The organism is Aeromonas crassostreae, from assembly GCF_054052445.1.
Genome location: NZ_JBSTYM010000004.1, coordinates 57,672 through 112,820 on the forward strand (window position 1 = coordinate 57,672; position 55,149 = coordinate 112,820).

Below are 55,149 nucleotides of genomic sequence, written 5' to 3' on the forward strand. Positions count from 1 at the left end.
ATCAATGATTGGACGTCAGACTATAGGCCCAAATGCCACCCTGGCACAGGGCCGTCAGGGGGGAGTGAGCCAGAAACCGTCGGACTCATACCCACTAGAGAGCCTAGTTCATGGGCTGGGGACGGTGGGCAGTGAGCGCTGCTCGAGGCGCTGGCCGCCCGGGGTGCAGATCAGGATGGAGCCCTGCTCGAACCAGTCCCCCAGCACGATGCGGCGGGCCGCTTGCCCATCCAGGGTGACATCGTGGATGGCGGGCCTGTGGGTGTGGCCGTGGATCATCAGGCGGCAGCCGTGCTGGCGCAGCATGTCGTCTACCGCCTGCGGGGTCACGTCCATGATGGCCTGGGCCTTGTAGGCGTTCTGCTGCTGGCTTTGACCGCGCAGCTTGCCGGCTATCTTGCGGCGTCTGGCCAGGGGCAGGCGCAGGAAGAGCCAGCGCAGCCATTTGAGCTGGGTGATGCGGCGAAACTTCTGGTAACCCAGATCCCGGGTGCAGAGCAGATCGCCATGGCTGAGCAGGGTACGGGCGCCGTAGAGATCGATGATGCAGGGATCGGGCAGCAGGGTCATGCCGGCGCGCCTGGCAAAGTCTCGGCCGAGCAGGAAGTCGCGGTTGCCGTGGATGAAATAGAGGGGCACGCCCCGCCTGCCGAGGGCCAGGAAGGCATCGGCCACCTGCTGGTGCAGGGGATTGGGGTCGTCGTCCCCAATCCAGAACTCGAACAGATCGCCGAGCACATAGAGGGCATCGGCCCCGGGAGCCTCCTGCTGCAGGAAGTGGAGCAGGGCGGCCGTCATGTCGGGGCGGGCCTCACTGAGGTGAATGTCGCTGATAAAGAGGGTGCTCATGGGGCCCTGTCGTTGGCAGAAATGGGGTCAAGGGATGAAGCGGAACGGGGCGGCCAAGGGAGCAGAGCGATATCCGTCCCCTCCAGGGCCAGCAGCGCCTCGTAAGGGTCGCCCGGCAGGGCCAGCAACTGGCAGATGGCCGCTTCCCCCTTGAGTCCTTGCAGGAGGCGAAGACGGCGCACCGCCCGGTAAAAGTCATCGCCAAGGCGCGCCAGCAGGCTGGCCATCAGGCTGAGGTGGCGCCAGCCGTGGAGGGTCTCAAGGGGCGCGGGAGTGACGTAGAGCTCCACCGGCCAGCATTGCTGATCCGGGCCCCTCAGGGTGCGTTCCATCAGCCAGATGTCGTCCCCCCTGGCCGCCCAGCCTTGCGCGCCGAGGAGTGCGGCGAGGCGGGCGGGCTCCGGGTGCTGGCAGAGGATATCGAGGTCGCTGCCGGGCCGATCCAGCCCGATGGCGACCGTGCTCACCAGCGCCACATCCAGGCACAGCCCCTGCAACTGCCGCCACAGGGGCGTTTCCGTCAGCAGGGCATGGGCCGAGCGTTGCCGCCCGTTGCCCAGGGCCAGATAGTCCAGGCGGCGCCAATCGTGCTCAGATGGAAAAACTGCGGCCGGGGCCGCAGTCAGTTCATCGGGCAGGGGACTCGCCTCAGTCGGCAAGGGTCACCTTGCTGATCACCACATCCTCTACCGGCACGTCCTGGTGCATGCGACCGGCGTTGCCAGTCTTGACGCCCTTGATCTTGTTGACCACGTCCATGCCGGCGGTCACTTCACCGAACACGCAGTAGCCAAAGCCCTGGGTGGTGGCGGACTTGAAGTCGAGGAAGTCGTTGTTGCTGACGTTGATGAAGAACTGGGCGCTGGCGGAGTGCGGCTCCATGGTGCGGGCCATGGCGATGGTGCCCACCTTGTTGGAGAGGCCGTTGGCCGCTTCGTTCTGGATGGGGGCGCGGGTCTCTTTCTCTTCGAAGCCCGGGGCATAGCCGCCGCCCTGGATCATGAAGCCGTCGATGACGCGGTGGAAGATGGTGCCATCGTAGTGGCCGTCACGGCAGTATTGCAGGAAGTTGGCCACGGTTTGCGGCGCTTTTTCGGCATTCAGGGTAAGGGTGATGTCGCCGTGATTGGTGTGCAGAGTGACCATGATATGTCCTTTCATTCTCTTGGGTGAAACCTGGGGCATGTGCCGGAGCGAGCCCGAGCGCGCGATGGCGGCTGTGATACGGGCAATGGCGGCAATTCTAGCGTATCGGCGCCGCCGGGCAAAGCCGCGGGGCGAGATAGGCCGACTTTGCCGGTGCGCCGGGCCCGTTGGCGAAAAAATGCGCCCTCTCGTGGTGGCGTCAGGGGGCCTTGCCAATCGGCGCGATAAACGCGGCGCAGCGCCGTCGCAGCAGGCAAACAGCAAACCTGACGCCCACCTGATGACAGGGGCCGGGCGAGGGGCTTAACCGGCTCGTTTTCTGGCGGGGATGCGGTTAGAATGTCAGGCCATTTCACTCACAGGCAGTGGTTCATCGATGCTGAAGATATACAACACACTCACTCGTCAAAAAGAAGAATTCAAACCCATCCACCCGGGCAAGGTGGGCATGTATGTGTGTGGCGTCACCATCTATGATCTCTGTCACATCGGCCACGGCCGCACCTTCGTCGCCTTCGACGTGGTGGCCCGTTACCTGCGCTATAGCGGCTATGAGCTCAACTATGTGCGCAACGTCACCGACGTGGACGACAAGATCATCAAGCGCGCCGCCGAAACCGGCGTCACCTGCGACGATCTCACCGAGCGCCTCATCGGCGACATGCACGCCGATTTCGACGCCCTCGGCATGGTGCGCCCCGATATCGAACCCCGCGCCACCCAGCACATCCATGAAATCATCGAGATGGTGGAGGCGCTGATCGCCCGGGACCACGCCTACGTGGCAGACAACGGCGACGTCATGTTCATCGTCGACTCCTACGCCGATTACGGCAGGCTGTCGGGCCAGGATCTGGAGCAGCTGCAGGCCGGTGCCCGGGTCGGGGTGGTGGATGCCAAGCGCAATCCGCTCGACTTCGTGCTGTGGAAGATGTCCAAGCCGGGTGAGCCGACCTGGGACAGCCCCTGGGGCCCGGGTCGCCCCGGCTGGCACATCGAGTGCTCCGCCATGAACGCTAAGCACCTTGGCAACCACTTCGACATCCACGGCGGCGGCTCGGATCTGCAGTTCCCCCACCACGAGAACGAGATTGCCCAGTCCTGCTGCGCCCACGGTGGCGACTACGTCAACACCTGGATGCACAGCGGCATGGTGATGGTGGACAAGGAGAAGATGTCCAAATCCCTCGGCAACTTCTTCACCATCCGCGATGTGCTGGCCCATTACGACGCCGAAACCGTCCGTTACTTCCTGATGTCCGGCCACTACCGCAGCCAGCTCAACTACTCGGAAGATAACCTCAAACAAGCCCGCGCCGCCCTGGAGCGCATGTACACCGCATTGCGCGACTTGCCGGCGGCCCCCGCCGCCGGGGGCGAGGAGCAGGTGGCTCGCTTCAAGGATGCCATGGACGATGACTTCAACACCCCGGAAGCCTACTCCGCCCTGTTCGATCTGGTGCGCGAGATCAACCGCCAGAAGGCCGAAGACATGAGCGTGGCCGCAGGCCTGGGTGCCCGCCTGCGGGAACTGGGCGCCGTGCTCGGCATACTGCAACAGGATCCGGACGCCTTCCTCAAGGGCAATGAAGCGGACGACGAAGTGGCCGAGATAGAGCAGCTGATCGCCCAGCGCAACCAGGCCCGCGCCGACAAAAACTGGGCCGCGGCCGATGCCGCGCGAAATCGTCTCACCGAGATGGGCATCGTGCTGGAAGACAGCGCCGGCAAGACCAGCTGGCGCCGTGCTTAAGGCCGGTGGCCCTGTTGGTGCCAGCAGGTTGACCCAATAAAAAACCGCAGCCCTAGGGCTGCGGTTTTTGTTGGTGGCTTTTCCCTCGGCTCCCTCAAGCCTCGGTGCTCTGCTTAAGCCTCGGTGGCCTGCGCCCTGATCCCCTCGCCCCTTGCGGGAGAGGGCCAGGGTGAGGGGGGCTCATGTCATTCCTCGGCTGAATGCCAGCCAACGCTTGGATGGCATGGCTTCGCCATGCAGGATGCGAGGGCGCTGCCCTCGACAGGGTTTCGCCCGCCCTTCGGGCTGGGGCGAGTGACTTTGGAAAGACCCAAAGTCACCAAAGGTCTTCTCCCCCGGCAAACCACCCGCTTCGCGGGTTCCCTCGTCTCGTCCAACGGGTCGGACGGAGCGCCGCAGACGGCACATCCCTGTGCCGACTGCGGCTGCGCCATCATCCCTGATGGCGCTCCTGACCCGTTGAACTCGACTCGGCGGTTTGCAGGGGGAACCAATACCGTGCCTGTCCGGGTGTCAGGTGATAACTAGATCTATACAAATGCCAAGTATTGGGAATAACTCCAAGCAACGATGGGTGTCCATGTTAATACCGTTTCCTTTTGACTCATGACCCGCCGCCTAGCGGCTATGACAGCGCTTGTATTTCTTTCCACTTCCGCAATGACATGGCTCATTACGTCCAATTTTTTTAGTATGCGTAGACTCTGGAATATGTCCTCTGGGATGGGAGAGATGCGTGGTTTTCTTCTGACTCATATGTTTTGCATCTTCGAAGATATGTTCATTAGCTTCGGTTCTCTCAGAGGGGGCATTACCTTTGAAGTGGCTAGCTATTTCATAATCTCCCGCGGTACTAACTCGAACTACAACACCATCGATGGTCGATACCTTTGCAAATAGCGCAACAGCAGATGCTTTGTCCGTTATCCTTTTCCAATCTACATCACATTCCGTACCTTGCATCCATACGAATAGAGGTTTACCATCGCCAGAAAATGCAAAGTAACTGGTTGGGTACTTGTCTATTTTATTACGCAACTCTAAAAGAGTTTGAGCTAGTTCATGTCTTGCTTGATCACCAAAGTCACGAATTAAACTCTCTGCTAAGAGCCATCCTTGTGATCGCGTTGTATCTAATGCACTAAGCATCTTCAATAACTCATCAGGAAAATTTTGTTGAGGTATCTGGTCTGTTTCCCAACTTTCACTTTCGAAGAATTTATCAACGACTCTGCTCATCCCATTAAATATAACTAAGTTAGCAGTATTTTTTCTAGTCTGGTCAGCAATAGTTTGATCAATTCTGTTTTTGGTTATGTAAGCACCAAGATGGTCAAATTCATCGAAAAGATGGGCTCCTCGAATAGCCGCAACAGATTGACGTACTTCCATATAGTGCGAAAATTGTCCAGGTGTAGGCAAGATACGTTTTAGAACAAGCAAGTCATCAATCGACATGGAGATGAAACCATGCTTTCCCTGAAGAGGTTCTATGATAGGTAGTTCTTTGCAAAAAGATGAAAACGGAGAGAATGACTCTACAGTTAGGCCAATAGGGATCATCACTCGGTACTTTGAATGTCGAATACGGCCACATTCTTCATATCTCCCATTTACCCTATTGTAGAGTGGAACTTCTTCTGCTGAGTATAAATAATCAAAAAACCTTTTACACTGTTTGTAAGCTTTTATTATTAAATCCTGAACAGATTGAGCATGTCGTTTAAAATCAACTGCAGGTGATGAAATAGTTGCTGCAGCGCCAGCTTTTGCTTCAACAAGATAGAGCACATCCTCTATTAAAATCAATGTGTCATTTTCCGACCAGTGCTTGGTCACGGGGTCCTTATAATACACTTCTTGATAAACTACCGCGTTGGGTAATTGCCCAGAGAGGATGTCATGGAAAGCAGCCTCGCTCATTACCTTTTGACGCTCTTTGAAGAGCTTATTATAGTCAGGCTTCCGCTGTAAAAGATTAAAAAGAAGTGCACGATAGCCAGCATCTCGAATGAAACACGGATCAATAGCATAGTAGTCATCATCTAACTTTATTAATGGTTTTTTGCGCGATGGTAATGTTCTAAATGGGGTTCCCATAAATTCATTATCAGCAAAAAAATCAGTATCCTCACCACGTTGGAATGCTAAGTCAGCGAGTAGCGTTGGGGGCAATTTTGTATGGCGACTTACATTTGCTACACCACCAAAGAACATATCGTCCAAAGCCAATCTGGCTGCATTTATTTGTGCAGGCTCCTTTTTTGCCCATTCATCCATAGCTTCTTCAAGAGACTTTCCCTGCTCTGTAGAAAATTTCTGTACAGTCCCATACTGGTCCATCATACCCTTTATGGCATTATCAAATCCCAATCGGTAAGAATCTGCTATTTCTTGAAAACCGTCAGCAATATCTTTTGAACCAATCCCGTATGTTTCATTGAAGATATCATCATGAGAGGCGAGGACATAGCGATAAAATTCACCTTCTAAAACCTGATGGCGATTCCCTCTGAGTAAAACCCATGCTGTTTTTGCATGGAACTCTATATCTGCCGTTGCAGAACCAAATTACTTATTAGGAGAGTCTATAGATGATGCCATAGCAAATAGCATTGCTTGTTGTCGTAGATTGTTACTAAGTGAAAAGAGTTCAACACAATCTGCTTCATGAAACTCAACTTCAGAAGGAGCATTATCTGATGCTAAGACGGCATGAACATATTCTAATAAAAACTGAATTTCATTGATTGAATCATGAGTGTCGATTTTATCTGGGGAAGATAAACCCCCAGCCATTACGCCCATGATACGTTGCGAATAAATATACCCAAGAAGATCCTTAGGAGGTATTTTAACTACTAGTGATCTTATCTTTGTAGCCGTTCTTTCCATCTCCTTCCGAAGCTCTAATACTGCTGCCTCACGCTGCCCTTCATTTTTTAACATTACCATATTTATTATCCATTATATGATGCCAATGAATTAACATGGACACCCATTTAATTAATGTGAGCATCCATCGCTATTTTTGGTTGTTGGGAGTCCGGTTCTACAGTTGAGATATATTTATTGGAGTGGGAGGCGTGTGATGTCTCTGCCTCATAGCAGCTAGGTAAGCCTAGCGGATACTCATTACTACCATTGTGTTTTACGCCGTAACAGGGCCTTAGATTCGATTCGCGAAGCGTAATCGGACGTTCGAGAAATTAAGGTGTTATCACAGCGAAATAGTTCACTATTAGGCCTTCAATATAAAACGACTTCCTGAAAGAACGGGGGCGTTAAATGTCCTCGTGGCTGCGGATTGGGTGTTGCCCCCTGTTGTTCGCTGAGGTGAGCCCGTTTGTCCAGGCCGCGAGGCAGGACGCCGAGCGAGCACCGCTGGGCCAGGGATGGCCCATCGGCGCATGCCGTGGGACAAACGGGTGAACCGAGGGCATCCGACGTAGGAGGGCGAACAAGCGGGGGTGGCCTTTCTTTTGGTGACTTTTATTTGGCCACGCAAAGAAAAGTCACTCGCCAAGCCGCGTTGTGGCGGCGATACCCCGTCGAGGGCCGGGCCCTCGTGTCCTGCATGGCGAAGCCGTGCCAATCAGGCGTGGAGCGATATTCCACCAAGCAGTGAGGTTACCGAACCCCTCACCCTAACCCTTTCCCGCAAGGGGAGAGGGAACGGTTACCGTGGACGATTGCGCTTCGCTAATCGACCCTACAGGCTGATTGGCACCCTGCCGTTTTCCCGCCAGGGGAGGGGCGACCCCTGCTGCCGTTTGGTGCCCCATCCCTCGGGGTGCTAGGATGCCAGCCTTTCCCCATCACATCAGGCGTCGTTATGGCAAACGCGTTGATCAGCAGTCACCGCAAGCGGCTGCACAGGATAGTGCACAGAGCAGGGCAGGCAGGGCGCTGGCTCGCGGCCAGGGTGGGTGCCCTGTGCGAGTTTCAGCAGCGCATCTGGGTGGTCAGCATAGTGAACGGCACCTACACCGATACCTTTATCGTCAACGAAGGCAGCTTCGAGCAGCCCATGCAGTGGATGCAGCGCAAGGGCTACAGCGCCGAGATGCTGGCCCGGGTCGATGCCATGGCCCGCTCCCAGGTGGTGCAGCTGGCGTTGGGCGACGCCTGTCATCGTCTGATGCGGGTCAAATAGCCGGGTCGGCCCGTTGTCCCAAGCCGCTCCTGGCGTTGCAAGCCAGAGTGCGACAAGCGGTCTGCCGAGCCTGACGGCGGCGCCGCTTATGATTTGCCCTTGATCCTTTCTGCCTTGAGGGCGCCGGCATAGATACAGAACGCCGAGTTGTAGTCGTTGTCGGCGATGGCGTCATTGACATCGCAGAAGTAGGCCGGATGCTTGGTGGCAATGGCATCCCCAGCCTTGCACTGATCCTGCAGACCCTCCTCCAGTGTGTCATGGTTGGCCCCAAGGCAGGCCTGACCCGTGATCTTGTCGCCGTCGCAGCCGCTCAGCAGGGTAGAGAGGGCAATGACGAAAATGGGTTTGACAAGGTTGTGCATCTTGATCCTGACCAAGTGAAATAGGTGTTGGGTATGGGGGGCATCCGCCAGGGACGCTACCGCCCCTGGCTGTCGCTACCACAGTGCGCCGCTGACTCTCTGCCAGGAGGGCCAACAGGCACCCTCGGCCATCTTACGGACCCAGGGTGGTCCGCGTCACCCCTTGGTTGGTCGGGGGCGTGAAATAAAGTGGGTTTCGTGCGCCAGCGCAACCCAATGGCGGTGGCCGGGCCGGGAAAGGGGAGAGGCAGGGCAGAGGCAGGGCAGAGGCAGGGCATAGGAAGGGCGGCGGGCCTGTGCGCCCAGCCCTGGCGTCCGCGGGCTGGCGCTCTACCTCAAGGGGGATGGCGCCGTTGCCAGCAAGGGCCGGCTGGCGGCCCTTGCCGGGGGATCAGGGGGCGGGCAGGTACTTGCGCTGGATCTGCTGGTATTCGCTGCTGGCCAGCACCCGGGTCAGGCCGTCCTGGAACGCCTTGACGGTGCCGTCATCGACCCCCTGGCTGAAGGCGAAGCAGAACTGCTCCGAGCTCAGGATCCAGGCCACCTTGAACTGGTCGGGGTCCAGCTGCTGTGCGGCGATCAGGCTCATGAAGGTGGTCCTGTTGGTGGAAACCAGATCGACCCGCCCCGAGTTCAGCATCTTGAGGGCCTGGGCAAGGCGATTGGCGGCCATGATCTTCTGCTCGTCGAAGCCGTGATTGAGCAGCAGCTGCTCCCCCACGTCGGCCCGCACCGCCCCTATGGTGTATTGCTGGGCCTCCTCCAGGCGTTGCAGGCTGAGCTTGCGGCTGGCCAGCCCCAGCAGCACGATTTCGGCATAGCCGATGGGGCAGGCCCATTTGAACAGGGGATCCCGGGCCTCGGTGCGGGCGGTGGCAAACAGCACCACATTGGGCTTTTGGGTCAGCAGATAGTAACCCCGGGCCCAGGGCAGGATGCTGATGGGCTGGGGCGGCGTCTGGGTTTGCTGCCACACCTGTTGCAGCAGCTCGACCGCGAGCCCGGTGGGCTGGCCCGCCTCATCGCTGTAGTTGAAGGGGCGATACTCCTCGCTCAGATAGTGCAATTGCGCCAGGGCCGGGTTGGCCTGGGCGGCTGGCATGATGATGGTCAACAGCAGGCTCAGGGTGACAATCCATGATCTCATCTGCCTTCTCCTCTCGTTGCGGTCAGCCTTGAGTGTTGTCAAGGCGCGGGATTTCGCCAGCGGCCCTGGTGCTACCAACGGCCCCGGATCGGACCGAGGGGACGCAAGTCGCCGTCCCGCAGTGCCACCAGCAGCACGTTGCCATCCTGCTGCAGGCGAAACTCGCCATAGGCGGCGGCGCTGAAGCGATCTCCCTGGCCCTCCTCGAAGAAGTAGGCATCCGGCCCAATCCGGGTTTGCCCCTCCTCCCGGGTGAGGATGAGTCGCCGCTCGTCCGGCGCGAGCCCGGCGCCCTCGTTGTCCCCTTGCCAGCGGGCCACCCCTTGCCGGTCGAGGCGGATCACCAGGGTGTGCTGCCCCCGGGCCGGGGCGGGATGGGCCTGGGCCCACTCCCGCGCCAGCTCATAGTTGAGCCGCATATAGTCCCCCTGCATCAGGGAGCGGGGATCGACCGGAGCCAGACGCAGCAGCACGGGCTCCCCCGTCTCGATGGCGTGCTCGACACGCCAGACGCCCATATTGACCCCCAGCAGGATGGCGAGGCCGCAGAGCAGGATGGCAAGGGATCTCATGAGACGCTCCGTACGCGCAGCAAGAGGGCGCGGATCAACAGCAGCAGGGCGCCTGAGCCCAGCAGCAGCCAGGACTTGGTCATCAGCGGCAGCGCCAGATCGTAGTAATAGAGGGAGCCAAAGCCGAGCAGCAGCAGGGCGGCCAGGGCCATCATGCCCAGGCTCCCCCCATAGAAGCCGAGCAGGAGCACCAGGGCGCCGGCCCCCATGCCGGGGATCAGGGCCGCCAGCAGCACCAGGGGCAGGGCAAGGATCCCCTGGCGCCAGGGCAGGCGCAGGTGGTGCAGCAGGGCCAGCAGCACGGCGGCGCACAGCAGGGGATTGAGCCAGTGGGGCAGGCGCGGCTGGCCCAGCTCCTCGAGCAGGCTCGCCTCGCCGAGCAGAGGTTGATGCAGGTGGCCGAGCAGCAGCAGGGAGAGCGCCAGGCCAAAGGCCATGGCCTCGTAGCGATCATACTGGTGCGGGCAGTGTTCGGCCCAGAGCCAGCAGCCGGCGAGCAGCCCCATCACCAGGGGCACGGCCAGGGCCTGCCAACCGAGGCAGGCGAGGGCCAGGGTCAGCAGCAGGGCCGCGGCCAGGGCGTGAAACAGCCGGATCAGCCAGTGATCGAACAGGAAGGCGATGGCGAAGGCCAGGGCGCACAGCCCGGCCCAGGCGGCGAAGGAGTGCAGATCCATCCTATCCACCAGCCCGGCGATGAGCCAAGCGTCGGCCGCCAGGGTCAGGGCCAGCACGAACTGATCCCAGAGATCGCCCCCCCGGGCGCGGCGATTGAGCACCAGGGCGACGGCGAGCAGGGCCGCGCCCATGGCCAGGGCCTGATCCGGGCTGCGGGCCAGATCCCCAAAGCTCAGAAACAGGAAGAACAGCAGGAAGAGGGCGGCGAGCCAACCGACCACCCCCAGCATGAAACGGGTGGCCCAGTGGGGCTCCTGGCTTTGGGGCATCTCCCCCTCGACCAGGGAGGCCGAGCGCAGGATTTGCCAGAGTTCAGCGGGTGAGGACATGGGGGCTCCCGGCGTGGTGGTGAGGGGTATCAGGCGTCATGGCGGGCCTCCCTGCGCTGGTGTTGCAGCCAGCGGCTCGCCGCCACCGACAGGACGATGGCGATGATGCAGAGCAGCAGAAAACCGTTCACGTCGGGCTCCATCCACTTGCCGAGCGCCGCCAGCAGCACGGCGATGACGCTCAGGCAGGCCATGGCGAGCCCGGTGATAAAGCGGTGGTGCCAGCAGCCATAGGCGGCGCCGAGCCAGAGCAGCCAGGCGGGCCAGGCCCAGGGGGAGGCGGCATCGAACAGGCTGAGCAGCACCAGCAGGGTGACCCCGAGCCCGGCCGTCAGGGCCGGCAGGTAGGCGGGCATCAGCCGGTAGCGTCCCGGCAGGCGCCACAGCAGCAGCCAGAGCAGGGCGTTGAGCAGGGCGAGGCACCAGGCCAGCCCCTCCTCGTCGAAGGAGAAGAAGAGGTTGAAGAGGCCAAGGCGCCAGTAGAGCACCAGGGCGAGCTGACCCAGCAGCCAGCTCAGGGTCCAGAGCAGGGGGCTCTGACCCAGGAGGGCCCAGGGCAGCAGCAGCAGGGCCCAGAGCGCGAACAGCTGCCAGGGATCGGCCCCGGTCTGATAGGTCTGGCCCACCAGGGCGAGCAGGGCGCCGAGGTTGAGGGCACACAAGAGCAGCAGCCCCTGGCGGGCGCCATCGCTCAAGGGGGCGCGCCACAGCACCAGCAGCATGGCCAGCAGGGGCAGCTCGACCAGGCCGAGGCGCGGCAGACGCCCCAGCCCCTGCCAGTTGAAGGCGACGAAGAAGATGATGCCGGCCCCGAGGCAGAGGCAGCCGAGCAGCAGCAGCAGGCGATCGAACAGCTGGCGCCAGCGGTCGGGGGCGGGGGGCAGCTCGGCCAGACGCAGGGCATCGGCGAGCCGGTCGGGGGCGAGTCGGCCTTGCTTGATCCAGTCGAGCAGAGGGCGGCGGGCGTGATGGTGCATGGGCGGGCTCCGGGCAGTTTGCCGCATTATGGCATAGCACAGGGTCAACAAGGCAATGGGGCCGGGCCGTTTGGCGGCGCCATGGCACAGCACAGGGTGAACAAGGCAATGGGGCCGGGCAATGTGGCGGCGCGATGGCATAGGGCAGGGTCAACAAGGCAATGGTGCCGGGCCCTTTGGCGGCGATATGGCATAGGGAAGGGGGAACGAGGCAATGGCAGCTGGCAATAGCAGCACAGGGCTGGGCCAGATAAAGGCAGGCCCCCTCGCGGGGAGGGGGCCTGGAGGTCATGACTGTAATGGGATCAGGGGGCGACGATCAGGGTGCTGATGCCAAGGGCGGCGAACAAGATGGCGCAGCCGATGCGGATCCCCTTGAGGGGCAGCTTGTCCGCCCCCAGCTTGCCGAGCAGCACCACGGGCACGTTGGCCAGCATCATGCCGAGGGTGGTGCCGGCGATCACCTGGGTGAGGGAGTCGTACTTGGCGGCCAGCAGCACGGTCGCAATCTGGGTCTTGTCACCTATCTCGGCGATGAAGAAGAGCACGAAGGTGGCGAGGAAGGGGCCGTATTTGTCCAGCGAACTCTCCTCGTCGTCCAGCTTGTCCGGCACCAGGATCCAGACCGCCATGGCGATGAAGGCGCCCGCCACCAGATAGGTCATCAGCCTGGGATCGAGCCAGCGGCTGACCAGTTCGCCAATCCAGGCGGCGCCCGCGTGGTTGAGCAGGGTGGCGGCCAGCATGCCGGCGATGATGGGCCAGGGGGCGCGGAAACGACAGATCAGCAGGAGTGCGAGCAGCTGGGTCTTGTCGCCGATCTCGGCGATGGCCACGCTCAGGGTGGAGGTTAACAGGGCTTCCATAAAGATTACCGGGGGACGGAATTGTTATAAACCAGAGACAAGCCTGCGCCATCCGTCCCCGGTATTGGCACTGGCCCGTCAAAGGTCTTGTCAAATCCGGCATTGCTCTTGCGGATCACCCTGACCATGGTGAGTTGGCACCAAGTATGTTGATCAGGGTCTGCGGGCTGTGTCGCCCGTCAGAGACTACTCCCCCTCGATGGGAGCGGGCATTCTAGGGAACTTCCCTTGGCATTTCAAGGCGCAGGGCGGGCCGACTAGCCGCCGACCTGCTTGACGGTGAAGCCCGCCTTCTCCAGCTCGGCCTTGATAAGGTCCCGTTTGTCCCCCTGGATTTCGATCACCCCCTCCTTGAGGCCGCCGCCGGTGCCGCATTTCTTCTTGAGCAGGGTGGCGATGGCCTTCTGCTGATCGGCGGGGACGCCATGGATGCTGATGACACCGGCGCCCTTGCGCCCCTTGGTCTCGCGGCGAATGCGCACCACGCCATCGGCGGGGAAGGGAGAGGCGCTCTGGGGGCTGGCCTGTTCCTTGATGAGGCCGCCATCCGTGCTGTAAACCAGGCGGCTGTTGTTGTCTGGAGTCATGGTCTTTCTTTGTGGATTAGCTGAGGGGAGTTTGATTTTACGCAAATTAATGTTGGGGGCACAGCTTATAATCCTCCCACTAAAAGCGAATTATTCTTGTTTAACCTCAGGAGCCCGTCATGGTACTCACGCAGTTGTCGCCGGGGCAGAGTGCTCGCATCACACAGATGAACCATCTTGGTCGCACCCTGCGACGCAAGCTGATGGTGATGGGCCTGTTGCCCCAGGCCGAGATCATCTATCTGCGGGCCGCCCCCCTCGGGGATCCGCTTCAGATCCAGTGCCAGGGGATCTGCCTCTCCATGCAGAAGAGTCTCGCCCAGCAAATAGAGGTAGAGCCGGTATGAATGCCTTGTCACCACGCCATCGCCCTGCCCAAGGGCACACAGAGGTAGAACCGGTATGAGCTACTCCCTGGTTACCGTCGGCAACCCCAACAGCGGCAAGACCTCGCTGTTCAACGCCCTCACCGGGGCCCGCCAGCAGGTGGGCAACTGGAGCGGGGTCACGGTCGACAAGAAGATGGGGGCGTTTCGCGCGGGCGAGCATGAGTGCAAGCTGATGGACTTGCCCGGCATCTATAGCCTGGCCGGTGAGGATGGCAGCCTGGACGAACAAATCGCCAGCCGCTTTGTCCTGGGCCAGCGGCCGGATCTGGTGCTCAACGTCATCGACGCCGCCAATCTGGAGCGATCCCTCTATCTGACCCTGCAACTGCGGGAGCTGGGGCTGCCCATGGTGGTGGTGCTCAACAAGATGGATATCTTGCAAAAGCGGCGGGAAGTGATAGACGAAGCCCTGCTGGCCGAGGCGCTGGGCTGCCCCGTGGTGGCCCTCTCTGCCCACAATCGCCAGCAGGTCGCCGCCTTCAAGCGCCAGATCCCCGCCCTGACCGATCAGGCCCAATCGGCCTTGCGGCTCGATTATGGCCAGCCCCTCGAGCAGGATCTGGCGGAGCTGGAGACCCTGCTCGCCCCCCATCACCTCAGCGCCCGCGGCCGGGCCCTGCGCCTGCTGGAAGAGGATGAGGCGATGCAGGAGACCCTGCTGCCGGGCCAAGGGGCGGCGGCCGCCAACGTGGTCGCCCGAGCGCACCAGACCCAGGACGTCGACCTGCAACTGGCGGATATTCGCTACGGCCACATCCATCACTGGGGGAGCCAGGCGCGCCAGCACAAGGGCAAGCTTACCCAGGCCCAGAGCGAGTGGCTGGACCGGGCGCTGCTCAACCGCTGGATTGGCATCCCCTTCTTCCTGCTGGTGATGTACCTGATGTTCCTGTTCGCCATCAATGTGGGCAGCGCCTTCATCGACTTCTTCGACATCATGGGGGGCGCCCTGTTCGTCGATGGGGTACACCACCTGCTGGGCCTTGTCCATGGACCCGACTGGCTCGGTGCCCTGCTGGCGGACGGCTTCGGGGTGGGCCTGCAGACGGTGGCCACCTTCATCCCGGTGATTGGCTGCCTCTATCTGTTTCTCGCCGTGCTGGAGAGCTCGGGCTATCTGGCCCGCGCCGCCTTCGTGGTGGATGCCCTGATGCGCCGCCTCGGCCTGCCGGGCAAGGCGTTCGTCCCCATGCTGATGGGCTTTGGTTGCACAGTGCCCTCGGTGATGGCGACCCGCACCCTCAACTCCGAGCGGGAAAGGCTGATGACCTCGGCCATGGCCCCCTTCATGTCGTGCGGCGCCCGCCTGCCGGTCTACGCCCTGTTTGCGGTGGCGTTTTTCCCGGCATCCGGCCAGAACCTGGTGTTCGGCCTCTACCTCATCGGCATCCTGGTGGCCGTGCTCACCGGCCTCTTCCTGCGCAGCACCCTGCTGCCGGGCAAGAGCGACTCCATGGTGATGGAGATGCCGGACTATGAGTGGCCGCGCCCTATCGACGTGGGGATCAAAACCTGGCAGAAGCTCAAGTCCTTCGTCTTTGGTGCGGGCAAGACCATAGTGCTGGTGGTGGCCGTGCTGAGCGTGCTCAACTCCCTCGGCACCGACGGCAGCTTCGGCCATCAGGATCAGGAGAGCTCGGTGCTGAGCAAGATAAGCCAGGCGGTGACCCCGGTGCTGCATCCCATCGGGGTGCGCGACGACAACTGGCAGGCCACGGTCGGCATCGTCACCGGCATCTTCGCCAAGGAGGCGGTGGTCGGCACCCTCAACAGCCTCTACGCCGGCGCAGGTGGGGACGAGGAGGCGAGCGAATTCTCCCTGGTGGCCAGCTTCCATGAGGCCATCGCCGCCGTGGCCGCCAATCTGGCCGACATAGATCCGTCCGATCCCATGGGGATCCAGGTCGGCGAGCTGGATGACAGACAAGCCGCCGCCGAGGCCCAGGAGGTGGACGTGTCAACCTATGGCAACATGCAGAGCCACTTCGACGGGGCCGCCGGCGCCTTCGCCTACCTGCTGTTCGTGCTGCTCTACATGCCCTGCGCCGCCGCCATGGGCGCCCTGGTGCGGGAAACCGGTCGCCAGTGGGCCCTGCTGACCGCCGCCTGGTGCAACTACATGGCCTTCCTGTGTGCCACCCTCTTCTACCAGCTGGCCACCTTCGCCGACCATCCCGAGCAGAGCCTGCTCTGGGTGGCGAGCTATGGCCTCTCCCTGGCGCTGCTGTGGTGGGTTGGCCGTCGCCGTGGCGACATCGCCGCGCGCAAGGTGGTGACCCTGTGATGGCGCCAACGAGGGGATGGACCCAGCAAGGGGAGGTCACCCCATGATATTGCGCGAACTGGGTGATTATCTGGCGGCGCAGCAGAGGGTGAGCCGGCGGGATCTGGCCCGCCACTTCCACACCTCGGAGGATGCCGTCGAGGCCATGCTGGGGGTCTGGATGCGCAAGGGGCGCGTCGCCAAGCGGGAGAGCCGGGTGTGCGGCGGCAGCTGCTGCGGCAAGAGCCAGGAGGTGATGTTCGAGTGGTGCCAGCCTGGCCGGATAGGCCTGGTGCAGAAGGGCTGAGCCGCCCCCGCCCCAGGGCACATACTTCGCATTAAACAAAGACCCGCCAGCGGCGGGTCTTTTGTGTTGGCACGGGGCAGGGGCGTTTGGGCTCACAGCCTGGCCAGCATCTCCTTGGTGACTAGGACGGTGCCCTGCTCGGAGCGGTAGAAGCGGCGGGCATCCTCGTCGGCGTTCTCCCCCACCACCAGCCCCTCTGGCAGGATGCAACCCTTGTCGATCACCACCCGGCGCAGGCGACAGCCGGCCCCTATCTCGACGTCGGGGAAGATCACCGCCTGATCCAGGGTGCAGAAGGAGTCGACCCGCACATGGTGGAACAGCACGGAACTCATGATGAAGGAGCCGCTGACGATGGTGCCGCCGGCAAACATGGAGTTGATGGTCATGCCGTGCTGGCCGTTCTGATCCTGCACGAACTTGGCGGGGGCCGTCATGCTCTGGCTGGTCCAGATGGGCCAGTCCTGATCATAGATATCGAGCTCCGGGGTGACGGAGGCGAGATCCATGTTCGCCTCCCAGAACGAATCCACCGTGCCCACATCGCGCCAGTAGGCGCGCTTTTGCGGGCAGCAGCCGACGCAGGACATGCTGAACGGGTGAGCATGGGCGGTGCCCTCCTTGACCACCCGCGGGATCACGTCCATGCCAAAATCGTGATGGGAGGCCTCGTTGGCCAAGTCTTCTTCCAGCAACTGATAGAGGTATTCGGCATCGAAGATGTAGACCCCCATGGAAGCCAACGCCGTGTCGGGCTTGCCCGGCATGGCGGGGGGATTGGCGGGCTTCTCGACGAAGGCATTGATCTTGCGATCCCCATCTACCGCCATGACGCCGAAGGCGCTCGCCTCGCTGCGTGGCACTTCGATGCAGGCCACGGTCACGCGCCCGCCCATCTTGACGTGGTCGAGCAGCATGGCGGCGTAGTCCATCTTGTAGATGTGATCCCCCGCCAGCACCACCACATATTTGGGGGCGTGGTCGCGGATGATGTCCAGGTTTTGATAGACGGCATCGGCGGTGCCGCGATACCAGTTCACCTCGTCCACCCTCTGCTGGGCCGGCAGCAGATCGATGAACTCGTTCATCTGGTTGCGCAGAAATGACCAGCCCGATTGCAGGTGACGCAGCAGGCTGTGGGATTTGTACTGGGTCACTACGCCTATCCGACGGAGCCCTGAGTTGACGCAGTTGGAGAGTACGAAGTCGATGATGCGGAACTTGCCGCCAAAATGTACGGCGGGTTTCGCCCTGTGGTCCGTCAACTCTTTGAGGCGGCTGCCTCGGCCTCCTGCTAAAACCAATGCCATGGTTTCGTTCAGCAACTGTCTGGATGTTGCCGTTTCGGTAGGCTGTAATAACATTTAAATCCCCTTTGTTGGTGGTATCTGCTGAGATTAACCGTTAAGAGAAGATGTTTTAGCGCGCTCAGTCACACTTCACAAAAGGTCACCCTCTATTATTGATTTCTTTGTTAGTTGTGCGAAAAAAGTTGTCGCAAGGGGCGTCGGCAGGTGGCGCTCAGACGGGAAATGGGGGCGAGGGAGGAGGAAGGCAGAGGGCAGGGAAGAGTCCTGCCAGGGGGATGGGAAGCCGGGGGCCGAGCTTCATGGCGGGAGAGGAAAGGCGCGGCGCGAACAAGAAAGGATCAGGGAGGCGGGGCAGGCACCTTGCCGGAACCCGGGGCGTTCCAGCAAGGTGATGGGGGCCTGACAGGGTCAGAAGGGATCGCTTCCCTCGTCCCCGGTGGGTTCCAGGCTCCAGCCGCTGGCATCGCTGCTGGCGGCAATCTGCCCCTTGTCACGCCAGAGTTTTATCTTGAGGCGCAGGTTGGTCTGGGAGTCGGCGTGTTTCACCGCCTCCTCATCCTCGATCACCCCTTCCACCACCAGATCGAACAGGGCCTCGTCGAAGGTGACCATGCCAAGGGCCCGGGACTTCTCCATCACCTCCTTGAGACTGCCAAACTCGCCGCGCTTGATGAGATCGCGAATGGTGTGGGTGCCGAGCATCACCTCCACCGCCGCCCGGCGGCCGCCCTCCCGGGTCTTCACCAGCCGCTGGGAGACGAAGGCCTTGAGGTTGTTGCCAAGGTCGTTGAGCAGCTGGGGCCTGCGCTCCTCGGGGAAGAAGTTGATGATGCGATCCAGCGCCTGGTTGGCATTGTTGGCGTGCAGGGTGGAGATGGCCAGGTGCCCGGTCTCGGCGAAGGCCAGGGCATGCTCCATGGTTTCGCGATCGCGAATTTCACCGATGAGGATGACGTCCGGCGCCTGGCGCAGGGTGTTCTTCAGGGCGGCGTGGAAGCTGCGGGTATCCACCCCCACCTCCCGCTGGTTGATGATGCTCTTGTGGTGGCGATGGACGAACTCCACCGGATCCTCGATGGTGATGATGTGACCGCCGCTGTTGCGGTTGCGATGGTCGATGAGGGCCGCGAGCGAGGTGGACTTGCCCGAGCCCGTGCCGCCGACGAACAGCACCAGGCCGCGTTTTTCCATGATGGTGTCGAGCAGCACCGGGGGGAGCTTCAAGTCCTCGAAGCGGGGGATCTCGGTCTTGATGTTGCGCGCCACCAGGGAGACCTCATTGCGCTGCTTGAAGATGTTGACCCGAAAGCGGCCTGTCTGGGGCAGGGAGATGGCGAGGTTCATCTCCAGCTCCTTGTCGAACTGCTGGCGCTGCTCCTCGTCCATGATGGCGGCGGCGATGGCGGCCACCTCCCCCGGGGCGAGGGGAGTGTCGGTGAGGGGGCGCAGCGCCCCCTGAAACTTGGCGCAAGGGGGAGCGCCGGTGGAGAGATAGAGGTCGGAGCCATCCTGGCTCGCCAATATGGTCAGCATCGCTTGCAGCTCCATGATGGGCCTCGTTTTAGGGTGAACAGGGAATGGAGAAGAGTGTACCCCTTATCCGCCGACCAGTTTCTCGCGAAACACAAAAAACACCGCCCCCATGATGCACAGGGCCGCCCAGAGGTAGTCCCACTTCAGCTCCTCCTTGAGGTAGAAGACGGCGAAGGGGACGAAGACGGTGAGGGTGATCACCTCCTGCAGGATCTTGAGCTGCGCCACCGTCATGACGCTGTGGCCGATGCGGTTGGCGGGCACCTGCAACAGGTACTCGAACAGGGCGATACCCCAGCTCACCAGGGCGGCGATGATCCAGGGCTTGTGGTTCATCTCCTTGAGGTGGGCATACCAGGCGAAGGTCATGAAGACGTTGCTGCACACCAGCAGACCGATGCTGACGAGAATGGGATTCATGGGTCTTCCTTACGTGAGGCCGCATCGGGCACTGAGAAGAGGATGGGCAGGAGGCGGAGCCTCCCGATGACGGCTGCTGTTATATCCTAGCGGAGCCATCTCCATAACCCCCTCTCCAAGGTATTTTTGACACGGGATCCTCGGGAGGAAAAGCGAGACAGGTTCTGGTGGGCTGGCGCTGTGTTCTGTGGGGCTGTCCGGCACAGGGGCGCCAGCTCTGCGAGCCTGACGGTGGCCACCGACGTCTGGCCGCCGTGGCGCATCTTGCAGGCCGATGGCCGTTTCACCGGGCTGGATAGGGATAGCCTGGCCGCCGTGCAGGCGCACCGGCATCCACCCCATGGTGCGGGTCCAGTCTCTCTCCTGGCTCGGCGCCTTGACCATAGGACCCTCTCCCTTGCTATCATTGGCCCCTTCTCATCTCGACCCAAGGGTCTTTGCTCGGGACATGCCTTGTTCACCACACTGATCGCCCGCCAGCGCCGCCTGCAGCGCCGCCTGCTGCTCGGCCTGCTCTGCCTGACCCTGTTGCTGCTGCTGCTCTCCCTGAGTGTCGGCGCCTTCATGGTGCTGCCCTGGCAGCCCCTTGGTCCCCTGGAGCAGCAGATCCTGCTGGAGCTGCGTCTGCCCCGGGCCCTGCTCGCCCTGCTGGCGGGGGCCGCTCTGGCCTGCGGCGGCGCCGTGCTGCAGATCATGCTGCACAACCCGGTGGCCGAACCCGGCCTGCTCGGCGTCTCGAGCGGGGCCGGGTTGGCCGCCATGGTCGCCATGGCCATGGCCAAGGGGGCCGACATGGCGCTGCCGGGCTGGGCCCTCTCCCTGGCCGCCTTCGCCGGGGCCCTGCTGGTGACCCTCCTGCTGCTGCTGGCCGCCCGCCGCGCCCATCTGGGCAGCGCCCGTCTGCTGTTGCTGGGGGTCGCCATCGGCATCCTCACCAATGCGGCCATGACCTGGCTGATGTATTTCGCCGACGACGGCTCGGTGCGCGAATTCATGTTCTGGATGATGGGCAGCCTGGCCTATGGCAGTCAGCAATTTGGCTGGTGGTGGCTGCTCATGCCCCTGACCCTGCTCTGGCTCATCCGGCAGGGACGGGGGCTGCAACAGCTGCTGCTGGGGGAATCCCAGGCCAGATTGATGGGGCTGGACGTGCAGCGGCTGCGGGTGCGGCTGGTGCTGGCGGTCTGCCTGCTCACCGGGCTGGCGGTGGCCCTGTGCGGCGTCATCGGCTTCGTCGGCCTGGTGGTGCCCCATCTGCTGCGCCTGTGCGGGGTGAGCGATCAGCGCTTCTTGCTGCCCGCCTCGGCCCTGGGGGGAGGCGCCCTGCTGCTGGGGGCGGATCTCTGCGCCCGCACCCTGCTGGCGGCGGGGGAGCTGCCCATCGGGGTGGTGACCGCCTCGGTGGGGGCACCCCTGTTTATCTACCTCCTGCTCAGGCAATCCCATGACCAGCCCCATTGATGACAAGGCGCGGCTCTGCGCCCGCGACCTCTGCCTGGCCCAGCGCCTGGCCCCCCTCAGCCTGAGCTGGTCCGGGGGCCAGCTGGTGGCCCTGCTGGGCCCGAACGGCAGCGGCAAGTCGACCCTGCTCGCCTCCCTGGCCGGCCTGCTGCCCGCCCGCGGCGAGGTGCTGCTGGAGGGGGAGGGGATCGCCGCCCTGAGCCTGGAGGCGCTGGCGGCGCGCCGCGCCATGTTGCCCCAGCGTCAGCCCCATCTGTTTCATACCCCCGTTTTCGCCGTGCTCGCCTTGGGGCTGGGGGGGTGCGATCCTGCGAGCCCGGCGGCCAGAGCCGCCATGGCGACCCTCTGCCAGGCCCTGGAGCTCGATACGTTGCTGGCCCGGGATTTCAGCCGCCTCTCCGGGGGGGAGCAGCAGCGGGTGCTGATCGCCCGCACCCTGCTCCAGGTGTGGCCCGGACTCAATCTGGCGGGGCGTCTGCTGCTGCTGGATGAACCCCTGGCCGGGCTGGATCTGCACCATCAGCTGGCGCTGCTGCGGCTGCTGAAATCGTTGGCACGCCAGGGGCTGCTGGTGGTGATGGCCATCCACGACATCAATCTGGCCATCGACTGGGCGGATCGCATGCTCTGCCTGCAAGGGGGCAAGCTGGTGTGCGAGGGGAGCGTCGACATCATCGACGAGGCGCTGCTCGAGCGGGTGTTCCAGATCAAGACGACGCGGATCGAGGCGGGCGGCCGTACCTGGTTTATGCCAGGCCTGTGAAGGGGCTGCCCTGCATGCCTCTCCCTACTCCCGCGAGAGGGAAGGGGGCCGAGAGCGGGCAAGAGAAAGGGGCAGGTAGCTGATACCTGCCCCTTTCTTGGCTCTCCAGCGGGATTGGCGCAGCCGTTATCTCGGGTTGGCCTTGGCAAGGCGCGCCGTGGCGGCGTCGGCCAGCATGGCCAGCAGGGTCTCGGTGTCTGACCAGGACAGGCAGGCATCCGTGATGCTCTGACCGAAGGTGGCGGCGCAGCCGTTCTCCACCTCCTGGCGGCCTTCCACCAGGAAGCTCTCGGCCATGATGCCGGCGATGCCGGTACGCCCGCGGCGCAGCTGGTCACAGATATCCTGGGCCACCAGCAGCTGGCGGCGGTGATCCTTCATGCTGTTGCCGTGGCTGAAGTCCACCACCAGCCGCTCGGGCAGGCCCACCTGGGCCAGGGCTTCGCACGCCTCGTCGATGCTGGCGGTGTCGTAGTTGGGCCTGTGGCCGCCACGGAGGATCACGTGACCGAAGGGGTTGCCGGCGGTGCGGTAGATGGTCATCTTGCCGTCCTTGTCCGGGGAGTAGAAGATGTGGCTGTGGCGGGCGGCGCGCACCGCATCGATGGCGATGCGGGTGTTGCCGTCTGTGCCGTTCTTGAAGCCGACCGGGCAGGAGAGGGCGGAGGCCATCTCGCGGTGGACCTGGGATTCGGTGGTGCGCGCGCCAATGGCACCCCAGGTGATGAGGTCGCTAATATACTGACCGGTCACCATATCGAGGAACTCGGTGGCGGTGGGCATGCCCAGGGCATTGATGTCCGCCAGCAGCTTGCGGGCCAGCTGCAGACCCTGGTTGACGTCGAAGCTGCCGTCGAGGCGGGGATCGTTGATGAGCCCCTTCCAGCCGACTATGGTGCGCGGCTTCTCGAAATAAGTGCGCATCACGATGCACAGGCTCTCTTTGTACTGCTCGCGCAGGAGATTGAGGCGGGTGGCGTAGTCGAGGGCGGCGACCGGATCATGGATGGAGCAGGGGCCTATGATGACCAGCAGTCGCTGATCCTCACCGGTCAGTATGGCTTCCACTTCGCGGCGGGCATCGAGCAGGTTCTGGGCGATCGTGTCGGTAATGGGGAAGGCGCTGGCGAGTTCGCTGGGGGTGATGAGGGACTCCAGGCGACGGGTGCGCAATTCATCGGTGTGAATGGACATAAGAAACTCAAGTCTCGAGTGGGTGGCATGGCCACAGGCGGCGAAAAAAAGCAAAGGGATAAAATAAAGCAAAATCCTGTCGATTGAAACCTTGGCCGGCTCTGCTAGGATGTGAGGCCGTTTTATCCCTACCCGAGGTAGTTTTTGTGGCAAAACCTGGCGCGACCGGCCTGACCCGGATCATCAAGGCAACCGGTTACAGCATGAAGGGTCTGAGATCCGCCTGGCTCAACGAGGCCGCCTTTCGGCAAGAGCTGATCCTGATCGTGCTGTTGATGCCGCTGGCGTTCTGGATTGGCGACTCCCTGGATCAGATCCTGCTGCTGATCGCGGTCAGCTGGCTGGTGGTGATCGTCGAGATCCTCAACTCGGCGGTGGAGGCGGTGGTGGATCGCATCGGATCCGAACACCACGAGCTGTCGGGGCGCGCCAAGGATCTGGGGTCGGCGGCCGTCTTCATCGCTCTGGCACTGAACCTGCTGGTGTGGGGCGCCCTGGTGGGGCGCAATCTGCTCGGCTGGTGGTGATCGCCCCGAGGCGAAGCAGAATGCAACAAAGGCGCCCGATGGCGCCTTTGTTGTGACTGGCATCGCCGCCTTACTCTGCGATGAGCAGGGTATAGGAGCGGTTGCGGCGCCAGATCTTGCGTTTGGTGTCGTTGAGCTTGAGTTTGCGTCTGGGGCTCCAGCCGCTCTTTGTCGCCTTGACCAGACGTATTCTTCTACGTTTTTGCATCTTGGTCTCCTGCCCCCTTGCTCGCTCGAGCCAGGGGATCCTCATGTTGCATAGGGGTACTCGAGGTGGGGCACTGCCGACACTGTCATTGACCATCGCGAGCCGGGCTGCCGGGGGATGGCGCCGTGTCGGACAGGCTCCGCTGTGTCGGCATGATAGCAGGCCGGCCGGTCCTAAGACAGGGGGGAATATCAGCCTTGTTCGGCACCCGTGATCCGGCTCACGGCCTCCGCGATGGGGCTGGGCGCCGCCTGGCTCACCGCTTCGCTGTCATCCTCGTCCAGGGCCTCGAGGCGCCGCGCCTTCTGCTGCTCGTTGTCGAGCCAGAGCAGGCTCTGGTAGTACTGGCGCACATTGTTGACATAGCTGCGGGCCTCGCCGCCCCGGGCGTAGCCGTAGCGTACCTTGCTGTGCCATCTGGCCTGCTGCAGCAGCGGCAGTACCTCCTTGACGTCACCCCAGCTGTCGGGATCCTTGCCAAGCAGCTTGGTGAGGCGGCGGGCATCCATCATGTGGCCGTAACCTATGTTGTAGGCGGTGAGGGCGAACCACACCTTCTCGTCCTCGGGGACAGAGTCCGGCACCTTGTCCATCATCAGCTTGAGATAGCGGGCGCCCCCCTCGATGCTCTCCTTTGGGTGGGTCCTGTCCTTTACCCCCATGGCCTTGGCGGTGTTTTCGGTCAGCATCATCATGCCGCGCACCCCTGTGTAGGAGCGGGCATTGGGGTCCCAGTGGGACTCTTGATAGCTGATGGCGGCCAGCAGGCGCCAGTCGATGTCCAGGGCGTGCTGCTTGAACAGGGACTGGTACCTGGGCAGCCGCTCCTTGGCCCGGCGCAGGAAGGTGCGGGTATCGACGAAGTCGAAGTTCTGCACATGGCCGAAGTATTTCTCGTCGAGCTTGGCGATGGCGCCGTCCATGAAGCGCTGGCCGAAGAAGTCGATGATGCTGGCGTAGAGGCTGTCATCGGGCAGCCGGTTCATGGCCCAGGCCACCGTCTGGTTGTCGGAGAGGGTGAGCGCCTCGGCCAGCTCGGGGTAGTAGCGCTGGGTGCGGGCCAGCACAGTGTCCTGCACTATGGTGTAGTCGATCTCGCCCTTGGCCACGGCCTTGAGCAAGTCCTCCGTGTCCATCCTGGCGTCCGCGCGCCAGCTCAGGGTCGGGTGCTGCTTGCCATAGGCCTTGAGCAGGTCATCGCCGGTGGAGCCCTGGGCCACCACCAGCTGGCCGTCGACGTCAGCCAGGCTGCGGGGGCGCCGGGTGCCGTTGCGATAGACCAGCTTGGGGGAGACCTGATAGAAGCCGGGGCCGAAGCGAAACAGGGCGCGGCGCTCCGGGGTGACGACGATGGCGGCGGCGGCCAGATCCAGCTTGCCCCGCTCCAGCAGGCCCACCAGCTCGGCGCTGGTGTTGACCGGCACTATGGTCAGCTTGACCCCGAGCCAGTCGGCGAAGGATTGGGCCAGCTCGTAATCGTAGCCCAGGGCCGTGTCGTCCCGCTGGTAATAGGAGGTGGGACCGTACAGGGTGCCGACCCGGATCTCGCCCCGTTGGCGGATCTGTTCCAGCTGGCTGGAGGGGGTGTGAAAGTCACAACTGGCGAGGGCCAGGGTCATGGTCACGGCGAGCAGCAGTCGAACAATGGGGCGCAAGTAGGTGAATACCCTTGTTGAAAATATCGACGATCGTCGGGAAACAGGCCCCTTTATACCAGAGAGTCGGAGGCGAGTCACATCGATGGCGAGGATAAAAACGTTTGTCCGGCGGGGGCGGGATCCCTATAATACGCGCGTCTCAAATCCCCCCCACACATTAAAACTTGGTGAGAAAGGTCATATGGAAATCTTGCGAGGTGCGCCTGCACTGTCTGAGTTTCGTATCAACAAGTTGCTGCAAAGCTTCGCGCACAGAGGACTCGAGATAAGCAGTATCTACGCCGAATACGTGCATTTTGCCGAATTGACTGCGCCGCTCTCCGATGGCGAGCGAACGACACTGGAACGGTTGCTGCGCTACGGCCCGACCATCCAGGAACACGCCCCCAGCGGCCAGCTCTTCCTCGTTACCCCCCGTCCCGGCACCATCTCCCCCTGGTCTTCCAAAGCAAGCGACATCGCCCACAACTGCGGCCTGACCCAGGTCAAGCGGCTCGAGCGCGGCATTGCCTACTATGTGGAAGGCGAACTGACCGCCGACCAGCACGCGGATGTGGCCGCCCTGCTGCACGATCGCATGATGGAGACCGTCTTCTCGGCCCCCGAGCAGGCGAGCGCCCTGTTTGCTCACCATGAACCGCGCCCCTTCACCCAGGTGGATGTGCTCGGCGGTGGTCGCGCCGCCCTGGCGTCGGCCAACATCGCCCTGGGCCTGGCCCTGGCCGATGACGAAATCGACTACCTGGTGGAGAACTTCACCAAGCTCGGTCGTAACCCCAACGACATCGAGCTCTACATGTTCGCCCAGGCGAACTCCGAACACTGCCGTCACAAGATCTTCAACGCCGACTGGACCATAGACGGGCAACCCCAGCCCAAGTCCCTGTTCAAGATGATCAAGAACACCTTCGAACAGACGCCGGATCATGTGCTGTCCGCCTATAAAGACAACGCCGCCGTGATGGAGGGCAGCGAGGCTGGCCGCTTCTTCCCGAGCAGCAAGGGCGAGTACCAGTATCACCAGGAGCGGGTCGACATCCTGATGAAGGTGGAGACCCACAACCACCCGACCGCCATCTCCCCCTTCCCGGGGGCGGCCACCGGCTCCGGCGGCGAAATTCGCGACGAGGGTGCGACCGGTCGTGGCGCCAAGCCCAAGGCGGGTCTGGTGGGCTTCTCCGTCTCCAACCTGCGCATCCCCGGTTTCGAGCAGCCCTGGGAGCAGGATTTCGGCAAGCCGAGCCGCATCGTCAGCGCCTTTGACATCATGCAGGAAGGCCCGCTCGGCGGGGCGGCGTTCAACAACGAATTTGGCCGTCCGGCCCTGCTCGGTTACTTCCGTACCTTCGAAGAGAAGGTGCCGAGCCACAACGGCGTCGAGGTGCGCGGCTATCACAAGCCCATCATGCTGGCGGGCGGCCTTGGCAACATCCGCAGCGAACACGTCCAGAAAGGGGAGATCCCGGTCGGCGCGGCCCTGATCGTGCTGGGTGGCCCGGCCATGAACATCGGCCTGGGCGGCGGCGCGGCTTCCAGCATGGCCTCCGGCCAGTCTGCCGAAGACCTCGATTTTGCCTCGGTGCAGCGGGACAACCCCGAGATGGAGCGCCGCTGCCAGGAGGTGATCGATCGCTGCTGGCAACTGGGGGACGACAACCCCATCGCCTTCATCCACGACGTGGGTGCCGGTGGCCTCTCCAATGCCATGCCCGAACTGGTCAACGACGGCGAGCGCGGTGGTCGCTTCGACTTGCGCGCCATCCAGAGCGACGAGCCGGGCATGAGCCCGCTCGAGATCTGGTGCAACGAATCCCAGGAGCGTTACGTGCTGGCGGTGCCCCAGGAGAAGCTGGCGCTGTTCCAGGCCCTGTGCGAGCGCGAGCGCGCCCCCTATGCCGTCATCGGCACCGCCACCGAAGAGAAGCATCTCACCCTCTCCGATGCGCATTTTGACAACCAGCCCATCGACCTGCCCCTGGACGTGCTGCTCGGCAAGGCGCCCAAGATGCACCGGAACGTGCAGAGCCTGCCCGCCCAGGGCAAGGCGCTGCAACTGGACGGCATCACCCTGAATGACGCGGCCGAGCGGGTGCTGCGCCTGCCGACCGTGGCGGAGAAATCCTTCCTCATCACCATCGGCGATCGCACCGTGACGGGCCTGGTCAACCGCGACCAGATGGTCGGTCCCTGGCAGATCCCGGTGGCCGATTGCGCCGTCACCGCCGCCACCTATGACAGCTATCACGGCGAAGCCATGTCCATGGGGGAGCGCACCCCGGTGGCCCTGCTCTCCCACGCCGCCTCTGCCCGCATGGCGGTGGCCGAGGCCCTGACCAACCTGGCGCCGGCCCATATCGGTTCCATCAAGCGGGTCAAGCTCTCCGCCAACTGGATGTCCGCCGCCGGTCACCCGGGGGAAGATGCCGGCCTCTACGAAGCCGTGAAGGCGGTGGGGGAGGAGCTCTGCCCCGAGCTCGGCCTCACCATCCCGGTGGGCAAGGACTCCATGTCCATGAAGACCCGCTGGCAGCAAGATGGCGAGGAGCGCAGCGTCACCTCGCCGCTCTCCCTGCTCATCACCGCCTTTGCCCGGGTGGAAGACGTGCGCAATACCGTGACCCCTGTGCTTCGCACCGATCTCGGTGAGACCGACCTTATCCTCATCGACCTTGGCAACGGCAAGCAGCGCCTGGGCGCCTCCGCCCTGGCCCAGGTCTATCGCCAGCTCGGTGACAGTGCGCCGGATCTGGACAACCCGACCCAGCTCAAGGGCTTCTTCAACGCCATTCAGGCCCTGGTGGCGGACAGCAAGCTGATCGCCTACCACGACCGCTCCGATGGCGGCCTGTTCGTGACCCTGGCCGAGATGGCCTTCGCCGGTCACTGCGGCCTCGATATCCAGCTCGATCGCGTCGGTGGCGAGCTGCTGCCCGCCCTGTTCAACGAGGAGCTGGGAGCCGTCATTCAGGTGCGCCGCGAGGACAAGGAAGCCGTGATGACCCTGCTGGCGGGCCACGGCCTGGCGGCCTGCGCCCATGTCATCGGCACCGTCAACGACGGCGATGATCTGGTGATGAAGCGGGTCGGCCAGGAGGTGTATCGCGCCAGCCGCACCGCCCTGCGTACCCTCTGGGGCGAGACCAGCTGGCAGATGCAGCGCCTGCGGGACAACCCGGAGTGCGCGGATCAGGAACATGCCGCCCGCCAGGACGCCACCGACCCGGGCCTGCACGCCAGCCTGAGCTACAACCCGTCCGAGGACGTGGCTGCCCCCTATATCGCCCGCGGGGTCTCTCCTCGTCTGGCGGTGCTGCGCGAGCAGGGGGTCAACTCCCACGTCGAGATGGCGGCGGCGTTTGACCGCGCCGGCTTCACCGCGGTGGACGTGCACATGAGCGACATCCTGTCCGGTCGCATCAAGCTGGAAGAGTTCCAGACCCTGGTGGCCTGCGGCGGCTTCTCCTACGGCGACGTGCTGGGGGCGGGTGAAGGCTGGGCCAAGTCCATCCTGTTCAACGACAACGCCCGCGAGCAGTTCCAGCGCTTCTTCGAGCGCGGCGACACCCTCTCCCTGGGGGTGTGCAACGGCTGCCAGATGATGTCCAACCTGCGCGACCTCATCCCGGGGGCCGATCTGTGGCCGCGCTTCGTGCGCAACCGCTCCGAGCGTTTCGAGGCGCGCTTCAGCCTGGTGCAGGTGCAGGACTCCCCCTCCGCCTTCTTCGCCGGCATGGCGGGTTCCGTGATGCCCATCGCCGTCTCCCACGGGGAAGGACGGGTGGAAGTGCAGGACGCCGCGCACCTTGCCGCACTGCAAGCCAGCGGTCTGGTGGGGCTGCGCTTCGTCGACAACCGGGGTCAGGCGACCGAAGGCTACCCGGCCAACCCGAACGGCTCGCCGGACGGCATCACTGCGGTCACCACCACGGACGGCCGAGCCACCATCATGATGCCGCACCCGGAGCGGGTATTCCGCACCGTGGCCAACTCCTGGCACCCGGACAACTGGGGCGAGGACGGTGCCTGGATGCGCATGTTCAGAAACGCCCGGGTCCGCCTGGGCTGATGCAGGCAACCCCATCATGCGAAAACCGGCCCATGTGGCCGGTTTTTTTATTCGCAGCAGGCGGTCATCTTGCCTGCCGGGGCAAAGAGCCCGAGATCGGCGCTGGCAGCGGTGAAGGGAACAGGCTGGCGCCCTCTGGCAGAGAGCAGGACCATGGGCGAGCGCCAGGGAGAGGGCGGCAAGGAGGCTATCCTGCCCCCCTGGTCGAACCAGGGTTCAAATCGAGCCGCCTATCACCGGACAAAGTAAAGGGCCTGTCTTGCGACAGGCCCTTTACTTTGTTTGGCGGTGAGGGAGGGATGATTCGCCACTGGGTGGCTCACCCCTTCGGGGCGGCCGTTGGCCGTTCATCGCAGCAAGCTGCTCTGCTCGAACCCGGACGAGGGTTCTCACCCTCCCTCCATTGGCATCAGAGTAGCGTGGTGCTCCAGATGCAAAAAAACCGACCCTGAAGTCGGTTTTTTCAATTTGGCGGTGAGGGAGGGATTCGAACCCTCGATACGTTGCCGTATACACACTTTCCAGGCGTGCTCCTTCAGCCACTCGGACACCTCACCAAATTTTGGTCTGTGGTTTAACGTGTTCAGCCAACACTGTGTTCACTGCGCTGTTGCGCTGGAACGGGGCGTAATTTAGGGGAAAGCCGGTGACGGGTCAACCTTTTTTCCCCTTGTTTTTCATATCTTTTTCCGTTTGCGCAGCTTTTATGCCGACTCTGGCGCTTTTATCGCCTCATGGCTTGTCCAGCATGATCAGGCTGTCGGGCAGCTCGTTCTTGTCGTTGGTGGGGGGGAAGGCATCGGCCAGGATGGCGCCGGTGCGGGTCACGCACTCGATGAAGCCGGGTTCCACCTCACCCTTGCGGATCCGGGCGGTAAAGTCGTCGATGATCGCCTGCCACTGGGCGTTCTCTATGTGCCGGGCGACTCCGTCATCGACCAGGATCTCCACATAGTGCTCCGCCACCGAGACGAAGATCAGCACCCCCAGCCGGTCGTGGGTGCGGTGCAGCCCCTGCTCGACAAATTGCAGCCGCGCCATCAGGGCCGCCCGGTGGCGACGCACCTTCTTGGGAATGAGCAGCATCTTGATGGGGGTCCAGTGAAACAGCAGGGTCAGGGCGAGCCAGACCGCCCACTGGGTCAGCAGGATCTCGTACCAGCCGAGCCAGAAGCCCAGCTCGAACACCAGCAGGGGGGTGAGCATGGCGAGCAGGGCTGCCCACAGGGTGGGGATGTAGCGATAACTGTCGCTGGCCGGGGCCAGTACCGTCACCAACTCGGCATCGGTGGCCTGCTCGGCCTGCTTGACCCTGGCCTGGAGAGTGTGAAAAAACTGTTTTGATATCATCTCTTTATCTCAATAGGTATGGGGATCACCAGCCACCGGAGGCACCGCCGCCACCGAAACTGCCACCACCGCCGCCGAAGCTGCCGCCGCCAAAACCACCCCCAGATCGCCCGGCACCGAATCCGCCGGCGGTATAGATGGCACCTCTGCGGCCCCGGCCGCCACCCCCACCGCCGCCGCGCAGGTTGTGCAGCACTATCATGGCGATCACCATGACGATGAAGATGAGCAGGCCGTTGACCTTGTCCCGCTTGGGGGGCGCCTTGGCCTGATACTCGCCGGCCAGGGCCTGCATGATGGCCTGGCTGCCGCCGAGGATGCCGCTCGCCATGTCGCCGCGACGAAAGGCGGGCAGCACCCGGGTCTGGATGATGTTGGCGGCGATGGCGTCGGGCAACACCCCCTCCAGGCCGTAGCCCACCTCGATACGCACCTTGCGATCCTCGGGGGAGATGATCAGCAGCACGCCATTGTTCTTGCCCTGCTGGCCAATGCCCCAGTGGCGGCCGAGCTGGTAGCCGTACTCCTCTATGGTATTGCCATCCAGACTGGTGAGGGAGACGACCACCAGCTGGACGCCGCTCTGTTGTTCGAAGGCCGCGAGCTCGCGGGTGAGGCGATTGGCCTGCTCCGGGCTCAGCAGGTGCGCCTCATCGACCACGCGCCCGCTCAGGGCCGGAAATTGGGGGGCGGCCAGCAGGGAGAAGGAACAGAGCAGCCCCAGCAGCAACAGCCAGGGCCGGATGAGTTGCGCCATCAAAATTCGACCTTGGGCGCCTCGTCGGCACCCGGCTTGGCACTGAAGCTCGGCTTGGGCTCGAGATCCGAGTAGAGCAGCTTGGCCCAGATGACCCCCGGGAAGGTGCGCAGCTCGGTATTGAACTGGCGCACCGCCTCTATGTAGTCACGGCGAGCCACCGAGATGCGGTTCTCCGTGCCCTCGAGCTGGGCCTGCAGGGTGAGAAACTGCTGATCCGCTTTCAGATCCGGGTAGCGTTCCACCACCACCATGAGGCGCGACAGGGCACTGCTGAGCTGGTTCTGGGCCGCCTCGAACTGCTGGAGCTGGGCGGGATCGCTCACCTGCAGGCTGCCGACCCGGGCCCGGGCATCGGTGACCGCCTTGAGGGTCTCCTGCTCGTGGCTGGCATAGCCCTTGACGGTGGCAACCAGGTTGGGGACCAGATCGGCGCGGCGCTGATACTGGTTCTCCACCTGGCCCCAGCTCGCCTTGACCTGTTCGTCCAGGGTCGGGATCGTGTTCATGCCGCAGCCGGTCAGGGTCAGCAGCAGGGAAGCCAGCAGGCAGGCCCGGGTGAAGGGGCGCCAGATACTCGTTGCCATCTCGTTGTTCTCCAGTGAGTTTTCAATGTTTGCCCGCACACCATACCCCTTGTGCTCAGCCCTCACAACGGCGAGGCAGCGGGGGCAGGTTGCGATAGGTGACGGAGACCCTGGGCAACTGCGGCTTGTCCTTGAGCCAGGAGGCGAGCTCGGCGCCGCAGCCATTGCCCGGCGGTATGGGGGCCTGGGGCTGGCAGTCCGGGCTGCCGGCCGGGCAGCGCAGCCGCACATGGAAGTGGCTGAAGTGGCCGACCCAGGGCCTGAGCTTGCCGACCCAGGGCTCGTCCGGGCTGCGTTTGCACACCTCCGCCTTGAGGGCGGGGTTGATGAAGATGCGGGTCACCTCCGCCGGTTGGGCGGCGAGGCGCAACAGGGTCAGCTGCTGGGGGCCGAATCGCCCCGGCAGCACCCGATAGCTGGGCTCGTCGATGAGGGCCCACTCCTTGGGGGCATCCTGCTCCCAGCGGTTGATGGGCTGGTTGGCCATGCGAAACCAGATGTCGGCGTCGAGCCCGGTCTGGTGGCTGCGGTGTCCCGAGCGGAAGGGGCCGCCGCGGCTCATGGCGAGATCGGCGATGTAGAGATCCGGCAGGCCGGCCATCCTGGTGCGGCTTGCCAGCCCCTTGAGGTAGTCGATGAGGTCGGGGTGACCGTAGTAGCGCAGTCGCTTGCTGCGGATCACCTGGTAGCCCGGGCCACTCAGGGGTAGGGCCATGCCATTTTTCAGGCAGCCGCCGGCATAACCGCCGATGGCCTCGGGTTGTGCAGTGGCGCCCAGCAAGAGCAGGGTGGCGATAAGCATGATGTGCCTCGAACAGGGATAAAGGGTGTCTTTTGAGCGTCACCAGCATAGCAACAGAGCGGGGGGCGAGACCAGCACCTGGCTTGCCCTTGCGCCCGGTGTCGCCTTGTTGCCACAATGCGCCCCTCAACGGTATCTGAACAGGGGAAGAGGATGATGAAAGCGAGTGAGCTGGTCGGCAAGGCGGGGGTCTGCTGGCTGCAACCGCCGGCCGGGCGCTTCTATGTCGCCATGGGCAGCCTGCTGGTGCTGAGCCTGGCGGCGGTGGGGGCGTCACTCTGGCAAGGGTATCCCCAGATGGGGCTCCTGCCCTGGGTCGGCGTCATCTTTGGCGGCATAGTGCTGCTGATGATGCTGGTGCCCCGCCACTGGCAGCCCTGGCGCATGGCGGAGCTCGCCTGGGACAGGGATCATCTCTATCTCATCAACGGCCAGCAGGACAGCGTCAGGGCGCTGCCCCGGGCCGCCCTGGTCGAGGTGGGCCGCGAGCGGCGGGTCGGCCACAACGGGGAGTGGCTCGAGTTCAGCCTGGATCTTGCCCTGGACCAGGATGAGCTGACCCAGGTGGCCGAGTTGCTGGACCTGGGGGAGGAGCCCGCCCATGAAGTGAGCCCGGGCGTCTACCGTTTTGGCTTTAAACGGGCCTGGCACAGTCGGCGCGCCCTGGGGGCTCTGCTGGCGCAATTGGTGCCACATCGAGCTGATTAATTTCTAGACAAGCCGGGGGCAAGCTCAGATACTGCCAGTTATTCGCATTGAACTTGTCGCCTGACTTGTCCAAGAGATCAATGGCTTGGACTCTGAGGCGAGGAGGCCCCGGGCATGATGCCCGGGTCAATCCGGCGTGGTGGTTGTGCCCTTGCTGCGGCGCCGGTGATTGCATAGTGAAGGCACCCTGACTCGAGAGTGGATGGCATGAAGATTTACGTAGGTAATCTGTCGTACCGGATGACGGCCGACGAACTGACAACCCTATTCAGCCAGTTTGGACAGGTGGACAAGGTCGATATCATCATCGATCGCGACACCGGTCAGTCCAAGGGATTCGGTTTTATTGAAATGCCGGTCAATGGCGACGCCGAGAAGGCGATCGCCGAGCTGCACGGCACCGAGATTGGTGGCCGCACCATCACGGTCAATCAGGCCAAACCCAAGACAGATGCACCCCGTGGTCGCCCCCAGCGTCATCGTTAAGGGGCCTCGCTAACGCAAAACGGCATGGGTTTTCCCATGCCGTTTCTGTTTGTGCAAGAGGGCGCATCGCGCCGGGATCAAGGCACGTCGTAGCCCAGGGCCGCCTTGCGGATGCGAAACCACTGCTGGCGATCGAGCCTGATCTGCTCGGAGGCGACGGCGCTGGCGATCCGCTCGCGCTTGCCCGAGCCGATGATGGGCAGCGGCTGGCTCGGCAGCATCATGACCCAGGCGTAGACCACCTGCTCCAGGGTCTGGGCCCCCACCTCTTCGCGGATCCGCTCCAGCTCGTGGCGCAATCCCTGGTAGCGGCCGTCATGGAACAGGCTGCCGCCGCCGAGGCAAGACCAGGCCATGGGCCTGATACGCAGCTGCTGGCACTGATCCAGGGTGCCATCCAGGGTGAGATCCTGGTTGAGGGGGGAGATCTCCAGCTGGTTGGTGACCAGGGGGAAGGGCAGGCGCGACTGCAACAGTTCGAACTGGCGTGCGGTGAAGTTGGAGACACCGGCGTGCCTGATCTTGCCCGCCTGCTGGAGGGCGATGAAGGCCTCGGCCACCTCGTCGGCATTCATCAGGGGGTCCGGGCGGTGGATCAGCAGCAGATCCAGGTGATCGGTGCCGAGTTTGTGCAAGGAGGCCTCGGCGCTGGCGATGATGTGCTCCTTGCTGGTGTTGTAGTGGTTGAGGGCATGCTCGGGCTTGGCGGTGAGGGCGATGCCGCACTTGCTGACCAGCTCCATCCGGCTGCGCAGGGCGGGTTCCAGACGCAGGGCACGGCCAAAGGCCTCCTCGCACTGATAGCCGCCATAGATGTCGGCGTGGTCTAGGGTGGTGACGCCAAGGTCCAGGTGGTACTTGATGAGGTCCAGCAGGGCCGTCGGGCTGAGCTGCCACTCCATCAGGCGCCAGTAACCCATGACGATGCGGGAGAACTCCGGACCCTGGGGATGCAGAGGCAGGCGGGATACGGTCATAACTCACTCCTTGGAATAAATGCTGGGCCTATCTTGGCCCCTGCCCCCGGCTAAGGCAATATTGGCGCCCCGTGCAATTCGTACTTTGGTTCTGATGGAGGGGCAGATGGACGCAGGGTTTGCCGCGCGGCTGCGCATATTGATGGGGGAGATGAGCGTGAGCGCCTTCGCCCGCAAGGTGGGACTGGGTGAGGCGCTGATCCGCAAGTACCTCAAGGGGGCCGAGCCCGGCTTTGCCAAGGCGAACCAGATCGCCATGGCCGCCAACTGCTCCCTGGAGTGGCTCGCCACCGGCTGCGGCTATCTCTATCGGCAGGCGGAGGTGGTGGATCGGGCCGCGTTGCAGGGGGCGGGGGAATTGCTGCGGGAACAGGCGCCCGCCACCGTGCTGCCCGATGAGGAGGCCCTGGTGAAGCTGCTCGCCTACTACCAGTTCCTGCGCAGCCACAAGCGGGCCGACGGCTTTCTCGATCTGGCCATGGCCCGCCAGTTCGGCAAGCACCTGGATGAGGCTTGAGCCCGGTGCCTCGCCCTGGAAAGGCCCGGCCCCCTAAGGGCGCTTCAGGGGAGCACATAGCAGCCTGAGCTGTTTCTCCGTCTCCATGATGGTCATGGCCTCCCCGCGTTGCTGGGCAGGGTCCAGCGGATGGCCTGCTTGATGTTGTCATAGACGGTGCGCCCCTCTCGCACGGCCGCGGCAATGCAGGCGATGTTATCATCGGCCAGCACCAGGTCGGCGGCCTCCTTGGCCGCTTCCGATCCCTTATGGCCCATGGCGATGCCGCCGTCCGCCCGCTTGAGGGCGGGGGCCTCCGGGTTGCTCCGTGTGCATGGTTCGCTCCCAGCGTCAATATGCCGCCACCGGGGAGACAAAACCGTTGGGCTTGAGGGCCAGCAGAGAGCATGCCAGGGTCTGCACTATGTTTTCCGCCGTATTCCCGATGAAGAAGCCCGAGATCCCGGTACGGGCAACCGTGCCCATCACCAGGATGTCGATGCCCTGCTCGGCCACATATCGGGGGATCACATGTTCCGCATGCCCGCGCAGCAGGTGCAACTGCAAGGCGCCCTGAATGCCGGACGCTTGCAACAGGCGCTGTTGCGCCGCCTGATGCTCCGCTTTGGCGGCACCTATCTGCTGATTTAACTCATCATCCGATATCTTGAGCCACACGTTGTGACGCAGATACTCCTCGAACTCATACTCCCAGCAGGAGAGGACGCTCAACTCGCCGCTGCATGTGTCCGCGAGTGCACGGGCCTCCTTCAATAGGTGCAGGGAGAGGTCGTGTCCCTCGGGAGCCGAACTCTGCGGATCGATAGCCACGGCGACGCGGATGGCGTTGCGATGCCGGTGAATGGGACGGGTCAGCCACACGGGGCAAGGGCATTTGCGCAGCAGCTCCATGTCGATGGCCTTGAAGCCCTTGCCACCCTCCTTGGGCTCTGCGGCCTTGATGACCAGATCATGGGCATGCTTGAGCGCGTGTCGAATGATGCGAATGGCGGGGGCATCCCCACTCTCTATGTCGATGTGCAGCGGCAGTTCGGATTCATCCACCTTGACGACATCGCGAGCGGCCTGGATGGCGTGCGCCAGCTGTGCCTTGAGAGAGGCCTCGTACCTTTCTCTGTAGTGCTTCATTTGCCGGGGAAATGGAGGGCATACCACCAGGGCTGTCAGGATGGCCCGATTGTTGCGGGCCAGGCTCATGGCCTGCGTCAGGGCTTCCGTTTCATCGACCAGCCCCTGGCTGACAAACAGGATGTGATGAAGGTTTTTCATGGTGTCTCTCCTCTGCTCATGGGCGGGATCTGCCTTGTGAATGCTGGTGTGATGGGGGAGGGGGAACGGGCGGGTCGCTGCCTGGGAGTGGCCCAGGGTCACCGCTGCGGCCATGGTCCTGCTCGCCGCGGGCGGCCATGAGGCTGCTTACAAGGCGTGTCGGCCGGCTTGCCGGCGGCGGGGGGAAAAAGGGGGGATCCATCCATGAACAGGGTATGGGGAGGCGGATGCCGGCAGGGCCAGGAGTCGGCATGGCCTTATCCCGCAGGGGGTCGGCGGCTGGCGGCGGTTGTCCATCACGAGAGAGGCGGATATCTGGCGGCTGATGGCGGTGCGCCTTGGGTACGGCTGAGTCGGTATGTTTCATATCATTGACTTCCTGTCAAAGGAGGAATGAGTCAGCGACATAATGACAGCAATGCCAGGTGATCCCTGTTTGTCTGCGCCCCTGGCGGGGCTGGTGGTGCAAGGTCTCCCGATCACCCTAACCCGGTTTCTGGCCCCATGCCAGGGACTTGCGTCAGATTTGCCGGTGTGATCAACTTGGGGCGGGCAGGCGGTGTTCGACCCGGTGGCCGAGCCCCCCGGGTTTCACATTCTGAGTATGGCTTCCTTGCCAAGCCTGCCCGAGCTGGCTAATGTCATCCTCCTGCATCAGGAGGGATCTCATGCGCTATATCGATTTACGAAGTGATACGGTAACCCAGCCCACGGACGCCATGCGTCAGGTGATGCTCCATGCCCAGGTGGGGGATGATGTGTACGGGGAAGACCCCGCGGTCAATGCCCTCGAGGCTTATGCCGCCGGGCGCCTGGGCAAGGAGGCCGCCCTCTTTGTCCCCTCGGGCACCATGTCCAACCTGCTCGGGGTGCTGGCCCATTGTCAGCGCGGCGAGGAGGCGCTGCTCGGCCAGGGGGCCCACATCTTCCGCTACGAGGCCATGGGCAGCGCCGTGCTGGGCTCGGTGGCCCTCAATCCCGTGCCCATGCAGGCCGACGGCACCATGGCCTTTGCCGATCTCGCTGCGGCCATCAAGCCCGATGACCCCCATTTCGCCCAGGCCCGCCTGCTCTGCCTGGAGAACACCCATAGTGGCAAGGTGCTGCCCCTCGCATATCTGCGCCAGGCGCGCACCTTCGCCGATCAGCACGGGCTCAAGCTGCACCTGGACGGGGCCCGGGTCGCCAACGCCGCCGTGGCGAGCGGGGTCTCCCTGGCCGAGATAGCCGCCCCCTTCGACAGCGTCTCCCTCTGCCTCTCCAAGGGACTGGGGGCGCCGGTGGGATCCGTGCTGGTGGGGGATGGCGCCACCATCGCCCGGGCCAGACGGCTGCGCAAGATGGTGGGTGGGGGCATGCGCCAGGCCGGCTTCCTCGCCGCCGCCGCGCAATTTGCCCTGGAGCACCAGTTCGAGCGACTGGCGGATGACCATCGCCGGGCCCGCCGCCTGGCCGAAGGGCTGACCGCCCTGCCGGGGATCAAGCTGAGCCTGGCGCAGGTGCAGACCAACATGCTGTTCCTGCAGCTCGACAAGGGGGAGAGCGTGGAGCTGTTGGCCTTCATGAAGGAGCGAGGCATCCTCTTCTCCGGCTATGGCGAGATGCGGCTGGTCACCCACTTGCAGATCACCGACGATGACGTGGCCGAGGTGATCGACGCCTTTGCCGAATACTGCCAGGGACGCTAGTCCCTGATATCGGCGCTCGTCTTGCCAGACGGGCGCCAGCAAACAAAAAGCGCAGCCTGGGCTGCGCTTTTGCATTATCGGGCGGGCAAGTCCGCGGCTCAGTAGGCCTGCTGGTGGACGTCCAGCACGGCGCGACCGGACGGATCGGCCATCTCCTTGAACTTGGCATCCCACTCCAGGGCGGTCGGGGTGGAGCAGGCGACCGACTTGCCGTAGGGCACGCAGCGGGCGGCGGATTCCAGCGGGAAGTGCTCCTCGAAGATGGCGCGATAGAAGTAGGCCTCCTTGGTGAGGGGGGTATGGATGGGGAAGCGGAAGGAGGCCGCCTCGAACATCTGATCCGTCACCTCGACCTCGACCATGGCTTTCAGGCTGTCTATCCAGGAGTAACCCACGCCGTCGGAGAACTGCTCCTTCTGTCGCCAGGCCACCTCGTGGGGCAGCAGGGCCTCGAACGCCTCGCGCAAGATGTGCTTCTCTATCTTGCCGTTGCCGCACATCTTGGCGGCAGGGTTGAGGCGCATCGCCACGTCCATGAACTCCTTGTCGAGGAAGGGCACCCGGCCCTCCACGCCCCAGGCGGCCATGGATTTGTTGGCCCGCAGGCAGTCGTAGAGGTGCAGGGCGTCGAGCTTGCGCACCGTCTCCTCGTGGAAATCCTTGGCGCTCGGCGCCTTGTGGAAGTAGAGGTAGCCGCCGAACAGCTCGTCCGAGCCCTCGCCCGAGAGCACCATCTTGATGCCCATCGCCTTGATGTAGCGCGCCATCAGGTACATGGGGGTCGAGGCGCGTATGGTGGTGACGTCATAGGTCTCGAGGTGATAGATGACGTCCCGCAGGGCATCGAGGCCCTCTTGCACCGTGAAGTGGATCTGGTGATGGACGGTGCCCAGATGATCGGCCACCTTCTGGGCGGCGGCGAGATCCGGCGATCCCTCCAGCCCCACGGCGAAGGAGTGGAGCTGGGGCCACCAGGCCTCGCTCTTGCCATCGTCTTCGATGCGACGGGCGGCATAGATCTTGGTGATGGCGGAGATGACGGACGAATCCAGGCCGCCGGAGAGCAGCACGCCGTAGGGCACGTCGCACATCAGCTGGCGCTTGACCGCGGCCTCGAGGGCGGCGCGCAGCTCCTCGACCGAGGCGGGGTTGTCCTTGACGGCGTCAAACTCGCGCCAGTCCCGCTGATAGTAGTGGGTCAGGACCCCGTCCTTGCTCCACAGGTAGTGTCCGGGCGGGAACTCTTCCACGCTCTTGCACACCGGCACCAGGGCCTTCATCTCGGAGGCGACATAGAAGTTGCCATGTTCGTCACGCCCGGTGTAGAGGGGGATGATGCCCATGTGGTCGCGGCCAATCAGATAGGCGTCCTGCTCGGCGTCATAGAGGATGAAGGCGAAGATGCCGTTGAGATCATCCAGGAAGGCGGGCCCTTTCTCCTTGTAGAGGGCCAGCAGCACCTCGCAGTCGGACTTGGTCTGAAACTGGAAGTCCACCGCCAGGGTCTTCTCCAGCTCCTTGTGGTTGTAGATCTCGCCGTTGACCGCCAGCACGTGGGTGCGTTCCGGGTTGTAGAGGGGCTGGGCGCCATTGCCCGGATCGACGATGGCCAGTCGCTCGTGGACCAGGATCGCCTTGTCAGAGCTGTAGACACCGGACCAGTCAGGCCCGCGGTGGCGCAGTCGCTTGGACATCTCGAGCGCCGATTTACGCAGGCTTGCCGCGTCAGATTTGATGTCCAGAATGCCGAAAATTGAGCACATTGATGTAAATCCTCTTTAATTTTTATTGAGCCCCCCACGTTTGGGCTCGAAATTCCATTTACATTCCTCGCCATTCACAATGCCTAGCGCCACCCCCTTTTGCAAGCGGCAACATGGCACAAAATCGGGTCCGTGGGCCGGATCCTGCCCGCTCAAAACCATGACGCCCGCGTCAAGCTGCTTGACGCGGGCGTCATGGGGCAAGGGATACCCCGTCTCATCTCGGCCTAAGCGCTGGGTTCGAAGATCACATAGAGTTTGCGACAGGGGGTGAGGGTCTCCCACTGTCCGGTGAAGCCCGCCGGGATGACGAAGCGATCCCCGGGGCCGAGATGCAGCTGGTTCCCCTCGTCATCGTGGATGCAGACCTCCCCCTCCAGCAGCTGGCAATATTCGTGCTCCGTGTAGTGCACCGCCCAGCGCCCCGGCTCGCAGTGCCAGAAGCCGACATGAAACTGCTGGCTCGGATCCGAGTAGTGATTCCAGACGCTCTGGGTCGGGTTGCCCGCCCGGATGCGCTCCGGGGCCGGGGTGAGTGGCGAGGGGGTGACCGTCTGGCGGTCGAGCAGGGTCCAGTCTTTGAGTGTCAGCATGATGCCTCCATGGCAGGGGAGAACCAGGGGCTTACCGGCCACCCTCCTGGTAGCCGACGACGCCCCGTTCGTTTTAATTGACGGCTAGCAAGGTACGCTAAACGATCGTCCCCGTCTTGCCAAGGGGGTCGCGCCCCTCCATTCCCCTGATCACGTGGCGGGCGAAGCCGCTGCCCGCCTCGTCATAGACGTTGAACACGGCGTCCACCCCCTGCTCGCGCAGGGAGTCGATGTCGTCCTCGAAACGGACGATGGCGGCTATCTTGCCGGTGAAGCCGTGGCTGCGCAGCTTCTCGATGGCATAGAGGTTGCCGGAGTGATGGGGCATGGCCAGCAGCACCAGGTCTATCTGGTTGGAGATGAGCACCTTGTCCCAGAAGTCGGTATCGGTCGCGTCCCCCTCTATCACGTTCATGTTGCGCTCGCGCAGCCCGGGCAGTTTGCCGTGGTCGTTCTCCACCCCCAGGATGACGGGGCCGTACTTGTTCTCCAGCTCGAAGTAGGCGCCCTGGCCGATGCGGCCCATGCCGAGGATGATCACCTGGGCGTCGCCCAGCTCGATGGGCCTGTCTTCCGGGTGCAGCTCGCTGGCCTGCAGGCCGCGCAACCAGTTGCCGAACCTGTGGTATATCCGCTCGCTCTGGCCATTGAGGGGGGCCGAGATCATGAAGCTGGCCGCCAGCGCCAGGGAGAGGGTCACCAGCCACTCATGGGAGAGCCAGCCCGCCTTGGCGGCGATGGCGGCGACGATGAGGCCGAACTCGGAGAAGTTGCTCAACGCCAGGGTGGAGAGCAGCACGGTGCGTACCCTCAGGTGGGCGCCGCTGTAAACCAGGTAATAGAGCGCGCTCTTGAACGGCAGCGCCAGCACCAGGGCCAGGGCTATCCACATGGCATCCTGGGTCGGCAGGCCGTTGAGTCCTATGGTCAGGAAGAAGCAGATGAGGAAGAGATCCTTGAGGGTGAACAGCGCCTTGGCCAGCCCGGCGGCGGCGGGGTGGGAGGCCAGCATCATGCCGATGATCAGTGCCCCCAGATCCGGTTTGAGCCCCACCACCTCGAACCCGGCGGCCCCCAGCACCAGGGCCAGGAAGACCCCAAACAGCACCTGCAACTCCCCGTGACCGGCTCGCTCGAGCAGCCGGCACAGCAGGGGGCGCAGGAGGGGCAGCCCCAGGATCCACAGCGCCCAGATGCTCGGCAGCTTGCCGCTGGAGATGGCGAGAAAGGCGACGGCGAAGATGTCCTGCATCACCAGCACCCCGATGGCGAGGCGCGCATAGAGGGCATTCATGTCGCTGCGCTCCTCGAGCACCTTGACCGCGAAGACAGTGCTGGAGAAAGAGAGGGCAAACCCCAGCAGCACGGCGAGTTGCCAGCCCAGGGACATGGCCAGCGCCATGCCGAGCCCCTTGCACACCAGGAGCACCAGGGTAAACAGCAGGGTGGAGAGCAGCATGTGCAGGCTGGCGGTGCCCCACACATCCCGACGTAGCAGGGTATGCACATCCAGCTTGAGCCCTATGGTGAACAGCAGCAGGGTGACCCCGAGATCCGCCAGCTCTGCCAGGGCCGGGGTATTTTCATACCCCATGCCATTGAGAATGAAGCCGGCGGCGAGGAAGCCGAGCAGGGGAGGCAGGCCAATCAGGTTGACCAGCATGCCGCAGACGAATGCCACGGCGATCAGTACAGGTTCCATACAATTACCATCTTCCGGGCCTGGGCCCGCAACACATGAGGGATGGGCGGCCCGCAGGGGCCGCGCCGCCATCGGCCGACCTAGACGATGTCGATATCGACCACGGAATTGAAGATGTGGTTGGGGCTAAAGGGCATCTGCTCTATGTCGGCCACCTTGCTCACCCCTGACAGCACCAGCACGGTTTCCAGACCGGCCTGGAAACCCGCGAGGATGTCGGTGCGCAGGTTGTCACCTATGATGAGGGTGTTGTCGGAGTGAGCCTCCATCCGGTTCAGCGCCGCGCGAATGATCCAGGCGCTCGGCTTGCCGACATAGAAGGGCTTCTTGCCGGTCATCCGCTCGATGGGGGCGCACAGGGCGCCGCAGGCCGGGTACATCATGGGGCCGTGGGTGTCCGGATTGGTGGCGATGAAGCGGGCGCCCTGGGCGACAAACTTGGCCCCCAGCTGCATCATGGACCAGTTGTAGTTGCGGGTCTCCCCCACCACCACGAAGTCGGGGTCTATGTCGGTGATGGTGAAGCCAGCCTTGTAGAGCTCGTGGGTCAGGGCCCCTTCTCCTATCACATAGGCCTTCTTGCCATCCTGGCGCTTGAGGAAATCGGCGGTGCCCATGGCGGAGGTATAAAAGCTCTCCTCCGGCACCGTTATCCCGGCCGCGCGAAAGCGGTTTTGCAGGTCTTTCTGGGTCTGGGCCGGATAGTTGGTGAGGAACAACAGCTTGCTGCCCTGTTCCAGCAGGCGATGGACGAAGAGATCGGCCCCCGGGATGAGATCGTTGTTGTGCAAAATGACGCCGTCGATGTCACAGATGACGTTTTTCTTCATGGAAACTCCTTCAGGGGCAGGGATGAGGCAGAGACATTCTTGCATGTCTTCAATCGGTTATGGTTTTTTGTGCCGCCATTATAAGCCCCTTTGATGACAAGGTGTGACAGCAATCGAGCCAAACAGCCCCTTGTGGTTGGCTCGGCCAGGGCGCCGGCCTTTGCCGAGACGCAGGGGGAGAGAGAGAAGGAGTCGATCATGGACGAGTTTATCGCTGGGCTGCCCAAGCTGGAGCTGCACCTGCATATCGAGGGCACCCTGGAGCCGGATCTGATGCTGCGCCTGGCCGCGCGCAACGGCATATCGCTACCCTGGGCCGATGAGAGGAGCGTGCGCGCCGCCTATGAGTTTGACGGCCTGCAATCGTTTCTCGATCTCTACTACCTGGGGGCCAGCGTGCTGGTCACCGAGCAGGATTTCTTCGACCTCACCCGGGCCTACCTGGCGCGCTGCGCGGCGGAGGGGGTGGTGCATGTGGAGATCTTCTTCGATCCGCAAGCCCATACCGCTCGCGGCATTCCCTTCGTCACCGTGCTGGCGGGCATCGAGCGGGCGCTGCGGGCCGGGGAGCGGGAACTTGGCATCAGCTGGCGCCTCATCATGAGCTTTTTGCGTCACCTGAGCGAGGAGGCGGCGTTCGCCACCCTGGAGCAGGCCATGCCCTCGCTCGACCGCATCCACGGCATCGGCCTGGATTCGGGGGAGAGGGACAACCCGCCCGCCAAGTTTGCCCGGGTCTTCGCCCGCGCGCGGGAGCTGGGGCTGCCGGTGGTGGCCCACGCCGGGGAAGCAGGGCCGGCCGACTACATCTGGCAGGCCATCCGGGAGCTGCAGGTGCGCCGCATCGACCACGGGGTGCGCTGCGCCGAGGATCCCGAGCTGCTGCGTTACCTGGCCGACACCCGGCTGCCCCTCACCGTCTGCCCCCTCTCCAACGTGCGGCTCAAGGTGTTTGGCACCATGGCGGATCACAATGTACTGACCCTGCTGGAACAGGGGCTGTGCGTCACCATCAACTCCGACGATCCGGCCTATTTCGGCGGCTATCTGACCGCCAACTTCCAGGCCCTGGCCCATGATCTCGGCGCCAGCATGGGCCAGCTCTGCCGCCTGTCTCTGAACGCAGTGGAGGCGAGCTGGCTCGGTCTGGCCGACAAGGCGCGGCTGACCCGGGAGATCAGGAGCCATGCCGCCTGCCACGGGGTCAGCCTCTACTAGCGCCGGCACGGCAGGATACGGCAACGTCCGCCAGAGATGGCGGGCGTTGCCGTCATGGTCGGGCCTGGCCTCAGGCCGATTGCGGCTCTTTTGACTCCTGGTAGGTCGGGTAGTCGGTCAGTCCCTGCTCGCCGCCGCCAAACAGGGTGGCGGGATCGTGGGGGGCCAGCGGATAGCCGTGGCGCAGCCGGTTCGGCAGATCCGGGTTGGCCACGAAGGGGCGACCGAAGCCTATCATGTCGGCCCAGCCCGCCTCGAGGGCGGCCCGTGCCCGAGCGCCATCATATTTGCCCGCATAGATAAGGGTGTTGGGGAAGGCATCCCGCAGTCCCTGCTTGAAGCTCTGCGCCATCAGGGGGGCGTCATCCCAGTCCGCCTCGGCCACGTGCAGATAGGCGACATCGAGCCCTCCCAGCAGGCGGGCGGCGGCCAGATAAGTTTCCTGGGGGTTGGCATCCACGGTGCCGTTGAGGGTGGTGAGCGGCGCCAGACGCACCCCAACCCGGTCGGCGCCGATTTCGCTGCTGACCGCCTCTGTCACTTCTTTCAGGAAGCGCAGCCGGTTCTCCAGGGCGCCGCCGTACTTGTCGGTGCGGGCGTTGGACTCGGAGTCGAGGAACTGGTTGATGAGGTAGCCGTTGGCGGCGTGCAGCTCGATGCCGTCAAATCCCGCTTCCATGGCGTGGCGAGCGGCCTGGCGGAACTGGCCCACCACGGCGTCGATGTCGGCCTGGGTCATGGCGCGGGGGGTGACCGTCTCCACAAACCCCGGGGCGTCGCTGCCATTGTCCACAAACACCTTCACCCCCTTGGCCTGGATGGCGGACGAGGAGAGGGGCTGGGCGCCGCCGATGTTGTCCGGGTGGGTGACCCGGCCCACGTGCCAGAGCTGGGCGAAGATGACGCCGCCCTTGGCGTGCACCGCGTCGGTCACCTGCTTCCAGCCGGCCACCTGCTCGGCACTGTGGATCCCCGGGGTCCAGGCGTAGCCCTTGCCCAGGGGGTCTACCTGGGTGCCTTCGGAGATGATGAGACCGGCCTCGGCGCGCTGGGCGTAATAGGTCGCCATCATGGCATTGGCCACATCGCCGGGCTGGCTGGCACGGGAGCGGGTCATGGGGGGCATGACGATGCGGTTGTTGAGATGCAGCTGGCCCAGGCGCAGCGGGCAGAACAGGGGATCATGGTTCATTTGGCGTTCCTCATGGTGGGAGTGGGGCCACTCTAACGATCCTCATCATTGGGATAAACCCGGGTATTTACATAAGAGTGCTGCGCTGATGGCAACAATGGGGAGATGGAGGAGGTGGAAAAGAGGAGAGGGGACGCGGCACGTTCATCCATTGTGTTGGATGGGGTGGCGTCAGGAGAGGTGGGGGCGCCGCCTCGCATGTCGGCGGCTGATCACGCGGGGCTATGGGCCCCGCGTTGCATCAGGATGGCTGGCGCCGGATCAGAGCCAGCGCTTCTCGCGGGTGAAGCAGACCGAGAGCCAGGCATCCCCCAGGGTATCGCCGAGGCGGGACCAGAGCTCCTGGCGCAGGGCATCCTGGCGCTCGATGGGCCACTCCTGATCCGGGGCCACCAATATGTTCAATTCCAGATCGAAGCGGCGGCCGCTTTTCGCCAGATGGCTGTAGCATTCGATGCCATGGCGCTGGCGCAGGGCATCAATCTCGCGCTCGACTCGCGCCGAGACGTCCCCCTTGGGGGCGATTTTCAACACTTCCCGCAGGTTGCGGCCGAGCACCTTGATGGGGATCAGGGTGGCGCACAGGGCGAGCAGGGTGACCAGCACGGGGTCTATGTAGCGGTTGTACTGGCCATAACCCATGGCGTCGAGGCCGATGGCGACCACGAAGCCGATGAGCAGGGTGGCGCTGAGCAGGGTATCCACCAGCCACTCCTTGGCGTCCACCCGCACCAGCTCGGAGCCGACTCGCTCGGCGACCGCAGACTCGACCCGATAGATGATGGCGCAGAAGAAGGTGGAGACGGCGGCATAGATGAGGGCGTGACCAAGGTCTATCTCCCGTCCCCCTTCGAGCAGGGAGGTGATGCCACTATGGAGGGCGCCGAGGCAGAGCAGCAAGATGATGGCGCCATTGATGACGTTGGTGATGGGCTCGAAGTGGGCGTAACCGTACTGGAAGCGGGCGTCCGAGGGGCGGGTCACCAGGTAGGCGGTGATGAGCCCCAGGCCCGTCATGCCCATGCTGAACAGGGTGAAGATGCCATCGAGCATGATGGCGTTGGAACCGACCAGGAGGCCATAGCCAATGCCGAAGATGGCGAAGCCGATGCAGCCAAACAGCGACAGGGTCAGCGCCTGTTTCTCTGTGTTGATCAACGTACTGATAACATGGCTGTAATGAGCCATAAATGTCCTCCTTTCAAATGGTAAAGATTGCGCGCGCAAGCGGTTTTCTAGCTGATATACTGCCCGCTCACATGTGAGCGGGCTGGCCCCATGGTTCTGAAAACCAGAGCACCCTGAAGAGGTGAGCCAGGCCAGTCGTTGTCGCCGGCGTGCCGGCATCAAGCAAAGGATGGGAACAAGGATTCATGATCCCGAGACTCGATTACCAGGACAGTTTGTCACCTACAACCCTGCAGTTTCTTGAGTTGCTGGCGCGATCAGCATTTCGTGGTGATATCGAAAAGTCTTATGCAAGCCGGCTCGCCATGGCGACGGATAACAGCGTCTATCAGGTGGTGCCTCAGGCGGTGCTCTATCCGCGCAGCGCGGATGATATCGCCACCCTGCTCAAGCTGGCACAGGGTCCCGAGTACGCCACCTTGAGTTTCTTCCCTCGCGGCGGCGGCACCGGCACCAATGGTCAGTCCCTGGGCGGCGGCATTATTGTCGATCTCTCCCGCCATATGAACCAGATCCTGGAAATTAATCTGGAGCAGGGCTGGGTACGGGCCCAGGCCGGGGTGGTCAAGGATCAGCTCAACGCCTACCTCAAACCTCACGGCTACTTCTTCTCGCCGGATCTCTCCACCTCCAACCGCGCCACTCTGGGCGGCATGGTCAACACCGACGCCTCGGGGCAAGGATCCCTGGTGTACGGCAAGACCTCGGATCACGTGCTGGGCCTCAAGGCCGTACTGGAGAATGGCGACATCATGGCGACCGAGCCGGTCACAGGTGCCCGGCTGGCGGACAAGCTGGCCCTCGAGAGTCGGGAAGGGGAGATCTATCGCACCCTCTATCGCATCGGCAAGGAGAGGCGCGCCGACATCGAGGCCACCTTCCCCAAGCTCAACCGCTTTTTGACCGGGTACGATCTCAAGCACCTTTATCAGCCCGACAGCGACACCCTGGACGTGAGCCGGGTGCTGTGCGGATCTGAGGGGTCCCTCGGCTTCATCACCGAGGCTCGCCTCAACATCACCCCTATCCCACGCTATCGCACCCTGGTCAATGTCAAGTACGACAGCTTCCCCTCGGCCCTGCGCAACGCCCCCTTTATGGTGCAGGCCCAGGCCCTGTCGGTGGAGACGGTGGACTCCCGGGTGCTGGGGCTGGCCCGTGCCGACATCATCTGGCACTCGGTGAAAGACCTCATCCAGGATGTGCCGGGCAAGGACTTGCAGGGGCTCAACATCGTCGAGTTTGCCGACACCGATGAGGCTGAGCACGAGATCAAGGTGGCCGAGCTGTGCCGGCGCATCGACGGCCTGCTGGCCAAGGGGGAGGCGGGGATCATCGGCTATCAGGTGTGCGACCACCTGCCGAGCATCGAGACCATCTACGGCATGCGCAAGAAGTCGGTGGGGCTGCTCGGCAACGCCGAGGGGCGCAAGAAGCCGGTGGCCTTCACCGAAGACACCGCAGTGCCGCCGGAATCCCTGGCGGACTTCATCATGGAGTTTCGCGCCCTGCTGGACGGCCACGGCCTCGACTACGGCATGTTCGGCCACGTGGATGCGGGGGTGCTGCACGTGCGCCCGGCGCTGGATTTGTGCGACCCCGAGCAGGAGGTGCTGCTGCGGCGCATCTCCGACCAAGTGGTGGCGCTCACCGCGAAATATGGCGGCCTGATGTGGGGCGAGCACGGCAAGGGCTTTCGCTCCGAATACAGCCCCGCTTTTTTTGGCGAGCTGTGGGAGGAGCTGCAGCGGGTCAAGGGGGCCTTCGATCCCCATAACCGCATCAACCCGGGCAAGATCTGCATACCCTATGGCAGTGGCGCCGAACTGGTGTCGGTGGACGGGCCCAAGCGCGGCAAGTTCGACCGCCAGATCCCGATCGCGGTGCGCGAGAGCTACACCCGGGCGCTCGATTGCAACGGCAACGGCCTGTGTTTCACCTTCGAGACCGACTCCCCCATGTGCCCCTCGGTCAAGATCAGCCGCGACCGCCGCCACTCCCCCAAGGGGCGGGCCGGGCTGATGCGCGAATGGTTGCGCCAGTTGTCTGAGCAGGGTTTCGACCCCCTGGCCGAAGAAGTCGCGCTGCAAAGCGGTGGTCTGCGCTTCAAGCAGATCGTCGACAAGTTCCGCAACACCCTGGCCCGTGCCCGCGGCCAGTATGACTTCTCCCACGAGGTGATGGAGGCGATGGAGGGGTGCCTGGCGTGCAAGGCCTGCACCAGCCAGTGCCCCATCAAGGTGGATGTGCCCACCTTCCGTGCCCGCTTCATGCAGCTCTACCACAGCCGCTATCTGCGCGGCCCCAAGGATTACTTCGTGGGCACGGTAGAAAGCTATGCGCCCCTGCTGGCCAAGGCCCCCAAGCTGGTCAACTTCTTCCTGGAGAAAGAGTGGGCCCAGAAGGCGACCGAGAAGAGCATCGGCATGGTGGATGTGCCGCTGCTGAGCATCCCCACCCTGGCCGAGGAGCTGCGTGATCACAAGGCCCGCTATTTCGATCTGCCGGGCCTCGAGGCAATGAGCCCCGAGCAGCGCCAAAAAGTGGTGCTCATCGTGCAGGATCCCTTCACCAGCTACTACGACGCCCCCGTGGTGCGCGACCTGGTGAAGCTGGCCAGCAAGCTGGGTTATCAGCCCTACCTGCTGCCGTTCAAGCCCAACGGCAAGCCCCAGCACGTGAAGGGCTTCCTGCGCGCCTTCGCCCGCACCGCCGCGAGCGGCGCCCAGTTCCTCAACAAGATGGCGGCGCTGGGCATCCCCATGGTGGGGGTGGATCCCTCCCTGGTGCTCTGTTATCGCGATGAGTATGTGAAAGCCCTGGGCCCCGCCCGCGGCGACTTCCAGGTGTTGCTGCCCCAGGAGTGGCTGCTCTCTCTTCCGGCCCCGCAAGTCAGGGCCGCAGCGAAAGCGCCGGAGCAGGCCGAGCCCTGGTATCTGTTTGCCCACTGCACCGAGAAGACCACCAAGCCCTCGACCCACGGCGATTGGGGTACCCTGTTTGGCCGCTTCGGCGCCCAGTTGCAGCCGGTGTCGGTCGGCTGCTGCGGCATGGCCGGTACCTATGGCCACGACGCCAAGCAGGTGGAGCACTCCAAGGGCATCTATGGTCTGAGCTGGGCCGAGCCCCTCGCCCGTCTGCCCAAGGAACGCTGCCTTGCCACCGGTTATTCGTGCCGCAGCCAGGTCAAGCGGATGGAGGGGGAGAAACTCAAGCATCCGCTGCAGGCCCTGCTGGAACTGCTCTGATGCTGTGTTTCCCCAAGGGATTTCGGGTGCCCAAGGCCTATCGGCACCCGCACTTTCTGCTGTTGCCCGCCACCCCGTCCCAGGCCGTGGTGGAGTTCGTCGCCATGCTGCGCGAGCGCGAGCAGCTCCACCAGCTGTTTCGCCCGAACGATGCCTGGCCCTCCGCCAACTTCAGCCTGAGTCAGCACGAGGACGATCTGGCGTGGCAGCGCTCGGAGTTTCTCGCCAAGCGCTCCTTTGCCTATGGCCTCTGGAGCCCGGACAGGGAGCCCCAGTTCTGGGGCGGGGTCTATCTCTATCCCTCGGTGCTGCCGGAGGTGGAGGTGGAGCTCTTCTTCTGGAAACAGGCCGAGGCCCCCATCACGGATGCCGAGCTGGAGGCCGAGCTACGCGCCTGGCTGGGCAAGGTGTGGCACTGGCATCATCCCTGTCTGCCCGGGCGAGGGGTGCCCTGGTCTCAATGGCCCGGTACCAGCTATCCATGGTGAGGCGATGCGCCGCCGCCCTCCGTCATCCGATCCCGGACGCAGGCCTCTGGCCCGCGTCCTCACTTTGTTAAGCACCCAGTACAGGACAAGAGCCCATGAGCGATGCGATGACTCCCATCTGGCAGCAACCCCTGACGTTGGCGGGACTCAATGCCAGCTCCCGCAACACCCTGATGGCCCACCTCGACATCCTCTACACCGCCTTTGGCCCCGACTGGCTCGAGGCCACCATGCCGGTGGATCACCGCACCCATCAGCCGCTGGGCATGTTGCACGGCGGCGCCTCAGTGGTGCTGGCGGAAACGCTGGGATCGCTGGCGGCCAACATGGCGGTGGGGGAGGAGAGCTATTGCGTGGGGCTGGAGGTCAACGCCAACCACCTGAGAGCCAAGCGGGAAGGGGTGGTGACCGGGCGCTGCTCGCCGCTCCATCTTGGGGCGACCACCCAGGTGTGGCAGATAGAAATAAGAGACGAACGAAGCCGTTTGCTCTGCACCAGCCGCTTGACGGTCGCCGTGCTCAAACACAAGCGGGACAAGGGCTAAGGCGCCGCTCGACCCGTCATCACGCACCATGACCGAAAAATAAGCAAGCCATAGTCGGGAGATCCCTCTATAATTGCCAACGTCTTGAGACACCTATCACATTTTTCAAGACAGCAGAACAAAGTGGCGCTATAATCGCCGCCTTTTGCTATTCCGCGGTGTTTAGCCGCCTGCCTTAATCTGGAAGAATCTATGTCTGATACCGAACAACTGCCCCTTTTTAGTGAGCTTGGACTGGCCGCGCCTGTATTGAAAGCGCTGCAGGACGTGGGCTATGAGCGCCCGTCACCGATCCAGGCCGCAGCAATTCCCCACCTGATGGCGGGACACGATCTGCTGGGGCAGGCGCAAACCGGTACAGGGAAGACCGCTGCTTTTGCCTTGCCTCTGTTGTCTCGTCTGGAAGCTGGTAACCGTAACACCCAGATTTTGGTGCTGGCACCGACCCGTGAGCTGGCGCTGCAAGTTGCCGAGGCGTGCCAACGTTACGCCAAGCACATGCCTGACTTCCATGTCCTGCCCATCTATGGTGGTTCCTCCTACGAAACCCAGACCCGCGCCCTGCGCCGCGGTGCCCAGGTGGTCGTCGGTACCCCGGGCCGCGTGATGGATCTGATCCGTCGCAAGAACCTGGATCTGTCCGGCCTGAAAGCCCTGGTACTGGACGAAGCTGATGAAATGCTGCGTATGGGCTTCATCGACGACGTGGACTGGATCATGGAACAGTGCCCGGCCACCCGTCAGGTTGCCCTGTTCTCCGCCACCATGCCGGACCAGATCCGCCGTGTTGCCCAGAAGCACCTGAAGCAGCCCAAAGAGATCAAGATCATCACCAAGACGTCCACTGCACCGACCATCCGCCAGCGCTACTGGCAGGTAACCGGTCTGCACAAGCTGGACGCCATGACCCGTCTGCTGGAAGTCGAGCCGTACGAAGCCGTACTGGTCTTCGTGCGCACCAAGAACGCCGCCGAAGAGCTGGCCGGCAAGCTGGCCGCCCGTGGCCACGCCTGTGAAGCCCTGCACGGTGACATCCCGCAGAAGCTGCGTGAGCGTACCGTCGACAAGCTGCGCCAAGGCCAGCTGGACATCCTGATCGCCACCGACGTGGTCGCCCGTGGTCTGGACGTCGAGCGCATCACCCACGTGGTGAACTACGACATCCCCTACGATACCGAATCCTACGTTCACCGTATCGGTCGTACCGGCCGTGCCGGTCGCAAGGGCGAGGCCATCCTGTTCGTGGCGCCCCGTGAGCGCCGCATGCTGCGCGCCATCGAGCACGCCACTCGTCAGGCCATCGAGCCGATGAAGATGCCGAGCACCGAGGACATCAACCAGCACCGCATGACCAAGTTCAAGGAGCGCATCCGGGAAACCATGATGGGCGAAGAGCTTGAGATCTATCTGAACCTGGTGAACGAGCTGATCGAAGAAGATTCTGCCGATCCCCTGGAGCTGGCCGCCGCCCTGGCCAAGCTGGTACAAGGTGACCAACCCCTGCTGCTGGATGACTCCATCCCGGATCCGCTGCTGAACGCCGGCAACGATCGCGGTGGCTTCGAGCGTCGTGACTTCAACGACCGCGGTGGCCGTGACTTCGCTGACCGTGGCGATCGCCCGGCTCGTCGCATGCCGTCCCTGGAGCCGCGCCCGCTCAAAGACAATCCTGACGTGGAGATGGAGCGTTACCGCGTAGACGTGGGTGCCCATCACGGCGTCAAGCCGGGCCAGATCGTTGGCGCCATCGCCAACGAAGCGAACATCGAGAGCCGCTTCATCGGCAACATCGACATCGCCGATGACTTCTCCACCGTCGATCTGCCCAAGGGCATGACCGCCGACGTGCTGGAAGTGATCAAGAAGGCCCGTGTCTGCCAGCGTCCGCTGCAGATCACCCGCTACACCGAAGTGCCGGCCGGCGGCAGCACGGGTGCCCCGCGTCCGTACCGCAATGACCGTCCCTTCAACAAGGACCGTCGTCCCAGCGGTGACCGCCCCTTCAACAAGGGTGGAGAGCGCCGTGAAGGTGGCTTCAACAAGGATCGCAAATTCGGTGGCAAGCGTCGCGACAGCTAAGCCCTGATACCCTGCCAAGAGGCCGCTCATCGAGCGGCCTTTTTTATGGCTGTCGCGGGCTTGCCCTGGGTGTCGCGATACACTCGGACCCCAGGGGAAAACGGCCGCCCCAATGAGACCACGGATGGGAGAGGCAGATGGAGAGACTGGGGGCGATGGAGGCCTTGGTGCTGGCGCTGGAGACCGGCTCTTTCTCGGCGGCGGCTCGCCGGCTGGGGCTGGGGCAAGCCGCCCTCTCCAAGCTGATTGCGCAGCAGGAGGCCAGGCTCGGCTCTCCCCTGCTGCGCTCGACCCGGGGCCTGACCTTGATCGAGCGGGGGGGGGGAGGTATTCCCCTGGCGCGCGCTACCAAGGCGGGGGGCGCGGTCAATGAATGACGGATGACGACAGGGGCACTCCTCACTCTATGGGCATGGGGAACCATCCTGGCAGGAAGGAGAGGCCGCTTCGGGTTGAAGCCGCCGCCATTTGTCCGTAGCCTGTATGGTTTTGGCGCGGCACAGAGGGGACGGGACATGGTGGCGACGAGGTGGCAAGGGGTGGTCTCCCCGCTGATGAGTCTGGTGATCTTCATCCTGGGTCACGGCCTGATGAGCACCCTGCTGACGGTGCGGCTCTCGGCCGAGCAGGTGGATGCCCAGGCCATCGGGCTGGTCTCTGGCACCTATTTCGCCGGTCTGGTGCTCGGCTCCTTCGTCAATGCGCGCCTCATCATACGGGTGGGCCATATCCGCGCCTACGCGGCCTATGCCTCCCTCATCTGCACCCTGACCCTGCTCCACGGCCTCATCGTCGATCCCTGGATCTGGGCCGGGCTGCGCCTGCTGGGGGGCTTTGCCACCGGGGGCCTGTTCGTGGTGCTCGAATCCTGGATGCTGGTCTCCAGCACGCCGCGGGACAGGGGCAAGCTGATGTCCCTCTACATGATACTGCTCTACGGGGCCCTGGCCGCCGGTCAGCTGCTGCTCAAGGTGATCGACCCCATGGTGCTGGCCCCCTTCGCCCTGTGCGCCATGGCCGCTTCCCTCTCGGTGATCCCCCTGGCCCTCTCCCGGGTCGCCATGCCCACCATGATCCAGCCCCAGCAGGTGGGCTTTTTCGAGCTGTTTCGCCTCACCCCGGCCGGGATGTGGAGCAGCCTGAGCTCGGGGCTCATCCTGGGGGCCATCTATGGCCTGCTGCCCCTCTATTTCACCGACAACGGCTATGGCCTGGAGCGGGTCGCCAACATGATGGCCGTGGTGATCCTGGGGGGCATGTGCCTGCAATACCCCATAGGGCGGGTGTCGGATCGCCTCGACAGGCGCCTGGTCATCGGCCTGCTGGCCGCGCTGCTCACCCTGGTCTCCCTGCTGATGGTGATCCTGCCGGCGCCTCAGCCCGACTGGCTGATGACGGGACTCATCTTCCTGTTTGGCGGCCTGGCCTTCTCCATCTACCCCTTGAGCCTCAGCCATGCCTGCGATGAGCTCAAGCCGGATCAGGTGCTGGGGGCCAACCAGGGGCTGCTGCTCGCCTACAGCCTGGGGGCCATGATAGGGCCTGTGCTGGCGCCGAGTGCCATCCAGCTGTTCGGTCCTCAGGGCCTGTTCGCCTATTTCTGCCTGTGCGGGGCGCTGTTGACCCTGTTTCTGATCT

Annotated in this window: 51 protein-coding genes, 1 tRNA gene and 1 other RNA gene (1 of these 53 cut by a window edge); 20 read left to right on the forward strand and 33 right to left on the reverse strand. The window is 63.3% G+C overall.

All coding sequences use genetic code 11. The annotated features are described in order from the left end of the window. Positions 1-108: 108 nt before the first annotated feature. From lpxH to ACW5W4_RS04455, 3 genes are read right to left on the reverse strand one after another with little or no spacing between them, the layout of a single operon-like run. Positions 109-849 (reverse strand): UDP-2,3-diacylglucosamine diphosphatase, encoded by a 741-nt coding sequence (gene lpxH / locus ACW5W4_RS04445; RefSeq protein ID WP_456688559.1) that lies wholly within the window; start codon positions 847-849, stop codon positions 109-111. After that, positions 846-1,508, reverse strand: a complete 663-nt coding sequence (locus ACW5W4_RS04450) for a DUF4269 domain-containing protein (protein WP_456688560.1) — start codon at positions 1,506-1,508, stop codon at positions 846-848. The genes lpxH and ACW5W4_RS04450 overlap by 4 nt, the downstream gene beginning before the upstream one ends. Continuing rightward, the gene (locus tag ACW5W4_RS04455) at positions 1,498-1,995 is read right to left on the reverse strand and encodes a peptidylprolyl isomerase (RefSeq protein ID WP_456688561.1); all 498 of its coding nucleotides are present in this window, start codon (positions 1,993-1,995) and stop codon (positions 1,498-1,500) included. Before ACW5W4_RS04455 ends, ACW5W4_RS04450 begins: the two co-directional genes overlap by 11 nt. Before the next feature lie 376 nt (positions 1,996-2,371). On the opposite strand from ACW5W4_RS04455, the gene cysS reads away from it, so the two are divergent. After that, positions 2,372-3,748, forward strand: a complete 1,377-nt coding sequence (gene cysS / locus ACW5W4_RS04460; RefSeq protein WP_456688562.1) for a cysteine--tRNA ligase — start codon at positions 2,372-2,374, stop codon at positions 3,746-3,748. Positions 3,749-4,366: 618 nt separating this feature from the next. Here cysS and ACW5W4_RS04465 read toward each other — a convergent pair. Next, a complete protein-coding gene (locus ACW5W4_RS04465; protein WP_456688563.1) occupies positions 4,367-6,094 on the reverse strand; it encodes a YecA family protein in 1,728 nt (575 codons plus the stop codon). A 225-nt stretch (positions 6,095-6,319) separates the two neighbouring features. Next, complete coding sequence (locus ACW5W4_RS04470) at positions 6,320-6,703, reverse strand: hypothetical protein (RefSeq protein WP_456688564.1); 384 nt, start codon at positions 6,701-6,703, stop codon at positions 6,320-6,322. Positions 6,704-7,583: 880 nt separating this feature from the next. Here ACW5W4_RS04470 and ACW5W4_RS04475 point away from each other — a divergent pair. Then, positions 7,584-7,904 carry a hypothetical protein gene (locus ACW5W4_RS04475; protein WP_456688565.1) on the forward strand — a complete coding sequence of 107 codons (321 nt, stop codon included), beginning with the start codon at positions 7,584-7,586 and terminating at the stop codon, positions 7,902-7,904. 86 nt (positions 7,905-7,990) lie between these two features. Here the strand turns inward: ACW5W4_RS04475 and ACW5W4_RS04480 are convergent, their stop codons facing one another. The 7 genes from ACW5W4_RS04480 to ACW5W4_RS04510 form a co-directional block, all read right to left on the reverse strand. Next, complete coding sequence (locus ACW5W4_RS04480; protein ID WP_456688566.1) at positions 7,991-8,269, reverse strand: hypothetical protein; 279 nt, start codon at positions 8,267-8,269, stop codon at positions 7,991-7,993. Between the two features lie 391 nt (positions 8,270-8,660). After that, the gene (locus ACW5W4_RS04485) at positions 8,661-9,416 is read right to left on the reverse strand and encodes a substrate-binding periplasmic protein (protein ID WP_456688567.1); all 756 of its coding nucleotides are present in this window, start codon (positions 9,414-9,416) and stop codon (positions 8,661-8,663) included. Between the two features lie 71 nt (positions 9,417-9,487). After that, on the reverse strand, positions 9,488-9,988 hold the full coding sequence (locus ACW5W4_RS04490) for a GDYXXLXY domain-containing protein (RefSeq protein ID WP_456688568.1): 501 nt from the start codon (positions 9,986-9,988) through the stop codon (positions 9,488-9,490). Beyond that, the gene (locus tag ACW5W4_RS04495) at positions 9,985-10,995 is read right to left on the reverse strand and encodes a DUF4401 domain-containing protein (protein WP_456688569.1); all 1,011 of its coding nucleotides are present in this window, start codon (positions 10,993-10,995) and stop codon (positions 9,985-9,987) included. Before ACW5W4_RS04495 ends, ACW5W4_RS04490 begins: the two co-directional genes overlap by 4 nt. Before the next feature lie 29 nt (positions 10,996-11,024). Further along, complete coding sequence (locus ACW5W4_RS04500) at positions 11,025-11,972, reverse strand: DUF2157 domain-containing protein (protein ID WP_456688570.1); 948 nt, start codon at positions 11,970-11,972, stop codon at positions 11,025-11,027. Positions 11,973-12,277: 305 nt separating this feature from the next. Continuing rightward, positions 12,278-12,838: a TMEM165/GDT1 family protein gene (locus ACW5W4_RS04505; RefSeq protein ID WP_456688571.1), complete on the reverse strand. Its 561-nt coding sequence runs from the start codon at positions 12,836-12,838 to the stop codon at positions 12,278-12,280. A gap of 257 nt (positions 12,839-13,095) precedes the next feature. Continuing rightward, positions 13,096-13,425, reverse strand: a complete 330-nt coding sequence (locus ACW5W4_RS04510) for a translation initiation factor (protein ID WP_408794758.1) — start codon at positions 13,423-13,425, stop codon at positions 13,096-13,098. A gap of 119 nt (positions 13,426-13,544) precedes the next feature. On the opposite strand from ACW5W4_RS04510, the gene ACW5W4_RS04515 reads away from it, so the two are divergent. From ACW5W4_RS04515 to ACW5W4_RS04525, 3 genes are read left to right on the forward strand one after another with little or no spacing between them, the layout of a single operon-like run. Next, positions 13,545-13,772, forward strand: coding sequence for a FeoA family protein (locus tag ACW5W4_RS04515; protein WP_408794761.1), 228 nt, complete (start codon positions 13,545-13,547; stop codon positions 13,770-13,772). Between the two features lie 55 nt (positions 13,773-13,827). Further along, positions 13,828-16,098: a Fe(2+) transporter permease subunit FeoB gene (gene feoB / locus ACW5W4_RS04520; RefSeq protein WP_456688572.1), complete on the forward strand. Its 2,271-nt coding sequence runs from the start codon at positions 13,828-13,830 to the stop codon at positions 16,096-16,098. Between the two features lie 43 nt (positions 16,099-16,141). After that, entirely contained in the window at positions 16,142-16,384 is a 243-nt protein-coding gene (locus tag ACW5W4_RS04525) for a FeoC-like transcriptional regulator (protein WP_456688573.1), read from the forward strand. Between the two features lie 92 nt (positions 16,385-16,476). On the opposite strand, the gene glgC is transcribed toward ACW5W4_RS04525, so the two are convergent. The 3 genes from glgC to ACW5W4_RS04540 all read right to left on the reverse strand — a co-directional run bounded on the left by glgC (position 16,477) and on the right by ACW5W4_RS04540 (position 19,647). Next, a complete protein-coding gene (gene glgC, locus ACW5W4_RS04530) occupies positions 16,477-17,748 on the reverse strand; it encodes a glucose-1-phosphate adenylyltransferase (protein WP_456688574.1) in 1,272 nt (423 codons plus the stop codon). Positions 17,749-18,102: 354 nt separating this feature from the next. After that, on the reverse strand, positions 18,103-19,242 hold the full coding sequence (gene tapW / locus ACW5W4_RS04535; RefSeq protein WP_456688575.1) for a type IVa pilus ATPase TapW: 1,140 nt from the start codon (positions 19,240-19,242) through the stop codon (positions 18,103-18,105). A gap of 48 nt (positions 19,243-19,290) precedes the next feature. Further along, positions 19,291-19,647: a DMT family protein gene (locus ACW5W4_RS04540; RefSeq protein WP_427262243.1), complete on the reverse strand. Its 357-nt coding sequence runs from the start codon at positions 19,645-19,647 to the stop codon at positions 19,291-19,293. Between the two features lie 453 nt (positions 19,648-20,100). Between ACW5W4_RS04540 and btuC the strand changes: the two genes are divergently transcribed. Then, positions 20,101-21,108, forward strand: a complete 1,008-nt coding sequence (gene btuC, locus ACW5W4_RS04545; protein WP_456688576.1) for a vitamin B12 ABC transporter permease BtuC — start codon at positions 20,101-20,103, stop codon at positions 21,106-21,108. Then, the gene (locus ACW5W4_RS04550; protein WP_456688577.1) at positions 21,092-21,871 is read left to right on the forward strand and encodes an ATP-binding cassette domain-containing protein; all 780 of its coding nucleotides are present in this window, start codon (positions 21,092-21,094) and stop codon (positions 21,869-21,871) included. The genes btuC and ACW5W4_RS04550 overlap by 17 nt, the downstream gene beginning before the upstream one ends. 126 nt (positions 21,872-21,997) lie before the next feature. Here the strand turns inward: ACW5W4_RS04550 and ACW5W4_RS04555 are convergent, their stop codons facing one another. Then, positions 21,998-23,065, reverse strand: a complete 1,068-nt coding sequence (locus tag ACW5W4_RS04555; RefSeq protein WP_456688578.1) for a 3-deoxy-7-phosphoheptulonate synthase — start codon at positions 23,063-23,065, stop codon at positions 21,998-22,000. Positions 23,066-23,211: 146 nt separating this feature from the next. On the opposite strand from ACW5W4_RS04555, the gene ACW5W4_RS04560 reads away from it, so the two are divergent. Then, positions 23,212-23,592 carry a diacylglycerol kinase gene (locus ACW5W4_RS04560; protein ID WP_408794788.1) on the forward strand — a complete coding sequence of 127 codons (381 nt, stop codon included), beginning with the start codon at positions 23,212-23,214 and terminating at the stop codon, positions 23,590-23,592. Positions 23,593-23,662: 70 nt separating this feature from the next. Here the strand turns inward: ACW5W4_RS04560 and ACW5W4_RS04565 are convergent, their stop codons facing one another. Both ACW5W4_RS04565 and mltF read right to left on the reverse strand, forming a co-directional pair. Continuing rightward, complete coding sequence (locus ACW5W4_RS04565) at positions 23,663-23,800, reverse strand: hypothetical protein (protein ID WP_408794791.1); 138 nt, start codon at positions 23,798-23,800, stop codon at positions 23,663-23,665. Between the two features lie 191 nt (positions 23,801-23,991). Further along, positions 23,992-25,455 (reverse strand): membrane-bound lytic murein transglycosylase MltF, encoded by a 1,464-nt coding sequence (mltF, locus tag ACW5W4_RS04570; protein WP_456688579.1) that lies wholly within the window; start codon positions 25,453-25,455, stop codon positions 23,992-23,994. Positions 25,456-25,639: 184 nt separating this feature from the next. Between mltF and purL the strand changes: the two genes are divergently transcribed. Next, positions 25,640-29,524 (forward strand): phosphoribosylformylglycinamidine synthase, encoded by a 3,885-nt coding sequence (gene purL, locus ACW5W4_RS04575; RefSeq protein ID WP_456688580.1) that lies wholly within the window; start codon positions 25,640-25,642, stop codon positions 29,522-29,524. A 283-nt stretch (positions 29,525-29,807) separates the two neighbouring features. Here purL and ACW5W4_RS04580 read toward each other — a convergent pair. The 6 genes from ACW5W4_RS04580 to mepA all read right to left on the reverse strand — a co-directional run bounded on the left by ACW5W4_RS04580 (position 29,808) and on the right by mepA (position 33,020). After that, positions 29,808-29,937, reverse strand: a non-coding RNA gene (locus tag ACW5W4_RS04580) — RtT sRNA. A 56-nt stretch (positions 29,938-29,993) separates the two neighbouring features. Then, a tRNA-Ser gene (locus ACW5W4_RS04585) sits at positions 29,994-30,081 on the reverse strand. A 175-nt stretch (positions 30,082-30,256) separates the two neighbouring features. Next, positions 30,257-30,874 (reverse strand): TPM domain-containing protein, encoded by a 618-nt coding sequence (locus tag ACW5W4_RS04590; RefSeq protein ID WP_408796577.1) that lies wholly within the window; start codon positions 30,872-30,874, stop codon positions 30,257-30,259. A 25-nt stretch (positions 30,875-30,899) separates the two neighbouring features. Next, on the reverse strand, positions 30,900-31,631 hold the full coding sequence (locus ACW5W4_RS04595) for a TPM domain-containing protein (RefSeq protein WP_456688581.1): 732 nt from the start codon (positions 31,629-31,631) through the stop codon (positions 30,900-30,902). Continuing rightward, complete coding sequence (locus tag ACW5W4_RS04600; RefSeq protein ID WP_408796575.1) at positions 31,631-32,218, reverse strand: LemA family protein; 588 nt, start codon at positions 32,216-32,218, stop codon at positions 31,631-31,633. Before ACW5W4_RS04600 ends, ACW5W4_RS04595 begins: the two co-directional genes overlap by 1 nt. A gap of 55 nt (positions 32,219-32,273) precedes the next feature. Next, a complete protein-coding gene (gene mepA / locus ACW5W4_RS04605) occupies positions 32,274-33,020 on the reverse strand; it encodes a penicillin-insensitive murein endopeptidase (RefSeq protein ID WP_408796574.1) in 747 nt (248 codons plus the stop codon). A gap of 156 nt (positions 33,021-33,176) precedes the next feature. Here mepA and ACW5W4_RS04610 point away from each other — a divergent pair, with 156 nt between their 5' ends. Together ACW5W4_RS04610 and ACW5W4_RS04615 are read left to right on the forward strand one after the other, a co-directional pair. Beyond that, positions 33,177-33,728: a hypothetical protein gene (locus ACW5W4_RS04610; RefSeq protein ID WP_427262284.1), complete on the forward strand. Its 552-nt coding sequence runs from the start codon at positions 33,177-33,179 to the stop codon at positions 33,726-33,728. A 207-nt stretch (positions 33,729-33,935) separates the two neighbouring features. Next, positions 33,936-34,214, forward strand: a complete 279-nt coding sequence (locus tag ACW5W4_RS04615; protein ID WP_427262249.1) for an RNA recognition motif domain-containing protein — start codon at positions 33,936-33,938, stop codon at positions 34,212-34,214. Between the two features lie 77 nt (positions 34,215-34,291). Here the strand turns inward: ACW5W4_RS04615 and ACW5W4_RS04620 are convergent, their stop codons facing one another. After that, positions 34,292-35,191: an aldo/keto reductase gene (locus ACW5W4_RS04620; RefSeq protein WP_427262250.1), complete on the reverse strand. Its 900-nt coding sequence runs from the start codon at positions 35,189-35,191 to the stop codon at positions 34,292-34,294. 106 nt (positions 35,192-35,297) lie between these two features. Here ACW5W4_RS04620 and ACW5W4_RS04625 point away from each other — a divergent pair, with 106 nt between their 5' ends. Further along, the gene (locus ACW5W4_RS04625; protein ID WP_408796572.1) at positions 35,298-35,708 is read left to right on the forward strand and encodes a helix-turn-helix domain-containing protein; all 411 of its coding nucleotides are present in this window, start codon (positions 35,298-35,300) and stop codon (positions 35,706-35,708) included. A gap of 92 nt (positions 35,709-35,800) precedes the next feature. Here the strand turns inward: ACW5W4_RS04625 and ACW5W4_RS04630 are convergent, their stop codons facing one another. Both ACW5W4_RS04630 and ACW5W4_RS04635 read right to left on the reverse strand, forming a co-directional pair. Beyond that, complete coding sequence (locus ACW5W4_RS04630) at positions 35,801-35,965, reverse strand: hypothetical protein (RefSeq protein WP_427262251.1); 165 nt, start codon at positions 35,963-35,965, stop codon at positions 35,801-35,803. A 73-nt stretch (positions 35,966-36,038) separates the two neighbouring features. Next, entirely contained in the window at positions 36,039-36,977 is a 939-nt protein-coding gene (locus ACW5W4_RS04635) for a universal stress protein (RefSeq protein WP_427262252.1), read from the reverse strand. A 668-nt stretch (positions 36,978-37,645) separates the two neighbouring features. Here ACW5W4_RS04635 and ltaE point away from each other — a divergent pair. Continuing rightward, positions 37,646-38,665 carry a low-specificity L-threonine aldolase gene (gene ltaE, locus ACW5W4_RS04640; RefSeq protein ID WP_456688582.1) on the forward strand — a complete coding sequence of 340 codons (1,020 nt, stop codon included), beginning with the start codon at positions 37,646-37,648 and terminating at the stop codon, positions 38,663-38,665. Positions 38,666-38,763: 98 nt separating this feature from the next. On the opposite strand, the gene asnB is transcribed toward ltaE, so the two are convergent. The 4 genes from asnB to ACW5W4_RS04660 form a co-directional block, all read right to left on the reverse strand. Then, complete coding sequence (gene asnB, locus ACW5W4_RS04645) at positions 38,764-40,428, reverse strand: asparagine synthase B (protein ID WP_456688583.1); 1,665 nt, start codon at positions 40,426-40,428, stop codon at positions 38,764-38,766. 227 nt (positions 40,429-40,655) lie between these two features. Next, complete coding sequence (locus ACW5W4_RS04650; protein WP_408796570.1) at positions 40,656-41,021, reverse strand: cupin domain-containing protein; 366 nt, start codon at positions 41,019-41,021, stop codon at positions 40,656-40,658. Between the two features lie 97 nt (positions 41,022-41,118). Continuing rightward, complete coding sequence (locus ACW5W4_RS04655) at positions 41,119-42,723, reverse strand: cation:proton antiporter domain-containing protein (RefSeq protein WP_456688584.1); 1,605 nt, start codon at positions 42,721-42,723, stop codon at positions 41,119-41,121. Positions 42,724-42,803: 80 nt separating this feature from the next. Continuing rightward, entirely contained in the window at positions 42,804-43,553 is a 750-nt protein-coding gene (locus tag ACW5W4_RS04660; protein WP_408796568.1) for an HAD-IIA family hydrolase, read from the reverse strand. Between the two features lie 198 nt (positions 43,554-43,751). On the opposite strand from ACW5W4_RS04660, the gene ACW5W4_RS04665 reads away from it, so the two are divergent. After that, positions 43,752-44,771: an adenosine deaminase gene (locus ACW5W4_RS04665; protein ID WP_456688585.1), complete on the forward strand. Its 1,020-nt coding sequence runs from the start codon at positions 43,752-43,754 to the stop codon at positions 44,769-44,771. A gap of 70 nt (positions 44,772-44,841) precedes the next feature. On the opposite strand, the gene ACW5W4_RS04670 is transcribed toward ACW5W4_RS04665, so the two are convergent. Both ACW5W4_RS04670 and ACW5W4_RS04675 read right to left on the reverse strand, forming a co-directional pair. Beyond that, positions 44,842-45,963: an alkene reductase gene (locus ACW5W4_RS04670; protein ID WP_456688586.1), complete on the reverse strand. Its 1,122-nt coding sequence runs from the start codon at positions 45,961-45,963 to the stop codon at positions 44,842-44,844. A 261-nt stretch (positions 45,964-46,224) separates the two neighbouring features. Next, positions 46,225-47,151, reverse strand: a complete 927-nt coding sequence (locus ACW5W4_RS04675) for a cation diffusion facilitator family transporter (RefSeq protein WP_456688587.1) — start codon at positions 47,149-47,151, stop codon at positions 46,225-46,227. A 185-nt stretch (positions 47,152-47,336) separates the two neighbouring features. Between ACW5W4_RS04675 and ydiJ the strand changes: the two genes are divergently transcribed. From ydiJ to ACW5W4_RS04705, 6 genes are all read left to right on the forward strand, one after another. After that, on the forward strand, positions 47,337-50,399 hold the full coding sequence (ydiJ, locus tag ACW5W4_RS04680) for a D-2-hydroxyglutarate dehydrogenase YdiJ (protein WP_456688588.1): 3,063 nt from the start codon (positions 47,337-47,339) through the stop codon (positions 50,397-50,399). Then, complete coding sequence (locus ACW5W4_RS04685; RefSeq protein ID WP_427262259.1) at positions 50,399-50,887, forward strand: hypothetical protein; 489 nt, start codon at positions 50,399-50,401, stop codon at positions 50,885-50,887. Before ydiJ ends, ACW5W4_RS04685 begins: the two co-directional genes overlap by 1 nt. 95 nt (positions 50,888-50,982) lie before the next feature. After that, positions 50,983-51,432 (forward strand): hotdog fold thioesterase, encoded by a 450-nt coding sequence (locus ACW5W4_RS04690; RefSeq protein ID WP_456688589.1) that lies wholly within the window; start codon positions 50,983-50,985, stop codon positions 51,430-51,432. Between the two features lie 192 nt (positions 51,433-51,624). Then, positions 51,625-53,511 carry a DEAD/DEAH box helicase gene (locus ACW5W4_RS04695; protein WP_427262261.1) on the forward strand — a complete coding sequence of 629 codons (1,887 nt, stop codon included), beginning with the start codon at positions 51,625-51,627 and terminating at the stop codon, positions 53,509-53,511. A 137-nt stretch (positions 53,512-53,648) separates the two neighbouring features. Further along, positions 53,649-53,888, forward strand: coding sequence for a helix-turn-helix domain-containing protein (locus ACW5W4_RS04700; protein WP_456688590.1), 240 nt, complete (start codon positions 53,649-53,651; stop codon positions 53,886-53,888). A 138-nt stretch (positions 53,889-54,026) separates the two neighbouring features. Next, positions 54,027-55,149, forward strand: the 5' portion of a protein-coding gene (locus tag ACW5W4_RS04705; RefSeq protein WP_408796559.1) for an MFS transporter. The gene runs 140 nt beyond the window's last position; the window shows 1,123 of its 1,263 coding nt (coding positions 1-1,123); it begins with the start codon at positions 54,027-54,029; its stop codon lies off the right edge, out of view.

What these genes read in the sequence shown, in the direction of transcription:
- mepA (WP_408796574.1), bottom strand. Translation starts at nt 33,020, where the DNA reads ATGCTTATCGCCACCCTGCTCTTGCTGGGCGCCACTGCACAACCCGAG.
- ACW5W4_RS04540 (WP_427262243.1), bottom strand. Translation starts at nt 19,647, where the DNA reads ATGAATCCCATTCTCGTCAGCATCGGTCTGCTGGTGTGCAGCAACGTC.
- ACW5W4_RS04475 (WP_456688565.1), top strand. Translation starts at nt 7,584, where the DNA reads ATGGCAAACGCGTTGATCAGCAGTCACCGCAAGCGGCTGCACAGGATA.
- ACW5W4_RS04550 (WP_456688577.1), top strand. Translation starts at nt 21,092, where the DNA reads ATGACCAGCCCCATTGATGACAAGGCGCGGCTCTGCGCCCGCGACCTC.
- ltaE (WP_456688582.1), top strand. Translation starts at nt 37,646, where the DNA reads ATGCGCTATATCGATTTACGAAGTGATACGGTAACCCAGCCCACGGAC.
- ACW5W4_RS04590 (WP_408796577.1), bottom strand. Translation starts at nt 30,874, where the DNA reads ATGATATCAAAACAGTTTTTTCACACTCTCCAGGCCAGGGTCAAGCAG.
- ACW5W4_RS04490 (WP_456688568.1), bottom strand. Translation starts at nt 9,988, where the DNA reads ATGAGATCCCTTGCCATCCTGCTCTGCGGCCTCGCCATCCTGCTGGGG.
- ACW5W4_RS04665 (WP_456688585.1), top strand. Translation starts at nt 43,752, where the DNA reads ATGGACGAGTTTATCGCTGGGCTGCCCAAGCTGGAGCTGCACCTGCAT.
- ACW5W4_RS04635 (WP_427262252.1), bottom strand. Translation starts at nt 36,977, where the DNA reads ATGAAAAACCTTCATCACATCCTGTTTGTCAGCCAGGGGCTGGTCGAT.
- ACW5W4_RS04455 (WP_456688561.1), bottom strand. Translation starts at nt 1,995, where the DNA reads ATGGTCACTCTGCACACCAATCACGGCGACATCACCCTTACCCTGAAT.
- ACW5W4_RS04485 (WP_456688567.1), bottom strand. Translation starts at nt 9,416, where the DNA reads ATGAGATCATGGATTGTCACCCTGAGCCTGCTGTTGACCATCATCATG.
- lpxH (WP_456688559.1), bottom strand. Translation starts at nt 849, where the DNA reads ATGAGCACCCTCTTTATCAGCGACATTCACCTCAGTGAGGCCCGCCCC.
- ACW5W4_RS04660 (WP_408796568.1), bottom strand. Translation starts at nt 43,553, where the DNA reads ATGAAGAAAAACGTCATCTGTGACATCGACGGCGTCATTTTGCACAAC.
- purL (WP_456688580.1), top strand. Translation starts at nt 25,640, where the DNA reads ATGGAAATCTTGCGAGGTGCGCCTGCACTGTCTGAGTTTCGTATCAAC.
- ACW5W4_RS04505 (WP_456688571.1), bottom strand. Translation starts at nt 12,838, where the DNA reads ATGGAAGCCCTGTTAACCTCCACCCTGAGCGTGGCCATCGCCGAGATC.
- ACW5W4_RS04510 (WP_408794758.1), bottom strand. Translation starts at nt 13,425, where the DNA reads ATGACTCCAGACAACAACAGCCGCCTGGTTTACAGCACGGATGGCGGC.
- tapW (WP_456688575.1), bottom strand. Translation starts at nt 19,242, where the DNA reads ATGGAGCTGCAAGCGATGCTGACCATATTGGCGAGCCAGGATGGCTCC.
- ACW5W4_RS04670 (WP_456688586.1), bottom strand. Translation starts at nt 45,963, where the DNA reads ATGAACCATGATCCCCTGTTCTGCCCGCTGCGCCTGGGCCAGCTGCAT.
- ACW5W4_RS04565 (WP_408794791.1), bottom strand. Translation starts at nt 23,800, where the DNA reads ATGCAAAAACGTAGAAGAATACGTCTGGTCAAGGCGACAAAGAGCGGC.
- ACW5W4_RS04500 (WP_456688570.1), bottom strand. Translation starts at nt 11,972, where the DNA reads ATGCACCATCACGCCCGCCGCCCTCTGCTCGACTGGATCAAGCAAGGC.
- ACW5W4_RS04615 (WP_427262249.1), top strand. Translation starts at nt 33,936, where the DNA reads ATGAAGATTTACGTAGGTAATCTGTCGTACCGGATGACGGCCGACGAA.
- ACW5W4_RS04620 (WP_427262250.1), bottom strand. Translation starts at nt 35,191, where the DNA reads ATGACCGTATCCCGCCTGCCTCTGCATCCCCAGGGTCCGGAGTTCTCC.
- ACW5W4_RS04610 (WP_427262284.1), top strand. Translation starts at nt 33,177, where the DNA reads ATGAAAGCGAGTGAGCTGGTCGGCAAGGCGGGGGTCTGCTGGCTGCAA.
- ACW5W4_RS04495 (WP_456688569.1), bottom strand. Translation starts at nt 10,995, where the DNA reads ATGTCCTCACCCGCTGAACTCTGGCAAATCCTGCGCTCGGCCTCCCTG.
- ACW5W4_RS04630 (WP_427262251.1), bottom strand. Translation starts at nt 35,965, where the DNA reads ATGGGCCATAAGGGATCGGAAGCGGCCAAGGAGGCCGCCGACCTGGTG.
- ACW5W4_RS04695 (WP_427262261.1), top strand. Translation starts at nt 51,625, where the DNA reads ATGTCTGATACCGAACAACTGCCCCTTTTTAGTGAGCTTGGACTGGCC.
- ACW5W4_RS04480 (WP_456688566.1), bottom strand. Translation starts at nt 8,269, where the DNA reads ATGCACAACCTTGTCAAACCCATTTTCGTCATTGCCCTCTCTACCCTG.
- ACW5W4_RS04470 (WP_456688564.1), bottom strand. Translation starts at nt 6,703, where the DNA reads ATGGTAATGTTAAAAAATGAAGGGCAGCGTGAGGCAGCAGTATTAGAG.
- ACW5W4_RS04675 (WP_456688587.1), bottom strand. Translation starts at nt 47,151, where the DNA reads ATGGCTCATTACAGCCATGTTATCAGTACGTTGATCAACACAGAGAAA.
- ACW5W4_RS04525 (WP_456688573.1), top strand. Translation starts at nt 16,142, where the DNA reads ATGATATTGCGCGAACTGGGTGATTATCTGGCGGCGCAGCAGAGGGTG.
- glgC (WP_456688574.1), bottom strand. Translation starts at nt 17,748, where the DNA reads ATGTTATTACAGCCTACCGAAACGGCAACATCCAGACAGTTGCTGAAC.
- ACW5W4_RS04700 (WP_456688590.1), top strand. Translation starts at nt 53,649, where the DNA reads ATGGAGAGACTGGGGGCGATGGAGGCCTTGGTGCTGGCGCTGGAGACC.
- ACW5W4_RS04595 (WP_456688581.1), bottom strand. Translation starts at nt 31,631, where the DNA reads ATGGCGCAACTCATCCGGCCCTGGCTGTTGCTGCTGGGGCTGCTCTGT.
- ACW5W4_RS04600 (WP_408796575.1), bottom strand. Translation starts at nt 32,218, where the DNA reads ATGGCAACGAGTATCTGGCGCCCCTTCACCCGGGCCTGCCTGCTGGCT.
- ACW5W4_RS04690 (WP_456688589.1), top strand. Translation starts at nt 50,983, where the DNA reads ATGAGCGATGCGATGACTCCCATCTGGCAGCAACCCCTGACGTTGGCG.
- feoB (WP_456688572.1), top strand. Translation starts at nt 13,828, where the DNA reads ATGAGCTACTCCCTGGTTACCGTCGGCAACCCCAACAGCGGCAAGACC.
- cysS (WP_456688562.1), top strand. Translation starts at nt 2,372, where the DNA reads ATGCTGAAGATATACAACACACTCACTCGTCAAAAAGAAGAATTCAAA.
- ACW5W4_RS04650 (WP_408796570.1), bottom strand. Translation starts at nt 41,021, where the DNA reads ATGCTGACACTCAAAGACTGGACCCTGCTCGACCGCCAGACGGTCACC.
- ACW5W4_RS04555 (WP_456688578.1), bottom strand. Translation starts at nt 23,065, where the DNA reads ATGTCCATTCACACCGATGAATTGCGCACCCGTCGCCTGGAGTCCCTC.
- ACW5W4_RS04465 (WP_456688563.1), bottom strand. Translation starts at nt 6,094, where the DNA reads ATGATGGACCAGTATGGGACTGTACAGAAATTTTCTACAGAGCAGGGA.
- ACW5W4_RS04625 (WP_408796572.1), top strand. Translation starts at nt 35,298, where the DNA reads ATGGACGCAGGGTTTGCCGCGCGGCTGCGCATATTGATGGGGGAGATG.
- ydiJ (WP_456688588.1), top strand. Translation starts at nt 47,337, where the DNA reads ATGATCCCGAGACTCGATTACCAGGACAGTTTGTCACCTACAACCCTG.
- ACW5W4_RS04685 (WP_427262259.1), top strand. Translation starts at nt 50,399, where the DNA reads ATGCTGTGTTTCCCCAAGGGATTTCGGGTGCCCAAGGCCTATCGGCAC.
- ACW5W4_RS04515 (WP_408794761.1), top strand. Translation starts at nt 13,545, where the DNA reads ATGGTACTCACGCAGTTGTCGCCGGGGCAGAGTGCTCGCATCACACAG.
- asnB (WP_456688583.1), bottom strand. Translation starts at nt 40,428, where the DNA reads ATGTGCTCAATTTTCGGCATTCTGGACATCAAATCTGACGCGGCAAGC.
- ACW5W4_RS04655 (WP_456688584.1), bottom strand. Translation starts at nt 42,723, where the DNA reads ATGGAACCTGTACTGATCGCCGTGGCATTCGTCTGCGGCATGCTGGTC.